This is a genomic window from Microbulbifer sp. ARAS458-1, from assembly GCF_045348205.1.
GTDB lineage: Bacteria > Pseudomonadota > Gammaproteobacteria > Pseudomonadales > Cellvibrionaceae > Microbulbifer.
In genome coordinates this window covers 3,637,094-3,694,764 of record NZ_CP155838.1, presented here as the reverse complement: position 1 = coordinate 3,694,764, position 57,671 = coordinate 3,637,094, and the positions used below count along the sequence as shown (strand labels likewise).

The following is a 57,671-nucleotide window of genomic DNA, read 5'->3' as shown; positions in this document are numbered from 1 at the left end:
CAACGCGATGCCGCCGGAAAAAGCGCTGGTCAGTGCCCCCACCGCCACCATCGGTGAAGAGGTGCGCTATCGCATCACCATCCCGGAAGACAATATCGCTCGCACGGACGTCACTCTGACGGATTCGTTGGCACCTCAGTTCGAGTTTGTCGGGGCCACACTGAGTATCAATGGCGGTACCGCCAGCGACCTGCTGAACGGTGGTGACGATACCGATCTGAGCTTCGATCTCGGAACACTCCAGGCCGGTGAAACCGCGCAGATCGAACTCCTGCTGCGTGTGACCAACAGCGCCGACAGCAATGCCGGGGATATTGTGATCAACCAGGCCAGCTACAGCACCGGCGGGGTTACCTACACCAGTGCGGCCACGGATCCACTAACGATTGTTGAACCACAGCTTGCACTGGAAAAAGAAGTGCTGTCTGCACCGGCAGATATCACCGCGGGTACGCTACTCGATTACCGCCTGACGATGACCGAGGACGGCAATGCGAATTCCGCAGCGGCCTACGACCTGGTGGTTACCGATGTACTGGACCCCGGGCTTGAGTATGTTGCGGGTTCCGCGAGTGCGGGAGAGCCGGTGATCAGTGGTGATGCCGCCAGTGGTTTTACCCTGCAGTGGAACCTTGCCAGCGTCGCGGTAGGCGATAGCCTGAACCTGGAATATCAGGCGGTAGTGGGGGACGACGCCCGCCCCGGCCAGGTGCTGAACAATAATGCGGAAGTGCGCTGGACCAGTGTGGCCGGTGATTCCGATTGGGAACGCGACGGCAGTGAAACCCCGGCGTACAACGACTATATCGACAGCGCCAGCGCGGCAGTGACGCTGTCTGACAACACCAGCCTGGAAAAACACCTGCTCAGCGATACGTTTGATGGAACCGGCAGTATTCGTGTCGGTGATCGCGCTCGCTTCACAGTCACGGCGACCCTGCAAAAAGGTACCTATCCGAGTGTTGTCATCACCGATACCCTGCCCACAGGTCTGGTGTTTGAGGAAGTAATCAGCGCAGACTTTTTCGGCACGGATGAATCCGCTTCGGTGGCGAGTGCGACGACGGTCAATGGCGCCGAGGTTGTGTTTAACCTGGGTGATGTGACCAACCCCGCGAGTGCGGCCAGTGACACCCTGCAGATCGTCTACGAAGTACGCGTGCAAAACGGCAGTGTACTGGCGCAATTACCCAGCAGGCAGGCACTGGAGAACGCGGTCGCGCTGGATTACGCATTGCCGTCCGGTCCGGCCAGTACAATCAATGCGCAGGCGACGGTTGAAGCGGTACAGCCGCTACTCGCAATCAGTCGCGTAGAGGTCACCACCGCGATCGGTGGCGATACGGAAATCACCGTGGGTGAGGAAGCGACCTTCACCGTTGAGATCACCAACAACGGTGAGGCGCCCGCGTACGACCTGCAGATTGAGGATCTATTGCCAGAGGGGCTGCGAAACGGCGGTGGTGTGACCACGCAAAGTATCGAGCTTCTCGGTAGTGGCAGCCTTCCGGTACGTATGCCGGTCTTTGATGCGACCACCGGCGTTGCACTCTGGGATCTCGACGACAGTGATGTCTACACCATTCCTGTGGGCGAAACACTGCGCCTGGTGTACACGGTGACTGCGGATGACACCCTCGGTGCCGGCCTTTCGCTGGGTAACGGTGTGACCCTGCCGGTTTACTATTCCTTTGATAATAATGCTGTACCGGCCAACGGTCTCGCCGAGGAGCGTCAGGACTATCGTCTCGATGAGGCGGTAAGCGTGGTGCTGACGAGCCCGTTACCGGCTGCACTGGATAAAAACATTACTCAGCCGGAAACGACGATTGGCGAGCAATTTGCCTACCGCATTACCGTGCCCGCGACGCCCGCCGACACTGCCCTCTACGGGGTACAGATCACCGATGATCTGACGGCCTCCGCTGCGGACTTGCGGTTTATTGCGGTGAACAAAATCAGCGGCACCGGCAGCTGGACACCGGAAAATATCGGCAGTGAAACCGAGCTGGAAATCGTCGATAGCGTTGATGGTATCGATATCCCGGCCGGTGAGCAGATCGAGCTGGAACTGATTGTCGAAGTGCTCGACAGCGCAACCAATGTCGCTGGTCTGGCATTTACCAATACCGCCAGTTACCGCTTCAGCACCTTTGATGGTGACCCTGCATTGCTCGCGGATACCTCTCCGGAGATGACTCTGATTGAGCCGCAGCTCACTCTGGAAAAATCGGGTCCGGAAATTCTGCATGCAGGTATTGCCGGAGAATTTATTCTCAGCATTAACAATGTGGGTGACAGCACCGCCTGGGATACCACTGTTGTCGACCTGTTGCCGGATGTGGAGCAGGGCGGTATGTGTGCCCAGCCGCCGGAAGTGGACGCGATCCAGATATTCGATGCGGACACCGATACCCTGGTACGTGCGTTAGCGGCGGATACCGACTTCCAGTCCGTGTTTGACGATTGCACCCTCACGATTACTACGACGGGTGTCGCCATCGAGCCAAACCAGCGCATGCTGATCGAGTATCGCGCGTGGCTGGATGAGGACACCGCGGGGGATCAGACCCTGGTGAATGTGGCCGCTGCGCAGTGGTTCAGCCAGGGCGATGATCGTGAGAATCGTCGAACCTACGGTGCACCGCCCACCGACGGTACGCCGGATGTGCTCGACCATGAAGATGCGCACGCGCTGGTGACTCAGAGTGCCACGCTGAAGATGCTGAAAGAGGTCGTCAATATCACTACCGGCGAGGCGCCCGCTGAGAAAGCAAGCCCGGGGGACACCCTGCGCTATACCATCACCGTCAGCAATGTCAGCGAGATTCCTCTGGCGGAATTTGCCATTGAAGATGCGCTCGGCACTCTTAATACGCAGACGGTCTTTGCCCCGGGTACCTTGACGGTTATCGATATTCCGGTAGATGCCGTGGATAACAGCGATGCGACCGGCGGCGATGCAGCCAGTGGCTTGCTGCGTATCGATGGAATCAGCCTGGCTCAACAGGGAGAGACCGGTGACAGTGTTCGCGTAACTTTCGAGGTACAGCTGGCGAATGTGATCGACAGTGGCACCGCGGTTCTGAACCAGTCCCGGGTATTGGCTTACGGCCAGCAGCTGGCGGTGAGTGATGACCCGAATATCGATGGCGAGGCCGACCCGCAAGCACCGGGCGCTGAAAATCCCACTCAGGTCATCATCGAATCCGCTCCTGTCTTCAAGGTAGAGAAAATTTCCGAAGACATGACCGGCGAACCGGACAGCCTGGTGCCGGGCGACACATTGCGCTACACCCTGCGGGTAGAAAATATCGGTAACGAGAACATGGTAGAGGCGACCCTGCGCGATCAGGTGCCCGCCAATACCACCTACGTTGCCGGTTCGACCACGCTGAACGGTGTTGCTCTGGACGATATCGATGGCAGCACGCCACTGGCGCAGACCCTGATCATCCAGTCTCCGGGTGCGGAAGTCGGTCAGCTGATGGCCGATCCGGCGGCGTCTGGTGTCCAGGCGGCATTGATTACCTTTGATGTCACCATCAATGACGTCAACGATGGCACGGTGATTTCCAACCAGGGCTTCGCCAACGGTGCCGGTGCGGGCGTCGATGCGGGTGGCGAAAATACGCCGTTAGACGAGAAGCCGTCCGACGACCCCACCACCGAAGTGGCCGACGATCCGACCATCGATATCGTCGGTAATGTGCCGCTGATCCGCGCACAGAAAACCGTGGAGCTGGTGGTGGATAACATGACCGCCGGTATCGTCGACCCGGAAGACGTGCTGCGCTACACCATTACCGTCAGCAACATGGGCGGTAAGGATGCCACCGAGGCGCGCTTTGTGGATCTGGTGCCGGAACACACGACCTACGTTGCCGGCAGTACCATGCTGAATGGTGTTTCCGTCGCGGATGATGGGGAAGATTCACCGCTGATTTCCGGTATCGCGATCAGTACGGACGACCTGACGCCACCGCTGCCAGCGCAAGGTGAAGGTGTTCTGACCACCGCGCAAACCGCCACCATCGTGTTCGATGTCATGGTCAACGCCGATACCGAGCGCGGCACCATCATCAGCAACCAGGGCAATGTGTACAGTCTCGAACTGCCGCTGACCCTGACCGATGCGGATGGCAATAGCAGCAATGGCGCCCAGCCCACTGAGGTGGTGGTCGGTGATGCCCAGCAGCTTTCCATCACCAAGGAAGTGGCGGTTGTTGGCGGCGGCGCGGCCGAGTCCGGCAAGGTGCTGGAATACATCGTCCGCGTTACCAACATTAGCGCCGTACCCGCGAGCCTGGTGAGTATCTACGACGATCTGCTGGTCGCCGGTGAGGGTGTGCTGACGTACGTGGAAGATTCCGCACGCCTGAACGGCCAGCCCGATGGCGTAATGGTCGATGGTCCGCTGATCACCGTGGACTACAGCACCAATTACGGAGACCTGCAGCCTCAGGAAACCATCACCCTGCGCTTTGAAGCCAAGCTGGGTGAAAACCTGGCCATGGGGTACCCGGTCGTGAACACCGCGCAGGTGAAGTGGAACGATCCCGCAATGTATAACGAAGCCACCGTGTCGATCGATATCGGTGGTACCCCGGGGATTGCGAACCTTTCCGGTTATCTCTGGCACGATGTCAACTTTAGTGAAACGGCGGATGCGGAAGAGCAGCTGCTGGTGAACTGGAGTGTGGAGCTGTACTTCAACAACGCTCTGCTGGAAACCGTGCAGAGTGATGACAAGGGGTACTTTGTCTTCGATGGCCTGGTGCCGAATATGGACGGTGCGGACATGGCCGGTGCCAGCTATGAGTTGCGCTATCTTGCCCCCAATGCAGGGGATAACACGGCGTCACTGGGTACCGCCAGCTCCGATTACACCAACGGCCCGCAGCAGATTCAGAATATCTATGTGGAGTCCGGGGCCAACCCGCAGAACCTGAATCTACCGATTACGCCGAACGGTGTTGTATACGACTCGGTACTGCGTGCACCGGTAAATGGCGCCCGCGTCCGACTGCTCGGTGCATCCAGTGGACAACCGTTACCGGATAGCTGTTTTGAGGATCCCAAGCAGCAGAATCAGGTCACCCTCACCGGTGGTTTCTACAAGTTCGATGTGAACTTCAGCAGTGCTGCCTGTGCGGTGAATGCGGACTACCTGATCGAAGTGGATGTGCCCAACGAGGACTACGTGTCTGGCCCGTCCCAGATCATTCCGCCGCAGACCGGCTTGGATACCGGTAGTTTCGATGTAGGGGCCTGTATCGGCAGCGCGGCCGACGTGATTCCGGGTACGCCGGACCACTGTGAAGTGCAATTGTCAGTGACGCCGCCATCGATCGATGCCGACGCGCGCAGCAGTGAAACGGACTACTACCTGCGGCTGAATCTGGATGACGCCAATCAGCCCGGTAGCAGCCAGCTGTTCAACAACCACATCGCACTGGATCCGCAGCTGGAAGGTGCCCTGGCACTGACTAAAACCGCGGCCATGTTGAATGTAACGCGCAGCCAGCTGGTGCCCTACACCATTACCTTCAACAACTCGCTGCCGGTACCGCTGACCGACCTGCAACTGGTGGATTACTTCCCCGCAGGCTTCAAGTACGTTGCCGGCTCTGCAAATCTGGATGGTTTGCCGGTGGAGCCGCAGGTACACGGACTGCAGTTGCAGTGGCCGCATCTGCGCGCCGAGCCGGAGCAGACACACACCATGAAACTGTTGCTGGTGGTGGGCTCCGGTGTGGGCGAAGGGGAATACGTCAACCGTGCACGGATGTTTAACGAGCTGTCCGGTCAGCAGGCGTCGGGTGAAGCGTCGGCTACTGTGCGTGTGGTTCCGGACCCGACCTTTGACTGTACCGATGTCATCGGCAAGGTCTTTGATGACAAGAACCTGAACGGTTATCAGGATCAGGGTGAGGGCGGTGTGCCCGGTGCCCGGGTGGTGACCGCCAATGGTCTCAAGGCGACTGCCGACGCCCACGGGCGTTTCCACATTACCTGTGCGGCTGTACCGAACCCGGATCGCGGCTCCAACTTTGTGCTGAAGCTGGACGATCGCAGCCTGCCAAGCGGTTACCGCTTGACCACGGAAAACCCACGGGTTCAGCGTGCCACTCGAGGCAAGATGCTGGAGTTCAACTTCGGTACCAGCCTGCACCGTGTGGTGCGCCTGGATCTGGCGGAAGCGGTGTTCGAGCCCGGTTCTACCGAGCTGCGTCCGCAGTGGCAGTCCCGCACCGAGCTGTTGCTGGAGCGGCTGGAAGAAGCACCGTCGCTGTTGCGCCTGTCGTATCTTGCGGAAAATGAAGATCCGGCACTGGTGGAAGCGCGACTGGAAACCATCAAGGCGCGTATTGCCGAAGATTGGGCAGCACTGGACTGCTGCTATCCGTTGAATATCGAAACCGAAATTTTCTGGCGCCGTGGTGCGCCGCCCGAGCGCGGCAATGTGCTGGACGGGTTCAAACGCAGTATTAACCGCATGATCGGAAGTGAAGATCAGGGAGGTGCCCGGTGATGTTCCGTCCTTCGCAGAAAAAAATGGCGGTCATCGTTGCCGCACTGGTAAGCACCGTCGCCTACGCGCAAGAAGAAACCCAGGCGGACAGCGCCTGGTGGCACTTGATTCCGGGGCTCTCGCCGGAAGTGGAAAGCGCCGGTGAATACACGGAGAAACCGCTCGGTAGCAATACGGAAACTACCCTGATCCCGGCCGTAGGGCAGTTGTGGGTACAGGATGCGGAAACTTTTATTGCGCCGGAAGAAGCGGTTGTGGAAAACAACATTCTGCCCCCGCTCCTGTTCCGTGCAGTGGAAGATGAGGTTGATCCCGAGCTCGTGGAACAGCTGCGCGAGAAACTCGCAGAGCTGGAATCGGCCCATGAAATGCAGCTGATCGTCGTCGGGCACACCGATAGCGGCCCGCTGAATGACGATGAGCTGGCCGAATACGCGGATAAAACGGCATTTACCCAGGCCCGTGCACAGTTGATTGCGGATTATCTGCAAACCGCGCTGGAGTTGCCCGATGAGGCCATCGTGGTGGAGGGGCGTGGAGACAGCGAGCCCCTGTCGGAGAACATCACCGAAAAAGGTCGTGAGCTGAATCGGCGGGTGGAGCTGGCGGTGCGCTATTTTGAACTGGATGAGGAAGCGCGAGATGCGCAGCGTCGCGCCGAGGCCCTGCAACTCAATCGCGTCCAGGTCTGTCGCCAGGAAACCGTGTGTAAGCTGCGCTATACCGCGGGCTCCGACCAGCGGGCGCGCCTGAAAAACCTGGTTTCCCCATTGCGGTTGCAGCCGGGGCAGGCGGATTTACCGATGGCGTTTGTGCGGCGTATTCAGGAAGTGCGTAATACCCTGCAGGACAAGCCAAATCTCACCATTCATTTTGTCGGTCACACCGACGGCGGTGCACTGCCGGAAGGGCCGGCGGAACTGTACGACGACCAGATGGCACTGTCCCGCGCGGAAGCACGTCGGGTGGCGCTGGCCGTGGCGGACCAGTTGAATCTGCCAGGCTATATGGTGACCAGCAGTGGCAAGGGTTCGTCGCAGCCGATTGCAGCCAACGACACCGCTAAGGGGCGCTCACTGAATCACCGTGTGGAAGTGGAGTTCTGGTACGACGACCTGCTGGAGACTGCCGCCGACGGTGTGCAGGCCTGTCCGGAAGCAGCGGATGCGGAAACCATCACCATCGAACATGAATCCCCCACCGGTGAAGTGCCGCCGATTTTTCTGAATAGTGGTGAGCCGCAGATTACCAGCGCACAACTGGCGCAGATGCAGCGCCTGATGGACGAAGTGGCGGGCAAGCAAAATGTGCGCCTGAGTTTTGTCGGCTACAGCGACAACGAGCGTATGGAGCGCCGTGAGGCCATGGTCTATGGCGACGACGTAGGGCTGTCATCTGCGCGTGCGAAAAAAACCATGCAGCTGGTACAGGAAAAGCTCGGCCTCGAAGACGATCAGGTAGAGTTTGAGGGCCGCGGTTACGTGGAATCCAAAGACGTGGTACAGACCGGCTTTATCCACATGGACGGCGCCCGCGTGGAAGTGCAGGTGCTGTATGACGAGCTGGCGATTCTGGCGGAGCAGGACCGGCTGGAAATCGAGCGCCTGCAGCAGGAAGCGGTTGCCCACAACCCCTACGCGTTGAACCTGATGCGGATTACTGTGGACGGCGCGCCAGAGTACGACCCGCACAAAAATTCCGCCGACCTGCAGCGTTGTACCGATGTGGCACTGGACAATGCCAATATCCAGTTCCGCTTCGATAACCAGACCATGCAGCCCCGGCTGAATGTCACTGCCTTCCCGAATACCATCCGTTTCGCGGATGACCCGGAAACCGAGCTGGTGGAAAGCCGGGTCGCGTTCAAGCGCTACACCAATTACCCGTCATTTATTACCCGCGCAGAAGTGCGGATTTTCGAGGAGGCGCAATCCCTGCGCGACGAGCCGCTGGCTGTTGTCACCCTTGACCAGAATGGCGAGGGCGACTGGCAGGCAGACTTTGACAGCTTCCAGGCGCCACTGAAAAAACTGAAATATGTATTGCGAGTGTACGACTGGAAACAGCGCTTCGACGAAACCCGCCCACAATCCCTGTGGCTTGTGGATAACTTCGAGCCGCAATTACAGGAGACCACTACGGAGCAGGAGCTGCTGGTGGGCTACGGCGAAAATCGTCTGTCCGAGCAGAATATCCCGGTAAATGGCAACGCAGTGCTGGTGAACGGCGCGGATATTCCGACCAATCACAGCGTGTGGCTGGCGGGACGCGAGATTCCGGTTAGTAGTAATGGCGAGTTTGTTGCCGAGGAAATTTTCGCCAAGGGTCTGCATACGGTAGAAGTGGCGGTGCTGGATGAGCAGGGCAACGGCGAGCTCTTCCTGCGGGACCTGGAGTTCAACCGCGACGACTGGTTCACCGTGGGCATTGCGGATCTCACCATCGCCCGTGACGACACCAATGGTCCGGCCGCACTGGTGACCGGCGATCAGACCCACTACGACAACTCCGCAAGTTACGACGGTCGCCTGGCGTTTTATACCAGCGGCAGCTTCGGTGACGGCTGGCGCCTTTCCGCCAGTGCGGATACCGATGAAGGGCCGATCGACGAGCTGTTTACCAACTTTATGGAAAAGACGCCGGATGCCCTGTTCCGCCGTCTCGACAGTGATCTGTACTACCCGACTTTTGGCGATGACTCCACGGTGGTGGAAGATGCGCCCACTTCCGGCAAGTTCTATATCAAGCTGGAAAACTACGACGACTACGGCTTGTGGGGTAACTTCAAGGCATCTTATACCGATAACGAGCTTGCGCAGATCGACCGCGCCCTCTACGGGGCCAATTTCCACTTCGAAACCGATGACGTTACTGACTTTGGCGACAAGCGTTTTGAAGTTGATGCATTCAGTGCGGAACCCGGCACTATCGCTGGCCGCGACGAGTTCCGCGGCACCGGTGGCTCCCTCTATTACCTGCGCCACCAGGATATTCTCACCGGCTCTGAGCGCCTGCGTGTGGAAGTGCGGGACAAAAACTCCGGCCTGGTGCTGGGGGTGAAAAACCTGACTCCGGTGATTGATTACGATGTGGACTACATACAGGGCCGCGTGCTGCTGAACCGTCCTCTATCGGCGATCGCCAACGACAACCTGATCGTTCAGGATGGCTCTTATAACGGTAACCCTCAATATCTGGTGGCCCGCTATGAATACACTCCGGGCTTTGACGATCTGGATACCCTCGCGGTGGGCGGCCGCGCCCAGTACTGGGCGGGTGATCATGTGCGCATCGGCGTTAGCGCCAGTCAGCAGGACGAGGAAGACAATGAGTCGTCCCTGCATGGTGTCGATCTGACACTGCGTAAAACCGCCGGTACCTGGGTGAAGGTGGAAGTGGCGGAGAGTCAGGGCAATACGCTGGAAAGCCTTTCTTCTCTCGATGGTGGTTACAGTTTCAACCAGGGCGGTTTTGAACAGATAGGCCCCATCGATCCACAGGCCAAGGCCGGTGCAAACAAGGTCGAGGCTGCCGTCCAGATGGGCGACTTCTTTGACGGTGTGCGCGGTTCCATGTCTGTTTACGCCCAGCAGCGGGATGCGGGCTTTTCTGGACCGGGCCAGCTGGCCACCCACGAAACCGAACAGTTTGGTGCAACCATCAACCTGCCCATTGGCGAGCGCTTTGATGTGGGCCTTAAGACCGACACCAAGGAACAGCAGCAGGGGCTGCAGACAGAAGCCACCGATGTGGAGCTGGGGTATCGCCTGAGTGATCGCTGGAGGATTGCGGCGGCGGCGCGGGCCGATTCTCGCGAAGACCTTTCACCGGTTGTACCTCTTACCCAGAAACAGGGTGAACGTACCGATGTGGCAATCCAGGCCGGTTACGACTCCGGCGCAAACTGGAACGCTTTTGGTTTCGTGCAGCGGACCGCGGAAGTGTCCGGCAACCGCGATGAAAACAACCGCATCGGTTTTGGCGGCGCTTACCGTGTCAGCGACCGCCTGACGGTGGACAGTGAACTGTCTGGTGGCGATACCGGCACCGCTGCGCGCCTGGGAACAGACTTCCTGGTTACCGATCGTACCAATCTCTATCTGAACTACACCCTGGATAACGAGCGCACCGATACCGGTGTGCGCGCGCGCAAGGGCAACCTGAACAGTGGTTTCCGCAGCCGTTTCTCCGATACCACCAGTATCTACGGTGAAGAGCGCTACACCCACGGTGATGTTTCCACCGGTCTTACCCACGCTCTTGGGGTGGACCTGGCACCCAGTGACAAATGGCATTACGGCACCAGTCTGGAGGCGGGTACCCTTGAAGATCCGCGCACCGGTGCGGAAACCGAGCGCCGTGCCATGGGGGCAAGCATGGGCTTTAACGATGGTGAGCTGCGAGTGGCGAGCGCGGTGGAATACCGCGTGGATAACATGCAGACCCTGAACGGAGCGGGTACCGAGGATGATCCGCAAAGTGTGCTGGAAAACGAGCGCAAGACCTGGCTGCTGAAAAACACTCTCAGCTACCAGATGAGCCCGGACTGGCGTTTAGTAGGCAAGCTCAACTATTCCGACAGCAAGAGTTCCGCGGGCCAGTTTTACGACGGTAAATTTACCGAAGGTGTGATGGGTTATGCCTACCGCCCGGTGGATAACGACCGCTGGAACACCCTGTTGAAATACACCTATTTCTACAATGTCCCGACCAATGATCAGGTACTGGTAACGTCAAGCAGCAACAGCAGCGCCATCGAATTCGTGCAGAAGAGTCATATCTTCTCCGTGGATACCAACTACGACCTCACCCAGCGCTGGACTGTCGGTGCCAAGTACGCCTACCGCCTGGGGCAATTGAGTATGGAGCGGGAAGATCCCGAGTTCTTCGATAGTACTGCCCATCTCTATGTAGTGCGCGCGGACTGGCACTTCGTCAATCACTGGGACCTGCTGATCGAAGGCCGCCTGCTCGACCTGCCGGAAGCCGGCGACAGCCGCAGCGGCGCACTGCTCGCACTCTACCGGCAAATGGGGCGTAACTTCAAGGCGGGTATCGGCTACAACTTTACCGACTTCTCCGACGATCTGACCGATCTGGATTACGACAGCCAGGGTGTGTTTATCAATATGGTTGGTAAGTTCTAAAGTCTCGTTACCGGCGAGTAACCCCCATCCTGGGTGATGGGGGAACAGGAATGTAAGGGGGTCACTTGGCTTCAGCCATGATTCCCTTGGCAGGTTCTGTGCTGGTGGTAGTGATAGTGGTAACGGTTGTTCGTTGCTTTCGCTGAGCCTGCGTTTTCAACCGCCGCTTCTGCCACCAAAGGTACAGGCCGGTGCCAAACAACAGTGCCGGCACCAGGCCTGCCAACAACACCAGCCAGCGCCCGACTATCCCCAGGGCATCCCCATTGTGCAGAGGGAACTGCCAACGCAGGATTTTATTACCGAGTGGGATCTCGGTAACCTTCTGAGTCAATAGCACTTCGCCGGTGTACTGGTCCAGCCGTGCAAAGCTGGCTCCGTAATTGGTCCAGGCTTCGCCTTCTGCACGGAAGGTCACGCCGTAGCTGTCTTCACTATTGCGCGGCAGATAAATCCGTTTCAGAACACCACCGGGGAAAACCTCTTCACCAATGGTTACCGCCATATCCGGCGAAATCGGTGTGCCAGATATTACCCGTGAACCGGGCAGGGCGGGACGGGGCTCCACTTTGAACAGGCTGCCGACAACCGCTTCTACTTGCGTCGGAAATACCAGCGTCACACCGGAGAAGCTGATCATTAACAGCAGCGGTAAAAAATAAATGCCGAAGACCTTGTGGATGTCAAAGTAAAACCGGAATCGATTCCCTGTGCGCGAAATGGAAAAAGCCCGCTTCCAGTCTCGAGTTCCGCTGTGCCTCAGTTTTGGCCACCACAATACGACACCGGAAATACAGAACACCATCAGTAGCAGGCCCATAAAACCCACCACAGTTTTGCCATTTTTTCCCGCGAGCAGCGTGTAGTGCAGGCGGTACAGCCAGGTCATGGTGTATTCCGTGGTGCCCCAGCCGCGCACAGCCAGCACTTCGGCGTCGGTGGGTGACACGCTGACTTCGATAGGGCCGGGTGCGCCTTCCGGTGTGGGGAAGCGTACAACGTGGGGGCTGCCTGGCTGGCGCTGGGTCATCAGGCGGGTGGGCTCGGGATTTCCGGGAACCGCGGCTTGCGCGGCTGCCAGTATTTCGGAATAACTGGCGGGGCGATCACTCGGGTTGAAGGTTACCGTTTGCGGTGCAAGTGTTTCATCCAGCGCGTGGTCGAACACCAGCAGACTGCCGGTGAGGCCGATCAATGACAGCAGTAGGCCCAGGGTGAGACCGGCGTATTTGTGCAGGACGAAAAATGTTTTGCGCATGGAATGACGTATTTATGGATTCGCCAGCCAGCGGGCTCCTACGGAGTATCTTCCAATCGGAGCCTGCTTGCAGGCGAGCACTCGTTATTTATTAGAATACCTTGGAGTAAGACAGGTTCACACTGCGCCCAATTCCCTTGAAGTTGCGGATGTCATTACCCGCGGTCTGGGAGTAGTAGGTGAAGTAGTCTTGATTGGTCAGGTTTTGGATACCCAATGCGAGTTCACCGCCCATCGCCTGCAGCTGTGCGCTGGCATCAATGATGGTATAGCCGTCAAATTCACGGGTGACGTCACCTGCTGAGTTTTCGAAATCACGGTCCAGCAGCCAATTTGCTTGGATTCGCGTACTCAACACCTCGCTCCAGTTACGTGCCCAGCTCAGGTTAAAGCGGTTGGGAGCGATATTGCGGCCATCCAGATCTGTATCCACCTTGCCATCGTCATTGGAGTCGTATCGGCCTTTGGTGTAGGCATAGCGGGCCTCCAGGGTGTCGGTGTCAGTGGCGTACCACTGGCCGCGCAGTTCAAAACCGTCGATATCGGTCTTTTCCCGTTGCACGCTGTAGATGCCATCGTCGCCAAGCGCCAGGCGCTGGCCAATATCGGAATCGGATGAGTAGTAGGCGAGCTGGGCTGCGAATGCCTCACTGGTAAACTCCAGCCCCAGTTCCTGGTTCTCAGTGAGAATTGGCTGCATGTCCAGGAAGCTTTCGACCGCAAGGCCCGGTTCATTGATGCCGCGTAGAACCCGCCCCACATCCGGCATGGAAAATCCCTCTGAATAGTTTGCGTAAACTCGCAGGCCGTCGGTGAATGCATAGGTCGCGCCGATATTTCCGAGTGTTTCGCTGAATTCGGGTTTGCCACCTTTGACGAACTGGCTGCCGTAAGACGCGAGGGTTGTGAAATCATCAACCTGTAATTCGGAGATCTCATGGCGTACGCCGGCGGTAACCGTCAGCTGGTCGATACCGCTGAATTCCGCCTGAGCATAGGGCGCGATATTTTTATACTGGGTGGGCGGAACCCAGGCTCGACTGGTCAGAATCAGTTGCTGCCAGGTTTCGTCTTCCAGTAGGTCCACACCGTAGGCGAGGCTTACCGGGGCGCCGGCGATCTGGTCCTTGATCAGTGTCAGCTTGAGACCGCGTTTTTCTGAGTTGTTCTGGGATTGGTCGTACAGATCAGGACCGTAGGTGTCTTCATCCTGAAACGTGCCGCTGTTGGTCGCGCCATAGGCTCCGGCAAAATCCTGCGAAAATACCTGGGCGCGCAGCTTCTGCCCGAAGAAATCTTCGTTACTGTATTGCAGGTTTATCGTGGTGACCTCGTTGGAGGGGGACTTTCCTGGTACTTCACCTTTTACCGCCGTGGTGGGAATACCGGTGTCAATATCGCCGTCCACGCTTAGCCAGTTGTTGTTCCCCTCCACCAGAAAGTGGTTGATGGTCAGCTGCACGCGTTGGCTATCCCAGCTGTAACCAGCCTTGATAAACGCATTGCTGGTTTCACTGTCCATAGTGTCGCCCTGGGTATTGTCGAAGCCGACAATCTCCCCATTGGCGTCGTAGCTGATACCGGAATTGCGGTAGGTCATGCTGGCCAACACGTCTACATCGCTTAACTTGCCGGAAAGGCTGTAGCTGCCGTTGTAGCCCAGAGTGTCGTTCAGCTCATCGGTCTGAAAAGCAGACTCCACCCGCACACTCTGTTGAAACTCGTCGCTCGGGGTGCGGGTAATCAGGTTGATGATACCGCCGGAGGCGCCCATGCCGTGGATGGCGTTGGCACCGTGAATCACTTCCACCCGCTCCAGAACCAGTGGATCAATGGTGTGACCATCGCGACCGCCGTCACGCAGAGGGTTGGACTGCGGTACACCGTCGATCAGGTAGAGTGGTTTGCGGCCGCGCAGGCTCTCGCCTGAACTGGTCATCTTCTGGCGGCTGGGGGAAAAGCTCGGAATCAGGTTGCCGAGAATGGTCGACAGGTCGCTGGTGGCGGCCATCTGATTGGTCAGTTCCTGCTGGTCGATCAGGGTGACGGTATTGGGAATGGCGCTTAAGGGTTTTTCCGTACGACTTGCGGTAACCACTACTTCTTCTTTGATCTGGGAGTTGCTTTCCGCGGCAATGGAAAGCGTACTGGTGGCGGCAATGGCCAGAGCAAGGGTGGTACGAGTCCCGCGCATGCTGAGCTCCTTGAGAAAACTGGATGTGTTATTGGGCGAATTTATTGGACGATTTTGCCGGATGATGCGGCGAATTGTTGCGGGCAGGGGCCGAAGGTTTAACCGCCATGCGGTGAGGGTTAGCCCTCACGCGGATGTCTTGCGTATCTGTGCCTGCCCATTTATTGAATGGCGGCGATCATAAGTAAAATGAGAATGTTTATCAATGTTGTTTCCTGACTGCGGCACGGGGAGCGATACGTAATGTTGAAGCACTGGGAGTGATAAAACTGCCTATATATAAGAGGCGAGGTGACGTTATTCCCGTCCCGAGATCTAGGGGTGTGATTAAATGCCAAAAGTGACTTGACTCCCCGGGGGGCGATCAATAGAATGCGCAGCCTCTTGAGCGGTTGGGGCAACCCATCGCGAGGGGCCGGTCTCTACCAGGATCCGGTCTCTGGGAAGTGTCGGTGCGGGGTGGAGCAGCCTGGTAGCTCGTCGGGCTCATAACCCGAAGGTCGTAGGTTCAAATCCTGCCCCCGCTACCAATTTCCATCTTATACTTCTGATGTGTAGATGGTTGTTAACTCCCAAGATGTTGTTGCGGGGTGGAGCAGCCTGGTAGCTCGTCGGGCTCATAACCCGAAGGTCGTAGGTTCAAATCCTGCCCCCGCTACCAATTTCCGGTACCATTGGTTCTTAGCTAGATGCCCGACTCGGGCTCGCTTTTCACCTCTGGCGGCATGGCCGGCGAAGGTCTAGGGTTCAAATCCTGCCCCCGCTACCAAATTTTGCGAAAACATTTCAGGTTGTTTTCGTGCAGTAAAAGCCCCTGTTAGGGGCTTTTTCGTATCTGCGGCAAACGTGGTTTGCCATCCGAATGGGCCGGGAGTCGGCGCCGCGGTTTCTCATTCGGACCGTGGGGTTGGCTTCGCTGCCCATTTTTTGTTCTCTGCGATCGGCGCAACCGGTTGCGCATCCGCCCCGAAGAGGGGCCACAGGTGATATGGCAAGCAAACGCGAACTGTTGGAAGAGCTCCTGGCTCCGGTGGTCGAGTCACTGGATTGTGAACTGTGGGGCATTGATTATCAGACCCATGGTCGCAATGCCCTGCTGCGGATCTACATCGACTCGGAAAGGGGCATCTCTGTGGACGACTGTGAGAAAGTCAGTCGCCAGGTGAGCGCAGTCATGGATGTGGAAGATCCTATAAGCAGCAAATACACCCTGGAGGTTTCGTCTCCGGGTATGGATCGTCCGCTGTACAAACTGGAACAGTATCAGCGCTATATCGGTGCCCAGGTAGAGCTGCGTTTGCGCATGCCACTGGATGGCCAGCGCAAGTGGCGCGGCCTGCTGGCAGGTGTGGAAGGCGATGAAATCGTTTTGCGTATCGACAGCGAAAATGAGTACCTGCTGCCCATCGACAGTATCGAGAAGGCCAATATTATCCCGCAGTTTGATAACGAAAAGTAAGCACGGCTGCAAAAGTACAGTTTCAGATTTTCCGGCCCGAAATGGGTCGATCATATTAGGGCAATGCGAAAGTAGCCGGTGGGAGTGGTGTTACAGACCCCACCAGAGCATTGATTAGTCAGCACGTAGCGTTTTTAAAGAGGCAGCTGCATGAACAAAGAAATCTTGCTGGTAGCCGAGGCGGTTTCCAACGAGAAAGGCGTTGACCGGGATATTATTTTCCAGGCAATTGAGGTGGCCCTTGCGACTGCCACCAAGAAGCGCTACGACGAAGACTCCACCATTGAGGTGATCATCGATCGCCGTACTGGTGACTATGAAACTTTCCGCAGCTGGGAAGTGGTCGACGATGACACCCTCGCCGAGTTGGGCACCCAGTTCACCCTGGAGGAAGCCCACGAGAAAGATCCCGAGCTGAAAGCCGGTGATGTTTATCGCGAACAGGTAGAAAACGTCGAGTTCGGCCGTATCGCCGCGCAGACTGCCAAACAGGTCATCGTACAGAAGGTACGTGAAGCCGAGCGCGCCAAAATCGTTGACGAATACCGCGATCGCGTGGGTGAGCTGGTGAGCGGGACCGTGAAAAAGGTCACCCGCGACTTTATTGCCGTGGATCTGGGCAACAACGCCGAAGCACGCCTGCCGCGGGACCAGCTGGTTGGCCGTGAAATTTTCCGACTCAACGACCGCGTCCGCGCCATCCTGTTGGAAATCCAACCGGAAGCACGCGGTCCGCAGTTGATGCTGAGCCGTTCCTGCCCGGAAATGCTGATCGAGCTGTTCCGCATCGAGGTGCCGGAGATCTCCGAGCAGGTGATTGAAATCAAGGGCGCAGCGCGGGATCCCGGGCTGCGCGCCAAGATTGCCGTCAACACCAACGATGGACGTATCGATCCGGTCGGTGCCTGCGTGGGTATGCGCGGTGCGCGTGTTCAGGCAGTATCCAACGAGCTGTCTGGTGAGCGTGTGGATATCGTGCTGTGGGACGACAACCCGGCCCAGTTCGTCATCAATGCGATGGCGCCAGCAGAAATTGAATCCATTGTGGTGGACGAAGACGCCGGCTCCATGGATGTCGCGGTTGCCGAAGAAAATCTGGCCATGGCCATTGGTCGAAGCGGTCAGAACGTACGTCTCGCGTCCGAGTTGACCCAGTGGCAAATCAACGTGATGAGCGTTGACGAGTGGCAGGCGAAGCAGGAAGCGGAGTCCGGCAGTATCATGGAAACCTTCATGGCACGCCTGGATATCGATGAAGACGTTGCGGGCGTTCTGGTCGAAGAAGGATTCACCACCCTTGAAGAAGTGGCCTATGTGCCGATCGAGGAGATGCTGGGTATCGAAGGCTTCGATGAGGAAATCGCCGAAGAATTACGCGCTCGCGCCAAGGATGCACTGCTGACCCAGGCGCTGGCTTCCGAGGAAGAACTGGAAGCGTCCGAGCCCCAGGAAGACCTGCTGAGCATGGAAGGTATGGATCGTCAGCTGGCGTTCCTGCTCGCCAGTCGCGGTGTCTCCTCCATGGAGGACCTGGCGGAACAGGCGGTCGACGACCTGCTTGATATCGAAGGCATGGACCAGGAACGTGCCGCTGCACTCATCATGAAAGCGCGCGAGCCCTGGTTCGCCGACGACAGTGATCAAGAGGCTTAATGCCAAGGTGCCGGGCTGTTGCCCGGCACTGCGCGTGGTGTACAGCACCCGCGCCCACCAATTGCCTGCCGTGCAGGCCAAGGGTGGAGCGGTAAAATGAACTAATACCGCTCCGCTGCAAAGTGACTTTTTAGGAGAGAGAATGGCCGAAGTAACAGTTAGCGAACTCGCCAAATCGGTTGGTGCCACCGAAGAGCGTCTGCTCAAGCAGATGCAGGAGGCGGGTTTGCCCCACACTTCAGCGGATGCAAAGGTATCTGCGGAAGAAAAGCAGGTCCTGCTCAATTTTCTGAAAAGCAGCCACGGCAGCAGTAAAGGGGAAGAGGGCGCCGCTCCTCGCAAAATCACCCTCAAGCGCAAAACCACCACGACCTTGAAAACCGGCTCTGGCACAGGCCGCAAGACCGTGAACGTGGAAGTGCGAAAGAAGCGCACTTACGTTAAGCGCGCCGAAGCGGAAGGCGAGCAGGCCGAAGCCGAAGTCGATACATCCGCACTGAAAAAGGCGGAAGAAGAGCTGGCAGCTGCAGAAAAGGCGGCCGCTGATCGCGCCCGCGCCGAGCAGGAAGCTGCCGAAGCGGAAGCTAAGGCGCGCGCCGAAGCGGAAGCCAAAGCTCAGCAGGAAGCGGAAGCGGCTGCCAAAGCAGAAGCTGAAGCCAAGGCTGCCGAAGCTGAAAAAGCGAATGCGAAAAAGACTGCTGAAGCCAAGCCTGCAGAAAAAGTCGAATCGAAGCCTGAACCCAAAGCCGAACCGAAGCCCGCCCCTGCACCTATTCGTTCCAGCTATGTCGACGATATTGAGGCGATGCGTATCGCTGCCATGGAGCGCCGCAAGAAAGAGGCGGAGCGCGAAGCCGCTGAGCTGGAAGAGAAGAAAGCCCGCGTAGAAGCCGAGCGCAAGCGTGTCGAAGATGACAAGAAAGAGCGCGCGGAAAAGGCCAAGCAGAAAGCGGCGACAGAGGATTCCGCTGTCAAACCGTCCCTGCGTCGCAAACAAGAGGCGGTTGTCGACGATCGCGATGACGATGAACCGCGCAAGAAGCGTAGCCGTCGCGGTAAGTCCGGCCCGAAAAAAACCAGCAAAACATCCCTGTACGATGCCGCGCTGGAAGCTTTCGAAACGGAAGAAGAGAAACGCAGTACCCGATCTCTGTCTCGTCCTACGCTGAAAGTGAAGAACACACACGGCTTCAAGAAGCCGACAGGAAAGCAAGTGTACGAAGTGCAACTGGGTGAGACGATCACCGTCGGCGATCTTGCCAGGCAGTTGAATATCAAAGCCGGCGAGCTGATCAAGCGCCTGATGAAAATGGGCGAGATGGTCACCATTAACCAGAGCCTGGATCGCGATACCGCCACCCTGATCGTTGAAGAGATGGGGCACAAGGTGGTTCTGCGCTCCGAGAATGAGCTGGAAGAAAAACTCGTTGCCCTGACCGCCGATATCGAAGGTGAAGAAGTTTCCCGTTCGCCAGTGGTTACCGTTATGGGCCACGTAGACCACGGTAAAACGTCTTTGCTGGACTACATTCGCGAAACCAAGGTTGCCTCCGGTGAAGCCGGTGGTATTACCCAGCACATTGGTGCCTACCGGGTAAAAACCAGCCAGGGCGAAATCGCCTTCCTCGATACCCCGGGACATGCCGCGTTTACCGCCATGCGCGCCCGCGGTGCCCAGGCGACCGATGTGGTTATCCTGGTGGTGGCAGCGGACGACGGTGTCATGCCGCAGACCGAAGAAGCCATTGCGCACTCCAAAGCCGCAGGCGTTCCCATGGTTGTTGCCATCAACAAGTGCGACAAGGAAGCCGCGGATCCCGATCGCGTCAAGAACGAGCTGGCCGCCAAAGACGTTATCCCGGAAGACTGGGGTGGTGACACGCAATTTATCGAGGTCTCTGCCCACACTGGTCAGGGTATTGACGAGCTGTTGGAAGCCGTCTCCCTGCAGTCCGAAATGCTGGAGCTGAAAGCCAAAATCGGTGTGCCGGCCAGTGGTGTTGTGATCGAAGCGCGCCTGGAAAAAGGTCGCGGTGTTGTCGCCACTCTGCTGGTACAGAGCGGTGAGTTGAAGCGCGGTGATATCGTGCTGGCCGGGCAGAGCTACGGCCGCGTACGTGCCATGACCAACGAACTGGGCAAGTCCGTGAAGGAAGCCGGCCCATCCACTCCGGTGGAATTGCTGGGTCTGGACTCGACGCCGAATGCTGGTGATGAGTTCCTCGTGGTTGCGGATGAGCGTAAGGCTCGTGAAGTGGCCGAGCAGCGCGCCGACAAAGAGCGCATCGAACGTATGCAGCGCCAGCAGGCGGCCAAGCTGGAGAACATGTTTGCGAACATGGAAGCTGGCGAGAAGAAAGTTTTGCCGGTTATCGTAAAAGCCGACGTGCGCGGTTCCCTGGAGGCTATCCAGGCCGCTCTTGCGGAGATCGGCAACGAAGAAGTTTCCGTCAACGTGGTTTCCAGTGGTGTGGGCGGTATCGCCGAAAACGATATCAACCTGGCTCTGACCTCTGGCGCCATCGTGATTGGTTTCAACACTCGCGCCGATGTGGCCGCGCGCAAGCTGGCGGAAACCGAAAGCGTAGAAATCCGTTACTACAGCGTGATCTACAACCTGTTGGACGAAGTGAAGCAGGCCCTGTCTGGCATGCTGGATCCGGAAGAGCGCGAAGAAATCGTCGGTATCGCCGAAGTGCGTGACGTATTCCGCTCTCCGAAGCTGGGTGCTATTGCTGGCTGTATGGTCACCGAGGGTACCGTCTACCGCAACAAGCCGATCCGTGTACTGCGTGACAACGTCGTGATCTACGAAGGAGAACTGGAATCCCTGCGTCGCTTCAAAGATGACGTGCAGGAAGTCCGCAACGGTATGGAGTGTGGTATCGGCGTTAAAGACTACAATGACGTCAAGCCGGGCGACCAGATCGAAGTGTTCGACATCGTTAAGGTAGCTCGCGAGCTGTAATTGACCGTCACACTGACGAAGATAGATCGTCACCCCGGCGAATATATTTCGTCATTCCGGCGAAGGCTGGGATCCAGGGGGAAATGAACCGTCGCCCCGGTACAGCCCGGGGTTCAGTTAACCACCGTGGTTTTCTGGGTTCCGGCTTGCGCCGGAACGACGTTGTTTCAGCCATTTTCATAGGTAATCAATGGCCAAAGAATTCCACCGTGCTGACCGGGTAGCCGACGCCATGCGTCGCGAACTGGCCCGTCTGATCCAGCACGAAGTGCGCGACCCGCGGGTTGGCATGGTCAATGTCAACGACGTGGAGGTAAGCCGAGACCTCACCACTGCCAAGGTGTTCGTCACCCTGGTGGGCGAGGATGATCGCAGCAAGATCGATATTTCCATGGAGGCGCTGAACAAGGCGGCAGGGTTCCTGCGCACTCAGCTCGCCAAGGAAATCCAGATCCGTACCATTCCCCGTCTACAATTCCGTTACGACGAAACCTCCGTGCGTGGTCAGCACTTGTCCGCGTTGATTGACAAGGCAGTGAAGTCGGACCAGAAAAAATCTGACGACGACTCAGATAGCAACTCGGAAGAACAGAACGACTAATGGGCCGCCGACCAAAATGGGGCCGGCAGATTGACGGTGTGCTGTTGTTGAACAAGCCCGCCGGGATTTCTGCTAACGACGCCCTGCAAAGAGCCAAACGCCTGTTCTTCGCCAACCGCGCCGGCCACACCGGTGCGCTGGACCCATTGGCGACCGGCGTGCTGCCGATCTGTTTCGGTGAAGCGACCAAATTCTCCCAGTACCTGCTGGATGCGGACAAGCGTTACCGCAGCACCTTCTGTTTTGGCATGACCACCGAGACCGGCGACGCGGATGGTGACGTGGTTGCCACCAGTGACGCCTCAGGCCTTACGGAGCAACAGGTTTCTGATGCCATGGCCGCATTCCGCGGAACCATCAGTCAGGTTCCGTCCATGTATTCTGCCCTCAAGCACAATGGCCAGCCTTTATACAAGCTGGCGCGCCAGGGCATCGAAGTGGAGCGCGAGGCGCGCCAGGTCGAGATCTTTTCCTACGAGCTGGTGAGTTTTACCCCGGGCTCCGCATCACCGGACAAGCTGCCGCGGGTGGTGGTCGAGGTGCACTGCTCCAAGGGCACTTATGTACGCAGCCTGGCGGAAGACCTCGGCAAGGCACTGGGTGTAGGCGCCTTCGTCGAGAAGTTGCACCGCATCGCCGCCGGCCCCTACCACGAAGACGACTCGGTCACCCTGGATGCGCTGACCGAAGAGCGCGGAGAAGGCCGCGCCGAAGAGCTGGATCACCACCTGCTTCCGGCGGATTCTCCCGCCTCCGGCTTACCCAAAATGATCCTTTCTGACGACACGGGTTACTATCTGCGTCAGGGTCAGCCGGTAATGGATCTGCAGGTCTATCGTTTGGGCGACGAAGGTGATATGGTGCGCCTCTTCCTGGAAAGTGGTGAATTTCTAGGCGTTGGAGAGATTACTGATGACGGACGGGTCGCCCCGCGCCGCCTGGTAAAGTAGCACTCCTTACCGTCGTCATACCGGCGCAGGCCGGTATCCAGTGGATTCCGCACCGGATCTAGTCCGGTATGACAAAAATGTCCGGAATGACGGTGGGAAGGTACTGTGAGCGGGTAACCCGCAATCGCAACTAGCTGGTCTGTAAACATGCACGGGCCAGCCGAATTTTCAAAGCATGTTACGAACGAGGTAATTCGTTATGGCACTGTCTGCAAATGAAAAAGCAGCCATCCTGAAAGAGCACGGCCAGGCTGAAGGCGACACCGGTTCCCCGGAAGTCCAGGTAGCCCTGCTGACTGCCAACATCAACAAGCTTCAGGGTCACTTTGCTTCTCACAAGCAAGACCACCACTCCCGTCGTGGTCTGATCCGTATGGTAAACCAGCGTCGTAAGCTGCTGGACTACCTGAAGCGCAAGGATCTGAACCGTTACGCTCAGCTGATCGCCAAGCTCGGCCTGCGTCGCTAAGACCCTGAGAATGCCCGCCTTCTGGCGGGCATTCTTCTATTTGGCGTACCGCAAGGTTCGCCACCGGCGGATGCGCTACGCTTATCCGCCCTACGGCACAGTGTTATTTTGTGGCTGTAGGGGGGATAAGCGCAGCGCATCCACCACTTTGTAGGGGCTGTTGGAATGGGCCAGCAGCCGTAAGGAAACAGGAAAGATACTAGTGAATCCAGTAACCAAAACATTCCAGTACGGAAAAGATCAGGTCACCATCGAGACCGGCCGTATCGCCCGCCAGGCCACTGGCGCAGCGCTGGTCACCATGGGTGAAACCGTTGTGTTGTGTACCGTAGTCGGTGCCAAGGAAGCCAAGCCGGATCAGAGCTTCTTCCCGCTGTCCGTACACTATCAAGAGAAGGCCTACGCGGCTGGCAAGATTCCCGGTGGCTTCTTCAAGCGTGAAGGCCGCCCGTCTGAGAAAGAAACTCTGACTTCCCGTCTGATCGACCGTCCGATCCGCCCGCTGTTCCCGAACGGCTTTATGAACGAAGTACAGGTAATGATCACCGTACTGTCCGCGGAAAAAGACGTAGATCCGGATATCGCCGGCATGATCGGTACCTCTGCCGCACTGTCCGTATCCGGTATTCCTTTCGCTGGCCCGATCGGTGCCGCGCGTGTGGGTTACACCGAAAAAGACGGCTACCTGCTGAACCCGGGCTACGCGGCTCTGAAAGAGTCCGAACTGGACATGGTGGTAGCCGGTACCAAAGACGCCGTTCTGATGGTGGAATCCGAAGCCGCTGAGCTGCCGGAAGACATTATGCTGGGTGCGGTACTGTTCGCCCACCAGGAAATGCAGGCGGTTGTTAAGGTCTGTGAAGAGCTGAAAGCCGAAGCGGGCAAGCCCACCTGGGACTGGCAGCCGGAGCCGGAAAACGAAGAGCTGAAATCCGCACTGGAAGCCCAGTTCGGTGAGAAAGTAGCCGAAGCCTACAAGATCACCGATAAGCAGCAGCGCACTGCACGCCTCGCGGAGCTGCGCAACGAAGCTGCTGAAGCTCTGTCGTCTGACGAGCTGGATGAAGGCACCGTCAAGAGCTACTTCGGCAAGCTGGAGAAGAAAACCGTACGCGGCGCCGTGGTGCGCGGTGAGCCCCGTATCGACGGTCGCGACACCAAAACCGTACGTCCTATCTCCGTGGAAGTGGGCGTATTGCCGAAGAGCCACGGCTCTGCGCTATTCACCCGCGGTGAAACCCAGGCACTGGTGGTTTCCACTCTGGGTGCCACCCGCGATGCACAGATCATCGATGCCCTGGAAGGCGAGCGTAAAGACTACTTTATGCTGCACTACAACTTCCCTCCCTACTCTGTAGGTGAAGCGGGTCGTGTCGGCGCGACCGGCCGTCGCGAAATCGGCCACGGCCGTCTGGCACGCCGCGGTATCGCTGCCGTTCTGCCGAATCCGGAAGAATTCCCCTACACCCTGCGTGTGGTTTCCGAAATCACCGAATCCAACGGTTCCAGCTCCATGGCTTCCGTGTGTGGTTCCAGTCTGGCACTGATGGACGCGGGTGTACCGCTGAAAGCGCCGGTTGCCGGTATCGCCATGGGCCTGGTGAAGGAAGACGAAGGCTTTGCGGTTCTGACCGACATCCTGGGTGATGAAGACCATCTGGGCGACATGGACTTCAAGGTAGCCGGTACAGCTTCTGGTGTTACTGCACTGCAGATGGACATCAAGATCGAAGGCATCACCGAAGAGATCATGGAAACGGCCCTGGAGCAGGCACTGCATGCGCGTCTGCACATCCTGGCGGAAATGAACAAGGTGATCGGCGAGTCCCGCTCGGTTGTGAACGAAAACGCCCCGCGTTACGCCACCCTGAAGATCCATCCGGACAAGATCCGCGACGTGATCGGTAAAGGCGGTGCGACCATCCGCTCCATCACCGAAGAAACTGGTGCTTCCATCGACATCGAAGACGATGGGTCCGTGAAGGTATTCGGTGAAGACGGCCAGAGCCTGGAAGCGGCAGTTACCCGCATCGAGGAAATCACCGCGGAAGCCGAGATCGGCGCTATCTACGAAGGTAAGGTTGTACGTATCGTCGACTTCGGCGCGTTCGTTAACTTCCTGCCGGGTAAAGACGGTCTGGTACACATTTCCCAGATCGCCGAAGAGCGCGTCAATGCGGTCACCGACTACCTGAGCGAAGGCCAGATGGTCAAAGTAAAGGTACTGGACGTAGACCAGCGCGGCCGCATCAAGCTGTCCATCAAGGAAGCCAAAGCCGAAGAAGCCGAGCAGGCGGATGAGGCCACTGGCGAGGAGTAATTCCTCCCGGTTTGGCACGCTTGCTTGCAAGCGACGGAAAACGGTGGCTATATGCCACCGTTTTTTCATTCGGGCCATCCTTGGCCCTCACCCTTCGGGCAGCCTTCGGCTGTGCAAAACGGCTTTCCTGCCGTTTTGTTTGAATGAACTTTATAAGCAGGGATTCCGGGGGAAGTTCAGTGGAAGTGTTATTGATTTACCTGTTGGTGGGGATGGGTGCAGGTACCATAGCCGGTCTGTTCGGAGTGGGCGGCGGTCTGATCATCGTGCCTGCTTTGGTCTTGGTATTTACCGCCCAGGGCATCGCGCCGGAAATCCTCACCCATATGGCCGTGGGGACTTCGCTTGCCACCATCATCATTACCTCAATCAGCTCGGTGCGTACCCATCATGGCAAACGTGCGGTGGACTGGAAGATCTTTATTGCCATGGCACCGGGAATTCTGCTGGGCTCCTGGGTGGGCGGTGTTACCGCCGACTGGTTGAGCGGTGCCTGGTTACAGCTGCTGATCGGACTTTTTGCTGTCGGCATCGCGCTCAAGATGTGGCTCGATGGCCTGCGTAAGGTATCGCTGCCGAGTAACGGCGAAAAGGTGCCTGGCAAAGTGGGCTTGTCGATTGCCGGCGGCTTTATCGGCTGGGTTTCCGCAATTTTCGGGATTGGTGGGGGCTCACTGACGGTGCCCTTCCTGTCCCGCTGCCATGTGGTGATGCAGCGCGCGGTGGCGACCTCGGCGGCTTGTGGTCTGCCGATCGCCATTGCCGGTGCACTCAGTTTTGCGGTACAGGGCTGGAATAATTCACAATTGCCGGAATGGAGCAGTGGTTATATCTACTGGCCTGCGTTTCTGGGGATTGTATTGGCGAGTACCTGGTTTGCCCGCTTCGGCGCCCTGCTGGCTCACAAGCTCTCGCCGCAGTTACTGAAGAACTGTTTCGCAGGGCTGCTGTTCATCATCGGTGCGCGGTTTATCTGGCTGAACTATGCGGTAGTCGCCAGCTGATTGGTTCGACTGGCAAATCAATAAAAAAGGCCGCTGCGGGAAACCGCAGCGGCCTTTTTACTTCGGGCTAAGCCGAGAATTAAACAGTCTTCGCTGGCGCCTCGGCCGGCTCAACCGCTTCGATATGATCCTCACCCTGGCCTTCCCAAGATTTGGACTTCAGGCTGATCAGCGCGATCACGGCACCGATACCAATGCTGAAGATGGCGATCTGCAGGTACAGATTTGGCAGCTCGGATACATTGTTCGGATCGAAGTTACCCGCCAGCAGGCCGGCAATGATGTTGCCGATGGAGTAGGTGAGTACGAACACACCCATCATCTGGCCGGCAAAGCGACGCGGTGACAGTTTGCTCACTGCACTCAGGGCTACAGGGCTCAGGCACAGTTCGCCTACGGTGTGCAGGAAGTAAGTGGTTACCAGCCACATCGGCGCGACTTTTAGGCCTGCCGCGGCTTGCTGGGCGGCGAAGAACATCACGATAAAGCCGGTGGCCATAATGATCAGGCCGATGGCGCACTTCATGCCATAGGATGGCGAGATCATGCGCTTGCCCAGGTTGATCCACAGGGCGGCGAAGAAAGGAGACAGAATGATGATGAACATCGGGTTCACATTCTGGAACCAGGATGCCGGAATCTCGAAGGAGCCGATCATGCGGTCGGTAAAGTCACGACCAAACAGGTTCAGGGAGGAGCCCGCCTGTTCGAACCCGGACCAGAAGCAGGCGGACGCCACACACACCAGGAACAGGGCCCACATGCGCTTCTTCTCGGCCTGGGACAGTTTGCCGCCAAAATAGATGTAGGCGTAGTAGGCGAAGAAGATGACGGTAAAGGCAATGGCCACGTACTTGGCTACGGCAACCGGGTCAAAAGCGATCACGCCGCTCATGGTCAGGGCGGTAATCACCACCACGGTACCAACGATCGCCCAGATGGTGCTCCAGGCTTTCTTTTCGCCCGCTGGTGTCATCGGGTGCTCCGGCTTCAGACTGGCATCGCCCAGGTTACCGATGGTCTTGCGGTACTGAACCAGGCCAATTGCCATACCTACAGCAGCGGCACCGAAGCCCCAGTGCCAGCCGACTTTCTCACCGAAGTAGCCACAGATCATGTAGCCCAGCACGGAGCCAATATTGATACCCATGTAATACAGGGCATAGCCACTGTCGCGACGCACATCGTCGTCGGCGTAGAGGTGGCCAACCAGTGCGCTGATATTGGGCTTGAGCAGGCCAGTACCGGTGGCAACCAGAATCAGGCCAATAAAGAAGGTGTGTTCGCTGGGAATGGCGAGCACGATATGGCCGCACATGATGATGATGCCGCCGTACCAGACGGTGCGCTGCCCGCCGAGCAGGCGGTCCGCAATCCAGCCACCGGGGAGGCCGAGAAAGTACACCGCGCCGGTGTAGAGGCCGTAGATGGCGGTAGCGGCGGCAACGGTAAAGGCCAGGCCTTCCTGCTGCAGGCTGGCGGTCATAAACAGGACCAGCAGAGCCCGCATGCCGTAGTAACTCATCCGCTCCCACATTTCGGTAAAGAACAGGGTGGAGAGCCCCTTGGGATGGCCAAAGAAGCCATCGCTGTTTTGTTGTGGCTGTGACGACATATCAGTTGTTCCGATTGTTATAGCTTTAACTTGTTATAGCTTTAGAGAGACCTTCCCGAGTGTAACAGCGGTCCCGGAAACTGGCGAATGGTTACAGGTGAAACAGGAAATGAACCTGCGAAAGGTATTCCTACGCGACAGGAATTGTGGAAAATCAGAGATTCAGAACACGTTATGGGGAGAATAACCATGAAAACCCCGGAAAATTCTGGACTGCCAGAAATCAAACGGTCACATCCTGCTAACCCCGGGCGCTTCCAGCCCAGGCGGATTGCCGCCTGCAGCGCATTCGTTGCTGTGTTGCTGGCCGGCTGTGCCTCAAATCCTGCGGATATGCTAGAACCTGTTGATGTGGGCTGGCTGCTCTCGGGGCAAGCGCTGTTTGAGCAGCCCCTGTCACAGGTTGAGTTGCCGGAAGACGATATTCTCGGTCTCTCACCGGAAATGCGCGCCTACCTCGCCCGTATAGCACCAGACGCGAGTCCCCAGCAGCGATTACGTGCGCTGCTGCAAGGCTTCGAGAATCGCGACTTCACCGTCCGCTATCAGGCGGATCAGACCTTGACCGCCGGTGAGACCTACCGTCAGCAGGTGGGCAACTGCATGGCCTTTACGGTGATGATGGTGGCCATGGCGCGGGAACTGGGGGCGGATGCCTACTTCAATCAGGTGGAAGTGCCACCCGTATGGGGGCATGAGGAGTCGCAGACCTTCGTGGTGTACCGCCATATCAATATGGTGAGCGAGAGCCCCCGGGGCCGCCGCGTGGTGGATTTCAATCTCGAGGCCTACGACCCCATCTATGACCAGCGCAAGCTGTCGGATAACGAAGCTTTTGCACAGTACTACAGCAATCGCGGCCTGGAGCTGATGCAGCAGGGGCAAATGGTCGATGCGTTTCGCTATTTGCGTAAGGCGCTGGACCTGAGGCCAGGAGACGCGGACCTGTGGGCAAACCTCGGAGCGCTATATAGTCGCAATCGAGAGTTTACTGCCGCAGAACAGAGCTACCTGCAAGCATTGCAGCTGAAAAGCAGCCATACCATTGCCATGAGTAATCTGGAGCGCTTGTATCGCAAGCAGAGTAAGTTCGACCTGGCCGATCACTATGCCGAAAAGGCCCGCTTCCACCGAGAACGCAACCCCTACTACCTGTATTATCAGGCGCGCAACGCGTATGAGCATGGCGATTATAAAAGCGCAAAGAAGCAGTTAAAGCGCGCTATGTGGCAATACGAGGATGATCACCGGTTTCATTTTTTGATGGGGTTGACCAGTTTTAAATTGGGCGAAGTGGACAACTCGAAAGAGTATTTTTCTGAGGCGTTCTCGCTGGCGGATAACCCGGGAACCCAACGTGCATACAACAGGAAACTAAATTATTTGCTAAGTAGTCACGGCAAATAAAAAAGGGGGATGCCATTGGCATCCCCCTTTTTCGTTGACTGAACGTCTACAACGTCAAGTCCACAACTTAGAACTGGTAAGAAGCACCAGCCCAGAAGTAGCGGCCCTGGAAGTCGTAGAAGCTGTTCCAGTCGCTGCCGGAGGTAGTGTGCGGATCCTTGTCGGATACGTTATCAATACCAGCGGACAGGCGAGTACCTTCGTTGATGTCCCAGCCTGCACGCAGGTTCAGGTAAGTGATGGACTTAACCGGCAGGTAGGGGCTTTCACCGTCGTCGAAGTACTGCATTTCAGCACCCAGATCCCAGTCGTTGCCGTACCAGGTTGCGCTGGCCAGGCCGCGCCATTTCACGTACAGACCACCGGTGGTACCAACGTATTCCAGGTAGTCAGACTCGGTGCCGGACTGCTCGTTGAACTCGTTGTATTCCAGCAGGCGGGAAGCCTGCGCACGCAGGCCCAGACGGCCAGCGTCGAAGTGCAGGTTTTGAACGATGTCGACGTCAACACCACGGGTGTCGATCTGACCGATGTTCATTTTCGCACCTTCCAGGGATACGATCTGGTCGCCCGCGCCGCGGGTTACGAAGGAACAAGCGCTCGCAACACTGTCACGGAAGCAATCATCCAGGATGCGTTGCAGATCTGGCGAGGTGATCGCGTCTTCGATGCTGATGTCGTAGTAGTCCAGAGTAATAGACAGGTCGTCTACGAAGCTCGGGGTCCAAACGATGCCGGCAGTGAAGGTTTCTGCTTCTTCTGGAGTCAGCTCTTCGTTACCGCCAATGTTGGTCGGTACCTGGTTGCCGGACTGAGTGAAGCCAGCGCCAACCATGCCGCAGTTTGCACCCTGGCCGTCTTTGTTCGCTTCACTGGTATCACACGGGTCGATCAGGTACTCGTAGCTCTGCGCGGAACCGCTGAACAACTCGTAGATGCCCGGAGCGCGGAAAGAAGTGGAGTAGCTGGTACGGAAACGCACGTCTTCAACCGGTGCGTAAACCAGGCCAACTTTACCAGTGCTCTGGCCACCGAAGGTGCTGAAGTCGGAGTAGCGAACCGCTACGTCAGCAGTCAGCTCTTCTGCGAAACGGGCACCCTGCAGGATTGGCAGATTGAATTCCGCGAACACCTCGGTTACGTCGTACTCGCCACCAGTGGCATCCTGCTGGTTACCGAAAGTGTCACCACTTTGGGTTTCCACAGACGGGTTGAACTCACCGGACTCTTCACGGTATTCAACACCTGCTGCAAAGCCCAGAGCACCGCCCTGGAATTCGATGGCGTTGATGTCACCGGACAGAGACGCGCCAACGTTCAACAGCTCGTAGGAGTTGTCTTCGTAGTCGTCGTAGCGGAAGTAGTCCATGATTTCCGGGCTCATGCCGCCGGCGAAATCGTAGTCCAGGCCAGCTTCACCGCTGAAGATTTCTTGCAACTTGGTTTTGTTGTAAGAGTTCAGGATGACGTTTTCGCCTTCGTTTTTGCCGTAGCTCACGAAGGTGTCCCAGCTCCAACCGTTAGAGAAGTCACCGTTCAGGCCGGTAGCCAGACGGTAAGTATCGGTGGTCTGCTCGTAAGAGCGGGTGCCGCCAGATACCGGACGAATACGGAAGTCGGAGAAACCATCAACCCAGTCGGTGCCGTGAGAGGCTTCCGGTGCTTTCGGCTCCAGTCCTTCCGGGCTGCCCTGGGCTTCCCATTCGGCTTTCGCAGCTTCATAGGCAGCCAGCTCGATCTGATAAGCGTCATCGGCTGCTTGCCATGCTTCGTCCAGCTGAGACTTGATGGCTTCTGGCAGGTGAACTTCTGGGTCCAGGTCAAAACCGTTACCCGCATACAGAGGCTGTGCAGCCAGTTGCTGGTTGCTGGTTTTGGTGGTGAAGCTCGCCTCACCCCACAGCTCTACGCTGTCGGTGATGGAGAATTTACCGGAAGCGGTAGCAGAAGTACGCTCCATTGCACCAGACAGCCACATGTGCTGGCCGATGTCGTAACCGGCGTAGTCGCCCAGAGTCACGCCATCTTCACCGATGCTGAAGCTGCCGTAGTTGGTGAAGATATTGCCGTTCGGACCCATAGAGCTGGTCAGACCGGCCCAGTCGCGATCGTTGTAAGTAATCTCGTCGCGCTGTGCGTGAGTGATGTTTGCAATGAAGCTACCGCGCTCGCCTTCGCTGCCGAAGGTGATGGACAGGTCGCCATTCTCACCGCCGCCGTCTTTGGTAGCGCCGGCGCGTGCATTGATGCGAACACCGTCGAAGGAGTCCTTCATCACCACGTTGATGACACCGGCAACGGCGTCAGCGCCGTATACGGCGGAAGCGCCATCAGTCAGTACTTCGATACGGTCGATCATATCGACCGGGATGTTGTTCATGTCTACCGCGGAGCTGACGCCGGAAGCGGAAGATACGAAACGACGGCCGTTTACCAGTACCAGAGTACGGGCAGAGCCGAGGTTGCGCAGGTCAACGAATGCCAGACCCTGGCCGCCGTTGTTGTCGTTTGCATTGATACCAGTGGTACCCATGGACGGCAGCTGGTTCAGCAGCTCGTCAATGGTGCCCACACCGGAGCGGCTGATCGCTTCGGAATCAACAATAGTGATTGGGCCGGTGGTGGACAGCGGATCCCGTGCAATACGAGAACCGGTAACGATTACTTCTTCTACAGCCGGGCCCGGCACGTTTTCCTGAGCGGAAACACCAGTGGCGGCGATAGTGCCGAGCGCTGCAATAGCGATACTCAACTTGGTCTTGATCATAAATGCATCCTTTATGTACTTAGAGGCACTTTTATTGGTTTGTTGTAATTCGAGTGCGCGCTGACTTTAAAGGATCAAATAGATTTGTGGAACTAACGTGACATAACGGGATCAAGTACAAATTATGGATTCTGATTCTTTATTGATCATGCTGTGTAATTTACAATCGTTAAGAAGTGTTTGCATCCGGTTAAATTAACTTTAGTTATTAATATTTATTAAATTTTGGTTAAATTTAGGATATCTGTAACTATCGAGTGGAGTGGCAAAGCTGGTTGTTTTTTGCTCGTCCGGAGCGGGCTGTACAAAAGTTGATCGAGTTTGGGGGTTTTCATCTTTCGGTAGAGGTAAATTTTTCCAAATTAATCTGGCGCGGTAATTAATTCTGAAAAAACGTGATTATCCAGCGGGTAACGATTAGGTTGTGCTAGAGAGTGGGTGAGCAGGTCTTGTGAAGTGATCGTCGCGAGACGCAGCTTCGCTAGAGCCTCGCGACTGACCGATTAAGCAAGGCTTTGTTTTATGCCGTCCAGGAAGAGCTGTACAGCCAGCATTACCAGTACCATGCCCATCAGGCGCTCTACCGCGATCAACCCCCGGTTACCCAGCAAACGGGCGAGTGGGGACGAGGCCAGCAGTATTACTGCGGATACCGCCCAGGCGCCAAGTAGTGCCAGCGTCCAGTCCCACAGTTGTTCCCCTTCGCTGTTTGTCATCAGCATCAGAATGGCCATGGTGGAAGGCCCGGCCACCAATGGTACAGCGAGAGGTACGAAGAAGGGTTCCCCTTCCAGTCGTTCTCCCATAATGCCGCCTTCCATCGGGAATACCATGCGAATCGCGATCAGGAAAAGAATAATCGCCCCAGCAATCCGGATGGCCTCTTGGGAAAGTCCCAACCACGCCAAAACGAACCGGCCGCCGTAGAGAAATACCAGTAACACGATCAGAGCGAAAATCAGTTCCCGCATGATCACGTAAAGCTGTCGCTTGGGTGGGACATTCTTCAGTGCGGCGAGGAATACCGGGATGTTACCCAGTGGGTCCATTACGAAGAGGAGGGTTAGGAAGGCGGTTAATGTGTCCATGATGGCTGTATAGCTAACTGATTGTGGAAAAACCGGCTGTATTCGTCTTAACAATGTTACCTTCAAAAATCTTGTGACTTTCCCTGCCATACCCAGCAGAGCTACAGGTCAAAAGATATAAGTAGGGAGTAAAGGCAACATGAGTGCGAGTGCAGCCTCGAGCTGGCAGTCCTACTGGCAGCAGGCCGATGATAAAAAAGTCTGTGAGCTTGGTGGGACAGACCATCCGGCCATTAGTCAATTTTGGCACAGATTTTTTAGTGATGCGCGTCTAGGTGCAAAAAGTGCGTCGCGTAAACTGCGAATTGTTGATATTGCAAGCGGTAGTGGTGCGGTTTTTGAACATTTGTTTTCGATCGTCGATGAAGAGTGCTGTGATAGCGTGTGTGTTGATCTGTCATACGGCGCTGTAAAAGCAGTAAAGAATCGCCGGCGGGCTGTCTCCGGGGTAGTGGCCAATGGTTTGGCGCTGCCGTTTACGGAGAGCTGTGCAGATATTGTTGTGAGCCAATTTGGTATTGAGTATGCGGGATTTGAGGCTGTAACCGGGCTGCAGAGCCTGATTAGGCCGCGGGGGCGACTCGCATTGCTTTTACATCACAGAGGTGGCGCTATATATGATGAGTGTTATCACAATTATTTGGCACTGCGGGAAGTTCAGAAAAGTGGTTTTTTACAGGGAGCCATTGCTATGTTTCCCCATGCATTCAGTGTGCTGAAGGGGGAAGAGCGATCCGAGTATGAGCGAGTTTCAAAAGGATTGATTCCAGCATTTCGCCATATGGAGCGAATCATGGCTCAATACGGGAATCAAGTGGCGGGTGGAGTTGTCCGAAAGCTGTACCTGGATGTGGATCATATACATTCAAACCTGCCAGCGTTTGCGCTGCATGAAGTCGACGCCTGGCTTCGTCAGGCTGTCTGCGAGCTGGAGAGCTATGCAGAGCGCATGTTCTCCATGTGTCAGTCTGCATTAGACATTGAACAATTTGAGTCGTTGAAGAAGGAGTTGACTTCCGAAGGCTTTCAATTGTATGTCGCGGAATCACTTAATGCACCAGATTGCTCGGCGCCACTGGCCTGGTCCATTCTTGCTGCAAAAGAGAATTAGTAGTTTCTTTCCCTTTGCTGCGGTGAGTGGCTATGTCGCATCGACGGCCCGCTGTGGATATACCGTTTCCACAACGGTACTATGTGGTCCTGTCCCGGGACAGGTAGAAAGGAATTTGATAATTAAGTAGGGCATTGATATGAAACTAAAGATGATTTTTTGTGTTTTGTTGGGAATGGGGCTCTTGGCTGGGTGTGCGTCAGGAACTGGTGAAAAGGCGCCTGCTGCTAACCAGGGTGGCTCTGCCTCAAATAGCCTTGCCGCTACAGAAGAAGAGAAAATTTGTAAAGTACGAGCCATTACCGGGTCTCGATTTAAGCAAAAAACCTGCATGACTCAGGAAGAGTGGGACCGTATGGCCTACGAAACTAAGAAAATGTTGGAAGAAGATACACGTAGTAAGCCTACCAATTACTAGTAGCGCGAGAGTCTATTTCTCTATCCATAATGGTGTTGTTTGCGAAAGGCACTTTGGCTATCGAGGGTAAGCCAAGGTGCCTTTTTTGCGTTTGAGTGGTGTGAAATAGTGGCGGTTAGTCTTTTAAGTTTCAATTTGACTTTTGGGTCTTAAAGTTATGAGTGTGCCAGCACGTATCCAAGAGCGTCTGTATGAGGCAAGAGTACTCGTCGAAAGAGAGAAGTTCGATGAAGCGGAAAAGCTGTATCGAAAGTTACTCTCTTACTCTGGCTCAGAAGATGTGGTGTATCGAGAATTATTCCAATTTTATGTGCGGCAGAATAGGCCAAAGCAGGCGATGTCGTGTCTGGAAGAAATGGCACGTTTTTTTGAAGATGTTCCGGAATGGTGGCATCAATTAGCTCAGTATGCCCAGTCCCTTGGTGATCTTGAGAAGGCGATATTCGGTTATCAAATGTTTTTGGGGAGAGTGCCTGACCGCCCCAACTCCGTATACAACTTGGCGTATTTATTGAAACAGGTGGGAAAGCTTCATGAAGCGCTGACGTGGTATAAAAAATCCTTGGCGATGGGGATTTCGGGAGAAGAAGAGGTTTACACCAATATGGGGGTAATCCTGTCCGAATTGCGACGAGAGCCCGAAGCGCGTGATTGTTACCACAAGGCACTGGAAATTCGCGACGACTACTTACCTGCTATCTTGAACCTTGCCGCACTTTTTGAAGAGGCTGGTGACCAAAAAGCAGCCGCCACCCTTTATGGTAAAGCGTTGGTTGTAGATGCTAAATGTGTGTTGGCGATGTGTCGCTTGGCTTACCTCACCACCGCAGATCATTCGGGTGAACCTCTGATTCATAGCATATCTACTATGCTGAAAAATAGCTGGTTAACCAAGTCTGAATCCGAAGAGTTGAATTTTTCGCTTGGAAAATTGTTAGATGACTGTGGTGAGTATGAGGGAGCGTTTTCCCGCTATTCGGAAGCGAACAGGTTGGGACAATCAAGGTTTTCGCCTTATCAGAAAAACGTACAATCGCAGTATATTGATAACCTGATAAGTTCTTTTTCTGGCGATGTGCTGTCGGTTGTTGGTGATAGTCCGGATCGCGCGCCGATATTTATCTGCGGTATGTTTCGCTCCGGATCCACACTGGTTGAGCAGGTGCTAAGTGGGCATTCTGATATAACATCCGGGGGGGAGTTGGAGTTTTTTCCGCGCTTGGTTGCGGGGTTGGGGGACCGTTACCCTGGTAAGCTCGAAAGCCTTGGTGTAGGTTTTTACCAAAAAGTAGGTCGGGACTATCTCGATTTTCTTTCTGATCGGTTTGCGGTTGGATCAATTGTCACAGACAAGCGGCCAGATAATTTTTTGCATGTGGGGTTGATCAAGCGTGCGTTGCCGAATGCTCGCTTTATCTGGACCAGAAGAGGACTTCTGGATAACTGCCTCTCTGTGTACTTTCAGCAACTAGGTGGGGGGATGAACTACTCAGTTGACCTTGATGCGATTGGACATTTTTATGTAGAGCAGGAAAGGCTGATGCATTACTGGCAGAGTTTGTTTCCTGGCAGTATTTTAGAGGTGGGATATGAAAGCTTGGTGATGTCCCCGGAGAAAGAGGTCCGTAGGATACTTGATTTTCTTGGGGTCGCCTGGGAAGAGGGTTGTCTAGAATTTCAGCGACGCAATAATTATGTCAAAACTGCCAGCGTTTGGCAGGTTAGGAATGCTTTGCATACCGGTTCAATAGGTCGCTTCAAAAATTACCAGCCATATATTTCCGTGCTAAATAAATATTTGCAGGGCAATCAATAGCCTTGCTTTTTCTTTCGGTTGCCATGTTTACGGCGTAGTTTCTGGACTGGACACAGATAATAAAAAGGCACGGTGGTTTCCCACCGCGCCTTTTTTGATTGCCTAATTCGAAAGAATTAGAAATCTACAGAAACACCCAGGAAGGCGTAGCGACCCAGTGCGTCGTAAACGCCAGGGAAGGTATTGCCGTTACCATAGATGCCTGCACCTGCGTCAGCAGTCAGCGGTGGCTCTTCGTCCAGCAGGTTGCTGATACCGCTGCGAACAGTAACGTTGTCAGTGGCAGACCAGGCAGCGGCCAGATCGAAGTAGCTGATCGCGTCGAAGTCAGCACCGTTACTGCCGAGGTCGGTAACTTCACCGATGTAGCGCCAGCTACCGGTTACGTCGACGTTCCAGGGAGTTGCCCAGGTGGCACGCAGAGTACTTACGTACTCAGGAGTCGGGGTGCCACAGGAGCTGTTCCAGTTGCCAGCACAGCTTTCGATAGGCTCGCCGACGAACTCTTGCTGATCCCACTTGGTCAGGTAGGTGGCGATGTAGTTCATATCAATGGAGCCGTAAGCGCCAACATCAAAGCCGTAGTTAGCATTGATATCAACACCTTCGGTTTCGAAGAAGCCGATGTTCACATCGGTAGCGGTGATGCCGGCAGAGCCGATCCACAGGTTGCCGTTTGCGCCACGGCTTACTGCGTCACAGAACAGGGCATTGCCGGTTTCCGCACAGCGACGCAGTACGGTTTCCGGGTTGATACCTGCGATGGCTTCGGTTACCTGGATGTTGAAGTAGTCAGCGCTAACGGTCAGGCCTTCAACAAATTCAGGAGAGTATACGATACCGAAAGATACGGTTTCTGATTCTTCCGGTGCCAGGTCCGGGTTACCACCGCCAACATAGTTGTACTGGCCAGCCGGGGAATCGAAGTTGCCACCGTAAGTAGTGGAAGTAGTGCCAGTGTTGGCACACTGTGCTTCGCTGTACTCTGGGCCGATTACAACGCCATCGTCATCGGTGCGAGAGCCACAGGGGTCGTAAGTCATGTCGAACAGGCCGATCGACTGAGCGCGGTACAGTTCACGGATATTCGCGTGACGGACTGCGGACTGGAAGCTCGCGCGAACTTTCAGGTCGGTAGTCGGTTGCCAGTCAGCAGCCACTTTGTAAGTGTCAGTCTGTACGTCGGTGGAGTAGTCGGAGTAGCGGTAGGCTAGTTCCAGACCCAGGTACTCAGCGCCCGCCATACCGCTCAGCAGCGGGATATTGGCCTCGGTGAAGATTTCTTTTACGGAAAGCTTACCGTCTACTGGCAGGGTCGGACCACCTTGACCTGCACCTTCACCATTCTGGAAGCCAGAATCGGGAGAGTAGTTCAGGGATTCACGGCGGCTTTCGAGACCTGCAACGATCGCCACGCCGGTGTCAGCTGTCGGCAGCTTTACGCCGTAGTCAGTCAGGTCGCCAGTTACGTATCCAGAAACGATTTCCTGATCGGTAGTACCGCGAGCAAACAGGGGCAGCACCAAGTAGTCAATCGCTTCCTGAGTTACGCCACCTTCCTGGAAGATATTCCACGGCACACAGTTCGGATCGGAGCCGTCCAGTACGGATTGACAAACCGGATTGCCATCGACGTCTGCACGAACGTCCAGTGCGCGACGGATGCGAGTGGAGGACATGTCGTTCAGGTAAGTTTGCTCAAGGCTAACTTCTGAGTACTGGCCATAAACATCGTAAGCCCAGTTTTCATTGATGTCTCCACGAACACCGAATACGCCGCGGAAGGTAGTGTGACGCATATCGTCCTGACGGGGGCCACCTTCGACATTTCGACGGCCGATGTAGATAGCGCCAGGAGTGGTAGTGACCTCGCCGGTATCCGGGTCCGTGTTAACCACTTCCAGGTCGCTGACGAACTGGTCTTTACCCAAGCCGTACACGCCACAAATTGCGTCGTACTGTTCATCAGAGAGGAACGGGTTGCCACAGAACAGGTCATTGGTTACGAAGAAAGCACCGGATGGGGCGATCTGAGCAACGGTACGGTCGTCAGCGTACATTACCTGAGTGTAGGCTTCCGCATTCTCATTGATTTCGTAGTGACCGAAGGCACCCATGGTCCAGCGCTCATCCGGGCGCTGGAAGTAGTTCAGCGGGCCGTAGTTATACAGAGTGCTGAAAGGGGTAAAGCCGTCGCCGTCTACGCTGTAGTCGAAGCCTTCGGTAGTGTCGCCTTTGTTGGCACCGAAGTCAGTGAAACGGCCCCAGGGTACAGTGGAGGAGCCGCCGCAGCCGAAGGAGTCCGGGCTGCCGGAAACCGCACAACCACTGTAGTCGCGGTCTGCCTGCAGTACTGCATCAATTTTACGATAGTTGGCGTAAGCAGTTACGTTGCCGCGGCCGCCGTCCAGGTTTGCACCAATGATCATGGAGAAATCATTGGTTTCGCCATCAGTTACACTGCCGTCGGCTACATCGAAGCCGTTGGAGGTAACCAGATCCTGCATGTCGCTGTTGTTGTTGTTGTGCTGGTACACGCTGGTTTGAGACTCGAAGCGAACACCTTCGAAATCATCCATCATGATGAAGTTCACTACACCGGCAATTGCGTCAGAACCGTAAGTAGCGGAAGAACCACCCGTCAAAACTTCTACACGCTCAACCAAGGCGCCAGGAATTTGGTTAAGGTCAGCACCGGAGCCGCCAGCCAGCGGAGAGCCTGCAGGCATACGGCGACCGTCGATGAGAACCAGAGTTCGCTGAGAACCGAGACCGCGAAGAGAAACAGTTGCAGTACCCGTTGAACCGTTGGCTTGGCCAGCAGTTTGGGTCGCAGCTACTTGAGGGAGGTCGTTGATCAGGTCTTCTACGCGAACTACACCGGTAGCTTTCAGGTCTTCTGCGCTTACAGAAGTTACCGGGCTTACGCTCACGTCGTTAGCGCGCTCGATACGAGAACCAGTAACGACCACTTCTTCTACCATTTGCGCATCTTCTTGTGCGAATGCTGGCAGAGCAGGAACCATTATCGTAGCGGCTACCGCTACAGACAGGAGGTTCTTTTTCATTGGAAATCCTCTCTTGATCGTTGGATTTTTAGTGTGTTGCCAGGTTTGGCGTGTGCGGAAATGACTACCCCCAAGCGGTCATTTCCTTCCCAACGTGTATTTAACGGACTGGGATTAAGTTCCCTCAAAAAAAAATAAAAAAACCGCACGTTTAGATAAAAGTCACGTTAGTCATAAGTTGATGTTTTTTGCAGGACGATCGTCTATTAATTGGTGCGCGGGCAATTCGAATTGTGGAAATACGCGCAAAAAAAAGCCCCGCCAGAGGGCGGGGCTTAGAGGAGAGGTGATATTGATTTAGAACTGCAACGTCACACTTCCGTAGAAGAAGCGGCCGACGGTGTCATAGCTTCTCATCAGGGTGTTCATGTCATCGTAGTTGGTGACATACGGGGGCTGCTGATTCCACATGTTGCGGATACCACCGGTCAGGGTGACATTTTCCCAGCGGAAGTAGTTGAAGTTCACATCTTGATACCAGGTGGTATCAATATGGGTAGCCAGGGCCGCCGGTGATGGATCGAAGTCATCGACTTCACCCAGCATGCGCACGGTGGTGAATGCGCTCCAGCAATCGTATTCATAGCCCAGGGTTCCGTAGAATTTCCACTCCGGGAAGGCGACGATGGCGGTGGTTACCGGGTCGGCTCCGAAGTAGCCCGCCAGGTCGATAGTCGGGTCTTCTGGGCTGCCGCGATATTTCCACTCATGCAGGTAAGTGGCAGAGAGGTTGACACTCACTACACCGGGGCCCACATCCATGCTGTAGTCAAAGCCCAGGTCGACACCGGAGGTCTCGAAAGTGGATACGTTCTGGCTGTTGAGCAGCTGGCCGGCAATGGTGTTGTCGTTCGCACGGTATGGACTGGTGGGTGAGGGGCTGCTGCCCACTGCAGCCGCACCGGTAATCAGGTCACACAGCGGGGAACTGAACCCGGGGCTCTCATAACAACCCTGTACAATGGTGTTGGTGGTCAGAGTGCCAATCGCGTCGTCGATGTTGATGTTGAAGTAATCAACGGTAAACCCCATGTTGTCGGTCCAGGATGGTGTCCACACCATACCTAGTGTCCAGCTCTCAGACTTCTCGGCCTCCAGATCCGGGTTGCCGCCAAACAGGCCGGTGGCCTGCGGGGAAACGATTGCGGTTCCCGGGGCGATACCGTCCGCGGCACAGTTGGCCTGGACATTGGAGTTGAAGCTGCTGTCCCAGCCATTACAGGGGTCTGAATAGGTCTCGGCGGACACCGTCGGAGTCAGGTAGAGATCATCCAGACCTGGAGCGCGGAAGCCTTCGGAATAGGTGCCGCGGAAACGAAGCTCATCCAGTGGTGCGTATTCAATAACAGCGCCGAAGGTGGTATCGCTACCTATGGTGCTGTAGTCGGAGTAGCGGAAAGATGCCTCGAATGCGAGGATCTCTGCCCAGGGACGACCTTCCAGTACAGGTACGCGCACCTCGCCGTAGAACTCATCCACGCTGTAGTTACCACCCCAGGCATCGCCGTTCACGAAGTAGATCTGACCGATTTCGGCGGCGCCGTCCGGCACGATCTCTGTGCGTTCGGCGCGGTTCTCATAACCGACGGCCCATGCGGGCGCTTCACCGGTCAGGGCCCATTCGCCGAAGTCACCAACCAGGTTGGCCTGGAAGCTACGCAACGAAGAACGTTCAACCGGAGAGTTGGTCACCAGCGCATAGTTCTGCATTTCTTCGGTCAGAGTACCTGCCGCAAAGGGGTTCCAGGCGGTTACGCCGGTGGCGCCCACGGCAGCGGCACATTCCGGATCAGCCGCACAGGCAACAGGATCCAGCAGATTCTCGAAACGCACGGTATTACCGCGACCCCGGTCAATCTGGGTGTCGACCCAGCGGGAATAATTGTAGGACAGGTCCCAGGTCCACTCATTGCAGAATTCACCCTCGAGCCCGACGACGCCACGCCAGGTGTTCAGGTCCTGGGAGAAAGAGCGCCCACCGGTTTCTTCCAGACGGCGGCCAATGTTTACTGGTTCACCGATCGGATTATAGGGGTTGGTCACGGGTACTTCGGGCCCCCAGAAGGTACCCTCTGCAGCCATTAGCTGGTCGGAGCGGCGATTGACAAAAGACAGCTCGGTAAAGGCATTTACGTCGGTTACGTCTTTCCAGTCGTATAGCTCGTAAGTACCGTATCCATATATGGAGGCAACTTCCTGTGGGGTTGTCAGGTAACTGGCTTCAGCGAAGTTGTACCCGTCGGTGGTGGAGTTGAAGTTGCGCACAACGCCGGTAACCGGATCTACGATCAGCTGACGATCATCTGCAGTCGGTGAGAAACGTGCTGGTGTGGTAGTGGGACTGCCGCCACAGACTACGTTACCACCGGTTTCTCCCAGCGGGCACTCGGAGAATCGACGATCACCCTGCCAGATATCTTCGCGCTTGGTGTATTGCGCGTTCAACATGACATGACCTTTGTCGTTGCCGGTACCGATGGTCATTGCAGCCAGGTACTCGTCACCGTCGCCATGGGTGGAGGCGCCGTAGTCGAAGGTCAGCTCAGCACCTTCGAACCCTTTTTTGGTGATGATGTTGATTACACCGGCGATGGCGTCAGAGCCGTAAATGGTAGAGGCGCCGTCACGCAGGATTTCCACACGCTCGATCACTGAGGTGGGGATGGTGTTGAGGTCAACCACACCGGTGGCACCACCGGAGGAGCTGAGGCGGCGTCCGTTCATCAAAATCAGGGTGCGCGAAGATCCGAGGCCGCGCAGGGAAACGGTGGCGAGACCGCCACTGCCGTTGTTGACCGATGAACCCAATTGGCCGCCAGTCATTGATGGAATGTTTTGCAGGAAGTCTTCCAGTGTTGTCTGGCCTGACTGCTCCAGTTGAGCGGCATCAAACACACTGATTGGCGTGGCGCTATTGGCGTCCGTCGCACGCTGGATGCGTGAACCGGTGACAACAATTTCTTCTACTTCCTGCTGCACATCCTGCGCAAGAGAAACGGTAGAAAAGCTGGATGTAACGGCGGCAGCCGCGATCGCGCCCTTGATTGCCCGAGAAAGACGGGTTTTGTCCATGGTATACCTCTCCTGATACCGGTGATGTTCGCCGAATTGGCCATGCCCTTCCTGACAACTACATACATCTATCAACAAGAGGCTTGCTAACAACCCTAGAACAATTTTTTCAAGTTCAAGGATTTTCGTGAATGAAATTGCGCCTTTGGTACGTTTGCGCCAAATGTGACGTCAAAAACGGGGCAAAAAACGAACAGTGTGTGCGCTGGTTTTTAAAAGGTGCGTATGAAGTGCGCCTTAAAAACAATGGGCAAACAAAAAAGAGGTGTGCGCTGTGGTGATGGGCGGAAGATGTTCAGGGATCAGGATAGAGGGAAATTTCGCGGGGGGTGAAATGAATTGGCACCTGCTGCTTCACATGTTGAAACTGAACGTGGTGTACCAGTAGCGGCCGGTGAGTTCGTAGGTGCGTGCGTCGAAGTTGTCGTTGAAAGCCGACGCTGCAAATGGCGGAGCTTTATCCATCAGATTGTCGATACCGATTGCGAAACGAAACCCGGTGGGAACTGCGTACGCGAGCTGTACATCGTGCGTGGACCAGCTGGGAATATTGCGTGTTACGGTTGCGTCGTTCAGCGTAAAGCTTTCTTCCAGTTCACTGACAAAGTGGATGGTATATCCACTTTCCCAGCGTCCGCGCTGCCAGTACAAGCCGGCATTTGCCTTCCATTGCGGTAGCGAACCGGCACCACCGCTGGCAGAATCGGCAAAGGTGCCCGCAAGATCTTCTACCGGGCTGCCCGGGGCCAGCTGGTTCAGGTAGCGCGCCATATGGCTGCTGTTCATGGACCAGCGGATCAGTCCAAGCTCCTTCGACTGGTGTTGATAGCGCAGTGAGGCATCAATGCCACGCACTTCCCGGGCGCCGATGTTCAGGCGCGTCGCGACGACGCGGGTGATATCGCCACGTTCGTCTCTTTGCACCCGGTCCGCGAACACGCCGTTTATCGCGTTTTCATTGATCAGGTATTGTGGGCTGGTATCGATGACATCGTTCTGTCGAATATCGTACAAGTCCAGGCTGGCATGAAATCCGGTAAAGTCCCCGGGCGTCCAGACGATACCGAGGGAGCGGTTATCTGAGGTTTCCGGTTGCAGATCCGGGTTGCCACCGAATTCGGTGAGATACTGAATACGCGCCTGGTCGGCGCGCCCGCTGCAGCCGGGGAGGCTTGTCGCATTGCTATTGGTACAGGGATCGAACAGAAATTCCTGGCTTTGATAACCAGTCTGATTCATATCGACCAGCGTTGGTGCCTTGAAGCCGGTGGCGTAACTGGCGCGAACCAGAACCGTGGGTAGTGGGCGCCAGCGCAGCGCGAGTTTCGGATTGGCGGTATTACCGAAATCGCTGTAATCGGAATAGCGAATGGCGCCATCCAGCCAAAGATGTTCCGCTTTCAGAGGCAGGGATATTTCCGCAAAGGCTTCACCGATCAGGCGGTTTCCCTGTGCGGAGCCTGAGGCAACACCGCCAATCAATGAAAATCCATTGGCGTCGGTCGAGGTAAAGTCGATGGCTTCTCTTCGCACTTCGACACCGGCCGCGGCGAGAATATCACCGGCGGCGTTTTGCCCCAGTGGACCATCGGCGATATAGGTGAGCGAGGTCATGCGGCTGGCCCCATCAACACGATTGGCACTGCGAATATAGTCGAGCTGAGCCTGATCGATACTGCCGCTTTGCCCGAGCAAATCAATGGGGGTGCAGCCCGCGCTTTCCGTGCAGACATCCGGACCCTTGAGGCCAAGGGAGAGGTGGTTCGGGTCAATCAGGTTGGAGAGTGTCTCCCGCGCACGAGTGTAATGGGTGGCCGCTGTCAGCTCCCATTGCCAGTCGTCCATCAAGCCTTTGAAGCCCGTATTCAGCCGGTATGTGTCGGTGCCGTTGTATTGAACCCGTGGGCCTAATTCCAGCACCCGCTTGCGCACATCAGTGATATCTTCGCCAAACGGGTTGTAGATATTGTCACTGGTAATGGTCAGATCGCCGTTATCAAAACGGGTAAACACCGGGGTGGGTGCAAGGGTGGACTCGGAGCGGGTGCGCACGGTCATCAACTCGGCAAACCCTTGGGTGTCCGCACTCAATCGCTGGTTGAGTGCCAGGTAAAGAGATTGTCGCTCCGACGGTACCCGGGCGGATGTATGTTCACGGAAGTTATACAGGTCTTCCGGGGTCCAAGGGCCATAGCCGTCTTCGGTGTTGGTTACCACTTCGTCAGCGAGGGCAATAAAGCCCTGCGGGGAAGCGGACGAGCGCAGGTCGGTACCGCCAAGAGGGCGGTTATCTGCAGACGCGGACAGGTCGCGATCGCGGCTCAGGATTCCCCCCTGGCGATAGTCCGCCAGGCTGAGCATCAAATGCGTGTCCTCACTGCCGCCACCCCAGGTGACGCTGTAAGAGCTGGTGTCCTGGTCGCCACGCTCTGCCTGGCCGTAATAGGTGTTTACCGACAAACCGTCGAAGTCCCTGCGCAAAATAATGTTCACTACACCGGCAATGGCATCGGAACCGTACACCGCCGAGGCGCCGTCTTTGAGGACTTCGATGCGGTCCACAGCAGACAGGGGGATGGTGTTCAGGTCCGCAGCTTCTCCACCGAAGCCGTTGCTGACGATGCGTCGGCCATTGATCAGTACCAGGGTATTGCTTGCAGGGAGACCGCGCAGGGTGACGGTAGCCGTGCCATTACCCCCATTGGTGACCGAGGTGCTGGTCGAGTTACCAGAGACTGCAGGCAGGAACTTGAGCAGCTCCGATATGGTCTGGGCGCCGGTAATCTCCAGCTCCGGCTGCGCAAGTACATCAATGGGGGCGTAGCTGTCGAGCTTCAGGTGGCGTAGGTGGCTACCGGTCAGGCTGCGCCCGGTCACAATGACCTCATCTTCCAGTAGTTGTGTTTTGTCTATGGTGTCCTGCTCGACGCTCGGTTCCTTCGCCACAATGGCCACCGCATTGGTTCCGGTGTGGGTGAAGGTGAGGTCTGATCTCTCCAGCAGTTGGTTCAACGCAGGAGTGATACTGCCATCTGGGGTTTCCAGGTACAGTTGGGGAATCTGAGTGGACGAGGCGCTATCGGCCTGAACCACGAGGGAAATTCGGCATTGGCGCCCGAGGGTAATCAACGCGCGGGCAAGGCTGCCTGCGGGAACTTGTACTCCGGTTTTCGGGCAGGCGGCAAGACTACTCTGAGCGAGTAGCATCAGCCCTGTCAGAGACAGTGTTGCCCAATGCCGATTGTTCAATGCTCTCATCCCGCCCTTTTCCGGCACGATCAGCAACCGGAAAGCACAGCCTTTATTTCATTTGTGTTGTGGTCTGGGCAACCGGTCAGCTTTTGGCTAAAAAAAGTACGGTTTCCCCCGGGCGAGAGTTATATCTTAGTTACGCTTGGGTGACAAGAGAGTCAGGTTGGGGTCGCTTTGGTCCTGGCTCAGGTCGAGGGCCGCAGCGATGGCAGCAAGGGTACTCTCCGGGTCTGTCAGCTCAAACGTACCGGACAGTGTCTGATCCCCAACGTTGGGCGCGGCAGCGGCGGGAACCTTGAGATAGCGGTTGAGCTCTTCAAGCACCTCGTCCAGCGGAGTATGGTCGAAGACCAATTGGCCGCGAGTCCAGTCCAGTGCTTCATCTGCCGAAGTGCGCGCCACTTCGGAGAGCCCGCTGTTGGATACGCTGACTTTCTGGTTGCGGGTAAGCTTCACGCTTTCTGGCTGTAGCCCACTGGCAGTGCGGGCTTCGCTTACCGCCACGGTGCCGCCGGTGACAGAAACCCGGGTATTGTCAGGGTTGCGCTCGATATTGAACTGAGTGCCCAGCACCCGAATGTTGGCCTCGCCCGCGGCTACGGTAAACGGGCGGGAAGTCTGACGGGCCACATCAAAGTAAGCCTCGCCACGCAGCAGTTGGGTGCGGCGTTCGTCGCGACTGAAGTTGACGATGAGTTCGGAATTCGTGTTCAGCTGTACCTGAGAGCCATCTGCGAGGGACACAGTGCGGGTTTCGCCCACTGCGGTGGCGTAAATCTGCTGCTGTACCGGTGCTTTCTGCAGCCACTCATTGCCCACCCAAAGGGCAACGGCTAGGCAGGCGGCAACGGCACTGCCACCCATCAACCATTGGGGCAGGTTCCATCCAGTGCTGGCAGCCGCAGTGTCTGCTGGACCTGCGGCGGTGTTAGATGCTGGCTGAGAGGTTGCACGGTGGCTGCTGCTGGGGACGCTTTCCGGGTATAGGTCGTCCAGTGGCATGTGCGAGAGGGCGCCAAGATCGCCCCACAGCTCGGTCATCTCGTCAAACGCCTCACGGTTGGCGGCTGACCCGGACATCCAGGCGGCGAAAGCGCGGCGTTCAGCATCGCTGATCGCGTCGGAACGCAGGCGCGCGATCCAGGCGCACGCCTGATCGAGCCTGTCATCCATTGGTACTTCTTGTACTTCCTGAGGATTCACCGCACTAACACCTTGTTATCCGATAATCTATCGAGCTGCCTGTCAGAGTTGTCTATTGAGTAAATGGTGAATCTCTAGAACCATTTACGCCCGCTCGCACCAATATGGTGCTCTTTTGGGGCGTTCAAATCAACGCTTCTGTTCGTCCTGCGCAATTTATGCAATAAAAGTTCGCAAAATTTAGCACATTATCTATGTGGTTTCCGTTGTTTTTTGTACGGATGCTGCCACTCACAATTAAGACGATCGACTGGCCTCCCCCCTCAATTCTTTTTCAGGTTTTTTGCTGCACTGCGGTGCATCTCGATCCTGCAGTGCGCCAAGCTTGTTCAAAGGGGGTTCTCGAGGCAACAGAAGTGCGCCTAGCCGTGAGGTTTCTGCGGCGAGCGGCGCTGTGTGAGGGGAGCGCTCCGGCTCCGCAAAGGAAGGTGGCGCGTTACGCGGGGGTTCCGACTTTCTGGCGGCACACTTTGAGTGCCTGCAGGATGTATTTTTCAACGCTGCTCACGGAGATGTTCATCTCGTGGGCGATTTCAGCGTAGGAAAGGCCGCGGCTGCGGTGTAGCAGGAACGCCTGGCGACATTTCAGCGGCAGGCTGTCCATGGCCTGGTGAATGGCCTGCAACTGCTGGCGGGCAGCGAGGACACGCTCCGGGGATTGGTGGTAGCCGTGATCGTCATCGCCAGGGGTGGCTCCTTCCGGAGGCAGTTGCTGGCTTACGTACTCAATGTGCAGTTTGCCGCGGCGCAGCTGGTCTACCGCTAGGTTGTTGGCGATCTGGAACAGGTAAGCCCTAGGGTTCTCGAGATCTTTCTCGTCGCTGAGCTTTTGCAGGCGCAGATAGGCATGCTGGGCAATATCCTCCGCATCTTCGGTGCTGCGCACGATGCGTGTAATAAATCGCACCAGTGCCTGGCCATGATCGGCAAACAGCTTCTCCAGAAGTGACTTCCGGGCTCTACTCATTGGTTGGTGGGATCCCCGTACTGCGCTCGTTGTGTTTGTTATAAGGCGGGCATCGCCAGTTATAACACAGCTGCACAGCAATCGACGAGTGGTCGTTTTGACACGATAAGATGACTGAACCTGTCAAGTTGCTTTCAAACATCGTGCCTGATTACGCTGAGAGGCCAATTTTCATGACCGCTGGCGGATCTCTACTCCTCAGCGGTGATGCCGGTATAATGGCCGACTTTGCAAGTTTTGCGGCGGGCCAGAGGCGTCTGGCCCGTAACCAACTATCACATCGTGGCACCTTCATGGCAGTTGCCACTGCGGAGAACGAATGAGTTATCAAGTACTGGCGCGAAAGTGGCGGCCGCGGCTGTTTCGGGAAATGGTCGGGCAGGAGCACGTGCTCCAGGCACTGATCAACGCCCTGGACAACAACCGTTTGCACCACGCCTACCTGTTTGCCGGTACTCGTGGGGTGGGTAAAACCACCATAGCGCGAATTCTCGCCAAGTGCCTGAATTGTGAGACCGGGGTTAGCTCGGAACCCTGTGGGCAGTGTTCGGTGTGTACGGAAATCGCCGATGGCCGCTTTGTGGACCTGATCGAGGTGGATGCCGCCTCGCGCACCAAGGTGGAAGACACGCGAGAACTGTTGGAGAACGTGCAGTACGCGCCTACCCGTGGCCGCTACAAGGTCTACCTGATCGATGAAGTGCACATGCTTTCCAACAGCTCGTTCAATGCACTGCTGAAGACCCTGGAAGAGCCACCTCCCCACGTCAAATTCCTGCTCGCCACCACTGATCCGCAGAAGCTGCCCGTTACCGTGCTGTCTCGCTGCCTGCAGTTCAACCTCAAAAACATGAGCCCGGAGCGGGTGGTAGAGCATCTGCGCTTTGTGCTTGAAAAAGAGCTGGTACCATTTGAGGAGCAGGCCCTATGGCACCTTGGCCGCGCCGCCGATGGCAGTATGCGGGATGCCATGAGCCTCACCGATCAGGCCATTGCCTTTGGCGGCGGCAAGATCAGCGAGGCGGAAGTGCGTACCATGCTGGGGACTCTGGACAGCACCCTGGTGTGGAAGCTGGTACAGGCGCTGGCGGATGAAAATCCATCAGCATTGTTCGACGCCGTGGGAGAGCTATCCGAGCAGGCGCCGGATTACGGTGCAGCACTGGCGGAGTTGGCGTCCATTCTGCACCGCATTGCCATCGCCCAGGTATTGCCCGAGTCTATCGACAATGCCCTTGGTGATGCCGAGTTGCTTCGGCATCACGCGGCGTCCATGGCCGGAGAAAACGTCCAGCTGTTCTACCAGATGGCCCTGCTTGCACGTCGGGACCTGCCGCTGGCGCCGGATCCCCGCGGTGGTTTTGAAATGGCGCTGCTGCGCATGCTCGCATTCAAACCCCAGGGAGTTGCGCATATTCCCACGGCACCACTGGCCGGTGCGTCTGCGCAATCTGCCGAGGCCGAGCCGAGTGAGGTGGCGCAGTCGCCCGTGGAGGCGCCGCAAGCCCCGGTTTCTCCCCAGTTTCAGGATACGCGCTCGCAGCCGCAGCATTCACAGCCGCAAACGGTAGAGTCGCCACAGCAAGATCCCGCGCCGCCCTCCGAGCCCCGGCCCGAGCCACAAGTGCAGCCTGCACCTCCGGCGGACGAGGCGCCGCCTTGGGACGAAGAGCCTTCATCAATTCCGCAATCCCGGGAGGTGGCAGCGGAAGAGGAAAAAAAGCCCGCCGCTGAAAATGCCCCCGAGCCACATTCAGCTGGCCCGGCGGCAGAGGCCGTTGCCCAGGCGCAGTCGGAATCAATGCCGCGACGGGGGCCGGTAAGCGAGTTGGAATCTTGGCCTGGGTCGCAGTCTCAGCCAGAGCCTCCATCTCAAATGCAGCCCCAGCCACAGGCCGCGATGCAGGCAGAGGCCGTCTCGGAGCCTGCGCCAGCCAGCGCCGGGGATGATCGTGCGGCGATGCGCGAGCAGCTGCGCCAGCAGGTCGCCGAGGTGCAATCGGCACCGCCGCCGCCTTCTGCCGATGCCGTGCCGCAACCGGCCCCGGCTTCGCAGGCGCAAGCTCCGGTCGCGCGGCTGGAGGCCCTGACTCCGGGTAGTTGGCCTGCCATGTACCCACAAATGGGGGTGACCGGTATCCTGCATTCCATTGCCTCCAACCTGGAGCTACTGGGGCGGCAGGACAATATACTGTCTTTTACCCTGGATCAGACCCGCAGCAGTCTGTACGACGACGGCCATCAGCGCCGCCTTGCAGATGTACTGGGGGACTTCTTTGGTCAGCCGGTCACGGTTCAGATTCAGGTAGGGGAAGTGTACGGCGGAACGCCCGCGCAGCTGGTGGCGGCTACCCGCGAAGCGCAGCTGTTGTCGGCCCGGGACTCTCTTAACAAGGACCCGGTCGTGCAGGAATTACAGCGAGAGTTGGGCGCCCAGCTGATGCCAGACTCCGTTGAATATCTGGGTTGAGCCGGATTGGGATTGATCCAGGTTCGGGTTGACCCGGTTCGGGATGCCTTACCCTCGGGGTTTATCGGATTGATGAATCGAAATACAGAAGTAATGAGATAGATAGGTAATTGCCATGATGAAAGGTTTCGGCGATTTAATGCAGCAGGCCCAGAAGATGCAGGCCGACATGCAGGAGCGCATGGAAAAAGTGCAGCAGGAATTGACCGACCTGCGGGTTACCGGTGAATCTGGAGCAGGTATGATCAAGGTCACCATGAATGGCCGCCACGACGTGGTGGATGTGAATATCGATGCAGGCCTGCTCAGTGAAGACAAGGAAATGCTGGAGGACCTTCTTGCTGCGGCAGTGAACGATACCGTGCGCCGGGTGGAAGAGGCTGCGCAAAAGGTACAGAAAGAGCAGATGGGTAACCTCGGTGCAGGCATGAATCTGCCGGAAGGTTTTAAATTTCCCTTCGGCTGATTAATGTCGTTCGATAGGCCGGATGTACTCGTCCCTGACAATTTTTCGGGGCCCTGCGTGGGCCCTTTTTATATTTGAACGCAAACTATGTTCAGTCCCCTGATTGAAGACCTGATCCGCGCGCTGCGCTGTCTGCCCGGTGTGGGCCCCAAGTCGGCCCAGCGCATGGCCATGTACCTGCTGGAAAAAGACCGCGACGCCGCCGGCCTGCTCGCCAGTTCATTGCAGCAGGCGGTGGAAAAGGTGGGTCGATGCACACGCTGTCGAACACTGACTGAGCAGGATGTCTGTGCCCTGTGCAATAACAGCCGGCGTGACCACACCATGCTGTGTGTGGTGGAGACTCCCGCAGATGTGCTTGCCATCGAGCAGGCGGGCAACTACCACGGTCTGTATTTTGTATTGCACGGTCACCTGTCTCCCATTGATGGCGTGGGACCGGCGGATATCGGGCTGGACCTGTTAGGTGAGCGCCTATCTGAGAACGGTGAGGAGCATGGTGGTGCGGCTATTCGCGAGCTGATCATCGCTACCAACCCCACCGTGGAAGGGGAGGCCACTGCACAGTTTATTGCCGAGCGCGCCCGCGCCAAGGGTGTGGCAGTAAGCCGCATTGCCCATGGTGTCCCCATCGGTGGGGAACTGGAATACATTGATGGCGGCACCCTGGCGCACGCGTTTAACAGTCGTACGGTGCTGTAAAAGGTGGGATCTATTAATACTTCTGAAAAACAACTTGTGGATACCACGCCCATCTGGGTGGATGGTGACGCGCAACTCGCCGAGCTGTGCAGCCGCTGGCGTACGCAGAGTGCAGTGGCACTGGATACGGAGTTTATGCGCAGCCGCACTTTCTATCCTCAGCCGGCCCTGGTGCAGATTGGAGATGGCAAGCACTGTTACCTGATCGATAACCTCGCGATTGATAATCTGGAGCCGCTCAAGGAGTTGCTACAGGACACCCGCGTGGTGAAAATCATGCACTCCTGTAGTGAGGATCTGGAAACCCTGGATCGATTGCTCGGCGCTATTCCGGACCCCATCTTCGATACCCAGATCGCCGCCGCTATTTCTGGTATGGGAGCCGGATTGGGTTATGCAGCTACGGTCAGCCAGTTGCTGCAGATCGACCTGCCCAAAAGTGAAACACGCTCCGATTGGCTACAGCGCCCATTAAGTGATTCGCAGAAAAATTACGCGGCTCTGGATGTGGCCTGGTTGCCATTCGTTTATGGCATTCTGCTCAAGCAGCTGCGCCAGCAGGGTCGCCTCGACTGGCTGTGGGAAGACTGTACGGCGATGGTGGCAGCGGCACGTCAGCCAGAGCCGCCGGAACAGTATTATCTCAAGGTCAAAGGTGCCTGGCGCCTGCGCCAGAACCAGCTCGCAGTTTTGCAGGACCTGTGCGCCTGGCGGGAACGGGAGGCACGAGCTCGGAATATGCCTCGCAACCACCTGCTGAAGGAAAATGTGTGCTTGGCGCTTGCGCAGAATATGCCCAAGTATCTGGCCACTCTCGCGCAGCCCGGTCTCGAAGGCAAAACCCTGCGCCGTTACGGCGAAACCCTGTTGGAGATTATCGCCCGCGCCGCCGAGCGCGATAACCCTCCGGCGCGCCTGCCGCAGCCGTTGAACCGCGAGCAGGGCGAGGTGCTCAAGCTGCTGCGTAAAAAGGTCAGCGAACTTGCGGAAGCGGCGGGGCTGCCAGCGGAAATTCTGGTACGCAAAAAAGAGCTGGAAGTTCTGGTGCAGGCTCCGCAGCCACAATTGGAAGGGCGCCTGACCGGATGGCGTCGCGCTGTCGTAGGCGAGCCACTTTTGCAGGAATTAGAAGAACTGAAACGATGAGCAAACTGATCTGTGACATTTACCGCAGCCCGCGGCAAGATGAAATGTACCTGTATGTCGCCAAGCAGGATGGTCTGGCGCGGGTGCCAGAGAAACTGCGGGAAATGTTCGGCAAGCCGGTGCATGTGACCACGTTGCTGGTAACCCCGGAGCGCAAGCTGGCGCGCGCGGATGTGGATAAGGTCATCAACGCGCTGCAGGATCAAGGCTATTATCTGCAGATGCCACCGGTGGTGGATGATGAGATGCGGGCAATCGCTGCGCAAAACAGCAAGCTGTCTCGTGGTTAATCGGTATTCCTGTGGTTAGATCCTATGGTTAGCCAGCGGCCTTTCTGGCAGAGAAAATCCTTGCAGGAGATGACCACGCAAGAATGGGAGTCCCTGTGCGACGGTTGCGGACGCTGTTGTCTGCATCGGCTGGAAGATGAAGACTCCGGAGAAATCGCGACCACCTGTGTATCCTGCAAACTGCTGGATACCCACAGCTGCCAGTGCCGGGACTATTCCAATCGCAAACAGCATGTGCCGGACTGTATCCAGCTGACACCGCAGGGCGCGGCAGATTTCACCTGGCTTCCGGCAACCTGCGCATACCGGATTCTCGCCAGCGGCGGTCAGTTACCCGAGTGGCATCCACTGATAAGCGGTGATCCTGAGTCGGTACACAGGGCAGGTATATCGGTACGCGATAGTGTCATCAGCGAAACGGAAGTGCGCGCCGAAGACTATGAAGAATATATTGTTATCTGGTCTGGCGATGAGCCGGGCTGAAATAGAAAGAGATTAAAGAGCATTCAAATGGCAGAAGAGTTCAAGCTCGCCTGGGCGACATACGTTGCGGGTGTTGTAGTGTTGCTGGCGGCCGGCTGGTGGTTTATGCGCAACTGGGGTTGGTCCTGGGTGCGCAACCTTTTGCTGCTGGTCGGTGCCACGGTACTGTTGGTTCCCGCGCGCGGCACCGAAGCTGATGGCCCGCTGGTGCCCGTTTTACCTCTGTTTGTCTATCAGACCCTGTTCGAGGAAGACGGGGCCACCCCGGAGGTGTCCGCCAGCCTGGTGTTCGCTGCGGCTGGCGCTCTTGCCGTGATGCTGATTGTCGGTATCGTCATGCTCATGATGCGCCGGCGCAAGGATCGCCCTATGACTGAGAGTGACCAGTACTGACCGTTCATATCTCGTCCTCCCGTGCCAGATAGCCGCTCAGGCGGTTACTGGCGCCATTCACTACTTTCCTCCCGTCTCGCTTCAGCCGTCCGCGCCGCAAACTGCTATATCTAATTAAGCCCGTCGCAATTCAGCTGTTCGCACCAGCTGTGCGCAAATGATCAACAAACACAATAAGTGCCTGTCGTGGCGTTTGCTGTGCATGGAATGAAGGGACAGGGATGCTCGATCACCTGCTGATTTTGACTGCGGTCATGCTGGTCTCCGGTATTCTCGGGGGCCTGGTCAACTACTACCAGATGCTGTTTACCGAAGAAGATCCGGCGGGTCTGGCACGCTGCCTGATTATGGGGTTGTGTGGCGCCCTGATGGTACCCATCTTTCTCAAGTTCACCCAGAGTGATCTGCTGATCGAGATTCAGGGGGATCCCTCGCGACTGCTCATCTTCACCGGCTATTGTCTGCTCGCGGCGATTGCATCGCGTATGTTCGTGTTTAACGCTGCTCGCCGCCAGTTGCGTGATGCCAGCATTGCCCGCGCCCGGGTAGAGAATCTGGAGCAGGAAATCCGTGCGATGCAGCTGGAGATGATGCCGTTGCTGGAGCATGAGATTGAGGGAGATCCAGACCAGGGGCCGACACTCGACTTCAACCAGATCCGCAAGCTGGATGACAATGCTCTGCACGTGCTGAGTCTGCTGAACAATGGGGACTGTGTGTTCCGCTCACTGGCGGGGATGGTGCAGGAAGGCAGTATGGAGACCAACTCTGTGGCCCGCGCACTGAACAGCCTGTTGGTGCTGGAAATGGTGGGTAAAATCCACAGCCATCTGGGTATCCGCTGGTATATCACTGACAAAGGTCGCCAGGTAGTGCGCCGCCGCCGGTCGCAGCCCGCACAGTCGATCCCTGACTGATTTCCCATTTCAGGTCGCGCCGGTGGCTGTTTGACGGAGGCCAGGCACCACGCGGCCGCTGCCGTCATCCAATCTGACCGATTCCGCCTTTGGCCACCACCGGGCCATCCTTTACCATGTTCGTCTGCGATATTACGGCATTCGGAGCATTCATGAAGTTCACCGGTACTGACAGTTACGTAGCCACAGACGACCTGCAAATGGCAGTGGATGCCGCTGTTACCCTGCAGCGCCCGCTGCTGATCAAAGGTGAGCCGGGCACCGGCAAGACCCTGCTGGCGGAAGAGGTGGCGAGCAGTCTGGGGCTGAAACTGATCCAGTGGCATATCAAGTCCACTACCAAGGCCCAGCAGGGGCTGTATGAATACGATGCGGTATCGCGCCTGCGAGACTCTCAGCTGGGGGTGGACCGGGTGCACGATATCGGCAATTACATCAAGAAAGGCAAGTTGTGGGAGGCCTTTGCGGCCGACGAGCGGGTGGTGCTGCTGATTGATGAAATAGATAAGGCGGATATCGAATTCCCCAATGACCTGCTGGTGGAAATCGATCGTATGCAATTCTTTGTGTACGAAACTGGCGAGACCATTACTGCCAAACACCGTCCCATTGTGATTATCACTTCGAACAACGAGAAAGAATTGCCGGATGCGTTTTTGCGCCGCTGTTTTTTCCACTACATCAGTTTCCCGGACCGCGCGACCATGCAGAAGATCGTGGATGTGCATTACCCGGATATCAAGCAGCAGCTGGTGGCCGAGGCGATGGATGTGTTCTTCCAGATCCGCGAGGTCCCGGGGCTGAAGAAAAAGCCTTCCACATCGGAGCTGATCGATTGGCTGAAGCTGTTGATGGCGGACGATATCTCCGAGGACGTACTGAAAAACCGCGATGGGTCTTCGGCGATTCCGCCCCTCTACGGTGCGCTGCTGAAGAACGAGCAGGATGTGCATATGCTTGAGCGCCTTGCCTTTATGGCTCGTCGAGAAGGGCGCTGATTAGAACTGATTGAGGTGGCGGCGGTGCTGGCGGGTGGAGGTTTGCGAAACACGCCGTGAACCCATCCATGGGGGCTCTTCCACGAGGTCCCTCTCGCGGAAGGTTTCGCAAACCTCCACCCGCCAGCACCACCTTCGCCCGAAACAATTCACTTCGTCGTGCGATTATTATGCTGATCGGATTTTTCCTAAACCTTCGCCGCTACCAGCTCCCGGTATCCATTACCGAACTCCTCTCGTTGCTGGAAGCCCTCCAACAACGCCTGGTTTACGCCAATCTGGACGAGTTCTATTTCCTCGCCCGCACCTGTCTGGTGAAAGACGAAAAGCACTTCGACAAATTCGACCGCGCCTTCGCCGCCTACTTCAAAGACCTGGAAACCCTCGACGATATTCTGGAGCAGATGATTCCGGAAGATTGGCTGCGTGCGGAGTTTATGAAGCAGCTGAGCGAGGAAGAGAAGGCAAAGATCGAGTCCATGGGTGGACTGGAAAAGATGCTGGAGGAGTTTAAAAAGCGTCTCGAGGAACAGAAGAAAAAGCACAGTGGCGGCAATAAATGGATCGGTACCGGTGGCACCAGTCCGTTTGGCAACAGCGGCTATCACCCGGGTGGTATTCGTGTCGGCGGCCAGAGCCGCAATAAGTCTGCCTCCAAAGTCTGGGAGAAACGCCAGTACCGCAATCTCGATGACAGCATCAGTCTCGGCACCCGCAATATCCAGGTCGCTCTGCGCAAACTGCGCAAGTTCGCCCGCACCGGTGCCGCCGAAGAGCTGGACCTGAACGACACCATCCGCTCCACCGCCCGCAATGCCGGATTGCTAGATATCAAGATGGTGCCTGAGCGGCACAACGCGGTAAAAGTACTGATCTTTTTTGACGTGGGTGGCTCCATGGATCCATACGTCAAACAGTGTGAAGAACTTTTTTCCGCGTGCCGCAGCGAGTTCAAGCATCTGGAATATTTCTATTTCCACAACTTCATCTACGAACACGTGTGGAAAGACAACCACCGCCGCTACTCCGAAGCAACACCCCTCGTTGAAGTGCTGCGCACCTACGGCAAAGACTACAAGGTAATCTTCGTCGGCGACGCCGCCATGGCTCCCTACGAAATCACCAGCCGCTTTGGCAGTGTCGAACACATGAACGAAGAACCCGGCGCGGCCTGGATGCAGCGGGTCACCAATACCTACGAAAAACTTGTCTGGCTAAACCCTTCCTCCGAAGAGTACTGGCAATATACCGCCAGCACCGGAATGACCCAGAAACTGGTCAATGGGCATATGTACCCCATGACCATCGAAGGGCTGGATAGGGCGATTGCCTACTTGGTGAAGGGGCGTTGAATTCCGGAACCCGGTATTAAATTGACTCCCGTCATGCCACTGCTGTCCCACAGTTTGGGATAACTGAAAAAGCCTGAACCAATCTGGTTACAATGATTCTGCGAAGAAAACA

34 protein-coding genes and 2 tRNA genes (1 of these 36 cut by a window edge) are annotated in these 57,671 nt (G+C 56.5%); 26 read left to right on the top strand and 10 right to left on the bottom strand.

All coding sequences use genetic code 11. From position 1 onward, the window contains the following. Together AAFH99_RS15450 and AAFH99_RS15445 are read left to right on the top strand one after the other, a co-directional pair. Positions 1-6,535 carry the end of an isopeptide-forming domain-containing fimbrial protein gene (locus AAFH99_RS15450; protein ID WP_406828179.1) on the top strand. 7,448 nt of this gene lie to the left of the window's left edge, so only the last 6,535 of its 13,983 coding nucleotides appear in the window; the start codon falls outside the window, past its left edge; its stop codon occupies positions 6,533-6,535. Further along, positions 6,535-11,682 carry an OmpA family protein gene (locus AAFH99_RS15445; protein ID WP_406828178.1) on the top strand — a complete coding sequence of 1,716 codons (5,148 nt, stop codon included), beginning with the start codon at positions 6,535-6,537 and terminating at the stop codon, positions 11,680-11,682. The genes AAFH99_RS15450 and AAFH99_RS15445 overlap by 1 nt, the downstream gene beginning before the upstream one ends. A 61-nt stretch (positions 11,683-11,743) precedes the next feature. On the opposite strand, the gene AAFH99_RS15440 is transcribed toward AAFH99_RS15445, so the two are convergent. Both AAFH99_RS15440 and AAFH99_RS15435 read right to left on the bottom strand, forming a co-directional pair. Then, entirely contained in the window at positions 11,744-12,940 is a 1,197-nt protein-coding gene (locus AAFH99_RS15440; protein ID WP_406828177.1) for a PepSY-associated TM helix domain-containing protein, read from the bottom strand. 91 nt (positions 12,941-13,031) lie between these two features. Continuing rightward, a complete protein-coding gene (locus tag AAFH99_RS15435) occupies positions 13,032-15,134 on the bottom strand; it encodes a TonB-dependent receptor (protein ID WP_406828176.1) in 2,103 nt (700 codons plus the stop codon). Positions 15,135-15,587: 453 nt separating this feature from the next. On the opposite strand from AAFH99_RS15435, the gene AAFH99_RS15430 reads away from it, so the two are divergent. From AAFH99_RS15430 to AAFH99_RS15385, 10 genes are all read left to right on the top strand, one after another. Further along, positions 15,588-15,664 (top strand) — tRNA-Met (locus tag AAFH99_RS15430). A gap of 54 nt (positions 15,665-15,718) precedes the next feature. After that, positions 15,719-15,795: transfer RNA gene (locus tag AAFH99_RS15425), tRNA-Met, on the top strand. Between the two features lie 327 nt (positions 15,796-16,122). Continuing rightward, positions 16,123-16,593, top strand: a complete 471-nt coding sequence (gene rimP / locus AAFH99_RS15420) for a ribosome maturation factor RimP (RefSeq protein ID WP_043318976.1) — start codon at positions 16,123-16,125, stop codon at positions 16,591-16,593. A gap of 150 nt (positions 16,594-16,743) precedes the next feature. Then, complete coding sequence (nusA, locus tag AAFH99_RS15415; RefSeq protein WP_043318974.1) at positions 16,744-18,246, top strand: transcription termination factor NusA; 1,503 nt, start codon at positions 16,744-16,746, stop codon at positions 18,244-18,246. Positions 18,247-18,388: 142 nt separating this feature from the next. Further along, a complete protein-coding gene (gene infB, locus AAFH99_RS15410; protein ID WP_406828175.1) occupies positions 18,389-21,214 on the top strand; it encodes a translation initiation factor IF-2 in 2,826 nt (941 codons plus the stop codon). 190 nt (positions 21,215-21,404) lie between these two features. Further along, positions 21,405-21,815 carry a 30S ribosome-binding factor RbfA gene (gene rbfA, locus AAFH99_RS15405; protein WP_043318970.1) on the top strand — a complete coding sequence of 137 codons (411 nt, stop codon included), beginning with the start codon at positions 21,405-21,407 and terminating at the stop codon, positions 21,813-21,815. Then, positions 21,815-22,765 carry a tRNA pseudouridine(55) synthase TruB gene (truB, locus tag AAFH99_RS15400; RefSeq protein ID WP_043318968.1) on the top strand — a complete coding sequence of 317 codons (951 nt, stop codon included), beginning with the start codon at positions 21,815-21,817 and terminating at the stop codon, positions 22,763-22,765. Before rbfA ends, truB begins: the two co-directional genes overlap by 1 nt. Before the next feature lie 199 nt (positions 22,766-22,964). Beyond that, positions 22,965-23,234 carry a 30S ribosomal protein S15 gene (rpsO, locus tag AAFH99_RS15395; protein ID WP_043318965.1) on the top strand — a complete coding sequence of 90 codons (270 nt, stop codon included), beginning with the start codon at positions 22,965-22,967 and terminating at the stop codon, positions 23,232-23,234. Positions 23,235-23,436: 202 nt separating this feature from the next. Further along, the gene (pnp, locus tag AAFH99_RS15390) at positions 23,437-25,554 is read left to right on the top strand and encodes a polyribonucleotide nucleotidyltransferase (protein ID WP_043318963.1); all 2,118 of its coding nucleotides are present in this window, start codon (positions 23,437-23,439) and stop codon (positions 25,552-25,554) included. Positions 25,555-25,733: 179 nt separating this feature from the next. Further along, a complete protein-coding gene (locus AAFH99_RS15385) occupies positions 25,734-26,558 on the top strand; it encodes a sulfite exporter TauE/SafE family protein (RefSeq protein ID WP_406828174.1) in 825 nt (274 codons plus the stop codon). Positions 26,559-26,637: 79 nt separating this feature from the next. Here AAFH99_RS15385 and AAFH99_RS15380 read toward each other — a convergent pair whose 3' ends face one another. Continuing rightward, positions 26,638-28,173, bottom strand: a complete 1,536-nt coding sequence (locus AAFH99_RS15380) for a peptide MFS transporter (protein ID WP_406828173.1) — start codon at positions 28,171-28,173, stop codon at positions 26,638-26,640. A 189-nt stretch (positions 28,174-28,362) separates the two neighbouring features. Here AAFH99_RS15380 and AAFH99_RS15375 point away from each other — a divergent pair, with 189 nt between their 5' ends. Further along, positions 28,363-29,580, top strand: a complete 1,218-nt coding sequence (locus AAFH99_RS15375; protein WP_406828172.1) for a tetratricopeptide repeat protein — start codon at positions 28,363-28,365, stop codon at positions 29,578-29,580. Positions 29,581-29,647: 67 nt separating this feature from the next. On the opposite strand, the gene AAFH99_RS15370 is transcribed toward AAFH99_RS15375, so the two are convergent. Beyond that, positions 29,648-32,347, bottom strand: coding sequence for a TonB-dependent receptor plug domain-containing protein (locus AAFH99_RS15370; protein WP_406828171.1), 2,700 nt, complete (start codon positions 32,345-32,347; stop codon positions 29,648-29,650). 503 nt (positions 32,348-32,850) lie between these two features. After that, a complete protein-coding gene (locus AAFH99_RS15365) occupies positions 32,851-33,435 on the bottom strand; it encodes a MarC family protein (RefSeq protein WP_043318958.1) in 585 nt (194 codons plus the stop codon). Positions 33,436-33,574: 139 nt separating this feature from the next. Between AAFH99_RS15365 and AAFH99_RS15360 the strand changes: the two genes are divergently transcribed. The 3 genes from AAFH99_RS15360 (at position 33,575) to AAFH99_RS15350 (ending at position 36,780) form a co-directional block, all read left to right on the top strand. Further along, positions 33,575-34,546 carry a methyltransferase domain-containing protein gene (locus tag AAFH99_RS15360; protein ID WP_406828170.1) on the top strand — a complete coding sequence of 324 codons (972 nt, stop codon included), beginning with the start codon at positions 33,575-33,577 and terminating at the stop codon, positions 34,544-34,546. Positions 34,547-34,685: 139 nt separating this feature from the next. After that, positions 34,686-34,964, top strand: coding sequence for a hypothetical protein (locus AAFH99_RS15355; RefSeq protein ID WP_406828169.1), 279 nt, complete (start codon positions 34,686-34,688; stop codon positions 34,962-34,964). Positions 34,965-35,127: 163 nt separating this feature from the next. Next, the gene (locus AAFH99_RS15350; RefSeq protein ID WP_406828168.1) at positions 35,128-36,780 is read left to right on the top strand and encodes a tetratricopeptide repeat-containing sulfotransferase family protein; all 1,653 of its coding nucleotides are present in this window, start codon (positions 35,128-35,130) and stop codon (positions 36,778-36,780) included. Between the two features lie 116 nt (positions 36,781-36,896). On the opposite strand, the gene AAFH99_RS15345 is transcribed toward AAFH99_RS15350, so the two are convergent. The 5 genes from AAFH99_RS15345 to AAFH99_RS15325 all read right to left on the bottom strand — a co-directional run bounded on the left by AAFH99_RS15345 (position 36,897) and on the right by AAFH99_RS15325 (position 48,342). Continuing rightward, positions 36,897-39,848: a TonB-dependent receptor plug domain-containing protein gene (locus tag AAFH99_RS15345; RefSeq protein ID WP_406828167.1), complete on the bottom strand. Its 2,952-nt coding sequence runs from the start codon at positions 39,846-39,848 to the stop codon at positions 36,897-36,899. 297 nt (positions 39,849-40,145) lie between these two features. Then, positions 40,146-42,920 (bottom strand): TonB-dependent siderophore receptor, encoded by a 2,775-nt coding sequence (locus AAFH99_RS15340; protein WP_043318952.1) that lies wholly within the window; start codon positions 42,918-42,920, stop codon positions 40,146-40,148. 354 nt (positions 42,921-43,274) lie between these two features. After that, entirely contained in the window at positions 43,275-46,178 is a 2,904-nt protein-coding gene (locus AAFH99_RS15335) for a TonB-dependent receptor (RefSeq protein ID WP_406828166.1), read from the bottom strand. Positions 46,179-46,304: 126 nt separating this feature from the next. Then, on the bottom strand, positions 46,305-47,345 hold the full coding sequence (locus AAFH99_RS15330; RefSeq protein WP_406828165.1) for a FecR family protein: 1,041 nt from the start codon (positions 47,343-47,345) through the stop codon (positions 46,305-46,307). Between the two features lie 466 nt (positions 47,346-47,811). Next, positions 47,812-48,342, bottom strand: coding sequence for an RNA polymerase sigma factor (locus tag AAFH99_RS15325; RefSeq protein WP_043318946.1), 531 nt, complete (start codon positions 48,340-48,342; stop codon positions 47,812-47,814). A 319-nt stretch (positions 48,343-48,661) separates the two neighbouring features. Here AAFH99_RS15325 and dnaX point away from each other — a divergent pair, with 319 nt between their 5' ends. From dnaX to AAFH99_RS15275, 10 genes are all read left to right on the top strand, one after another. Next, a complete protein-coding gene (gene dnaX / locus AAFH99_RS15320) occupies positions 48,662-50,812 on the top strand; it encodes a DNA polymerase III subunit gamma/tau (RefSeq protein WP_406828164.1) in 2,151 nt (716 codons plus the stop codon). Between the two features lie 118 nt (positions 50,813-50,930). Next, complete coding sequence (locus AAFH99_RS15315) at positions 50,931-51,278, top strand: YbaB/EbfC family nucleoid-associated protein (RefSeq protein WP_043320333.1); 348 nt, start codon at positions 50,931-50,933, stop codon at positions 51,276-51,278. Between the two features lie 87 nt (positions 51,279-51,365). Then, positions 51,366-51,980, top strand: coding sequence for a recombination mediator RecR (recR, locus tag AAFH99_RS15310; RefSeq protein WP_043318940.1), 615 nt, complete (start codon positions 51,366-51,368; stop codon positions 51,978-51,980). A gap of 3 nt (positions 51,981-51,983) precedes the next feature. Next, positions 51,984-53,126, top strand: coding sequence for a ribonuclease D (rnd, locus tag AAFH99_RS15305; protein WP_406828163.1), 1,143 nt, complete (start codon positions 51,984-51,986; stop codon positions 53,124-53,126). Next, complete coding sequence (locus AAFH99_RS15300) at positions 53,123-53,416, top strand: YcgL domain-containing protein (protein ID WP_406828162.1); 294 nt, start codon at positions 53,123-53,125, stop codon at positions 53,414-53,416. The genes rnd and AAFH99_RS15300 overlap by 4 nt, the downstream gene beginning before the upstream one ends. A gap of 24 nt (positions 53,417-53,440) precedes the next feature. After that, positions 53,441-53,899: a YcgN family cysteine cluster protein gene (locus AAFH99_RS15295; protein ID WP_043318934.1), complete on the top strand. Its 459-nt coding sequence runs from the start codon at positions 53,441-53,443 to the stop codon at positions 53,897-53,899. A gap of 27 nt (positions 53,900-53,926) precedes the next feature. Beyond that, positions 53,927-54,292, top strand: coding sequence for a hypothetical protein (locus AAFH99_RS15290; protein WP_406828161.1), 366 nt, complete (start codon positions 53,927-53,929; stop codon positions 54,290-54,292). A gap of 221 nt (positions 54,293-54,513) precedes the next feature. Continuing rightward, the gene (locus tag AAFH99_RS15285) at positions 54,514-55,209 is read left to right on the top strand and encodes a YEATS-associated helix-containing protein (protein WP_043318930.1); all 696 of its coding nucleotides are present in this window, start codon (positions 54,514-54,516) and stop codon (positions 55,207-55,209) included. A 152-nt stretch (positions 55,210-55,361) separates the two neighbouring features. Next, on the top strand, positions 55,362-56,207 hold the full coding sequence (locus AAFH99_RS15280; RefSeq protein WP_406828160.1) for an AAA family ATPase: 846 nt from the start codon (positions 55,362-55,364) through the stop codon (positions 56,205-56,207). A gap of 170 nt (positions 56,208-56,377) precedes the next feature. Then, a complete protein-coding gene (locus AAFH99_RS15275) occupies positions 56,378-57,559 on the top strand; it encodes a VWA domain-containing protein (RefSeq protein ID WP_043318927.1) in 1,182 nt (393 codons plus the stop codon). The last annotated feature ends 112 nt before the right edge of the window (positions 57,560-57,671 follow it).

Coding starts and splice junctions, on each gene's coding strand:
- AAFH99_RS15370 (WP_406828171.1), bottom strand. CDS start 32,347: ATGATCAAGACCAAGTTGAGTATCGCTATTGCAGCGCTCGGCACTATC.
- AAFH99_RS15435 (WP_406828176.1), bottom strand. CDS start 15,134: ATGCGCGGGACTCGTACCACCCTTGCTCTGGCCATTGCCGCCACCAGT.
- AAFH99_RS15440 (WP_406828177.1), bottom strand. CDS start 12,940: ATGCGCAAAACATTTTTCGTCCTGCACAAATACGCCGGTCTCACCCTG.
- AAFH99_RS15340 (WP_043318952.1), bottom strand. CDS start 42,920: ATGGACAAAACCCGTCTTTCTCGGGCAATCAAGGGCGCGATCGCGGCT.
- nusA (WP_043318974.1), top strand. CDS start 16,744: ATGAACAAAGAAATCTTGCTGGTAGCCGAGGCGGTTTCCAACGAGAAA.
- rpsO (WP_043318965.1), top strand. CDS start 22,965: ATGGCACTGTCTGCAAATGAAAAAGCAGCCATCCTGAAAGAGCACGGC.
- AAFH99_RS15300 (WP_406828162.1), top strand. CDS start 53,123: ATGAGCAAACTGATCTGTGACATTTACCGCAGCCCGCGGCAAGATGAA.
- AAFH99_RS15360 (WP_406828170.1), top strand. CDS start 33,575: ATGAGTGCGAGTGCAGCCTCGAGCTGGCAGTCCTACTGGCAGCAGGCC.
- AAFH99_RS15355 (WP_406828169.1), top strand. CDS start 34,686: ATGAAACTAAAGATGATTTTTTGTGTTTTGTTGGGAATGGGGCTCTTG.
- AAFH99_RS15345 (WP_406828167.1), bottom strand. CDS start 39,848: ATGAAAAAGAACCTCCTGTCTGTAGCGGTAGCCGCTACGATAATGGTT.
- AAFH99_RS15365 (WP_043318958.1), bottom strand. CDS start 33,435: ATGGACACATTAACCGCCTTCCTAACCCTCCTCTTCGTAATGGACCCA.
- AAFH99_RS15275 (WP_043318927.1), top strand. CDS start 56,378: ATGCTGATCGGATTTTTCCTAAACCTTCGCCGCTACCAGCTCCCGGTA.
- recR (WP_043318940.1), top strand. CDS start 51,366: ATGTTCAGTCCCCTGATTGAAGACCTGATCCGCGCGCTGCGCTGTCTG.
- AAFH99_RS15290 (WP_406828161.1), top strand. CDS start 53,927: ATGGCAGAAGAGTTCAAGCTCGCCTGGGCGACATACGTTGCGGGTGTT.
- AAFH99_RS15295 (WP_043318934.1), top strand. CDS start 53,441: ATGGTTAGCCAGCGGCCTTTCTGGCAGAGAAAATCCTTGCAGGAGATG.
- rbfA (WP_043318970.1), top strand. CDS start 21,405: ATGGCCAAAGAATTCCACCGTGCTGACCGGGTAGCCGACGCCATGCGT.
- truB (WP_043318968.1), top strand. CDS start 21,815: ATGGGCCGCCGACCAAAATGGGGCCGGCAGATTGACGGTGTGCTGTTG.
- AAFH99_RS15380 (WP_406828173.1), bottom strand. CDS start 28,173: ATGTCGTCACAGCCACAACAAAACAGCGATGGCTTCTTTGGCCATCCC.
- AAFH99_RS15375 (WP_406828172.1), top strand. CDS start 28,363: ATGAAAACCCCGGAAAATTCTGGACTGCCAGAAATCAAACGGTCACAT.
- rimP (WP_043318976.1), top strand. CDS start 16,123: ATGGCAAGCAAACGCGAACTGTTGGAAGAGCTCCTGGCTCCGGTGGTC.
- infB (WP_406828175.1), top strand. CDS start 18,389: ATGGCCGAAGTAACAGTTAGCGAACTCGCCAAATCGGTTGGTGCCACC.
- AAFH99_RS15445 (WP_406828178.1), top strand. CDS start 6,535: ATGTTCCGTCCTTCGCAGAAAAAAATGGCGGTCATCGTTGCCGCACTG.
- dnaX (WP_406828164.1), top strand. CDS start 48,662: ATGAGTTATCAAGTACTGGCGCGAAAGTGGCGGCCGCGGCTGTTTCGG.
- AAFH99_RS15335 (WP_406828166.1), bottom strand. CDS start 46,178: ATGAGAGCATTGAACAATCGGCATTGGGCAACACTGTCTCTGACAGGG.
- AAFH99_RS15280 (WP_406828160.1), top strand. CDS start 55,362: ATGAAGTTCACCGGTACTGACAGTTACGTAGCCACAGACGACCTGCAA.
- AAFH99_RS15325 (WP_043318946.1), bottom strand. CDS start 48,342: ATGAGTAGAGCCCGGAAGTCACTTCTGGAGAAGCTGTTTGCCGATCAT.
- AAFH99_RS15330 (WP_406828165.1), bottom strand. CDS start 47,345: ATGGATGACAGGCTCGATCAGGCGTGCGCCTGGATCGCGCGCCTGCGT.
- AAFH99_RS15285 (WP_043318930.1), top strand. CDS start 54,514: ATGCTCGATCACCTGCTGATTTTGACTGCGGTCATGCTGGTCTCCGGT.
- AAFH99_RS15315 (WP_043320333.1), top strand. CDS start 50,931: ATGAAAGGTTTCGGCGATTTAATGCAGCAGGCCCAGAAGATGCAGGCC.